The sequence below is a fragment of the Streptomyces sp. NPDC005004 genome (assembly GCF_053600675.1).
This window is the reverse complement of record NZ_JBSGAH010000001.1, coordinates 1-57,135: the sequence shown is the minus strand read 5'-3', so window position 1 is coordinate 57,135 and position 57,135 is coordinate 1. Positions and strand designations below refer to the sequence as shown.

49 protein-coding genes (1 of these 49 only partly in view) are annotated in these 57,135 nt (G+C 72.1%); 30 read left to right on the top strand and 19 right to left on the bottom strand.

Annotation, left to right across the window (positions count from 1 at the left end):
- A protein-coding gene (locus ACWEEU_RS00245; RefSeq protein WP_451726869.1) for a diaminopimelate decarboxylase crosses the window boundary here: on the bottom strand, positions 1–455 show its start. Its footprint begins 967 nt before the window's first position; the window shows 455 of its 1,422 coding nt (coding positions 1–455); the start codon lies at positions 453–455; its stop codon lies beyond the left edge, outside the window.
- 142 nt (positions 456–597) lie between these two features.
- Between ACWEEU_RS00245 and hutU the strand changes: the two genes are divergently transcribed.
- From hutU to hutI, 4 genes are all read left to right on the top strand, one after another.
- Positions 598–2,262: a urocanate hydratase gene (gene hutU / locus ACWEEU_RS00240; RefSeq protein ID WP_385750757.1), complete on the top strand. Its 1,665-nt coding sequence runs from the start codon at positions 598–600 to the stop codon at positions 2,260–2,262.
- Between the two features lie 107 nt (positions 2,263–2,369).
- Entirely contained in the window at positions 2,370–3,572 is a 1,203-nt protein-coding gene (locus ACWEEU_RS00235) for an allantoate amidohydrolase (protein WP_385750767.1), read from the top strand.
- The gene (locus tag ACWEEU_RS00230) at positions 3,569–4,906 is read left to right on the top strand and encodes a formimidoylglutamate deiminase (protein ID WP_451726866.1); all 1,338 of its coding nucleotides are present in this window, start codon (positions 3,569–3,571) and stop codon (positions 4,904–4,906) included. Before ACWEEU_RS00235 ends, ACWEEU_RS00230 begins: the two co-directional genes overlap by 4 nt.
- Positions 4,907–4,932: 26 nt before the next feature.
- Entirely contained in the window at positions 4,933–6,108 is a 1,176-nt protein-coding gene (gene hutI, locus ACWEEU_RS00225) for an imidazolonepropionase (RefSeq protein WP_451726863.1), read from the top strand.
- Between the two features lie 35 nt (positions 6,109–6,143).
- Here the strand turns inward: hutI and ACWEEU_RS00220 are convergent, their stop codons facing one another.
- Both ACWEEU_RS00220 and ACWEEU_RS00215 read right to left on the bottom strand, forming a co-directional pair.
- Positions 6,144–7,670 carry a ricin-type beta-trefoil lectin domain protein gene (locus ACWEEU_RS00220; protein ID WP_451726860.1) on the bottom strand — a complete coding sequence of 509 codons (1,527 nt, stop codon included), beginning with the start codon at positions 7,668–7,670 and terminating at the stop codon, positions 6,144–6,146.
- A 185-nt stretch (positions 7,671–7,855) separates the two neighbouring features.
- Positions 7,856–8,752, bottom strand: a complete 897-nt coding sequence (locus ACWEEU_RS00215; protein WP_451726857.1) for an RNA polymerase sigma factor SigF — start codon at positions 8,750–8,752, stop codon at positions 7,856–7,858.
- Between the two features lie 248 nt (positions 8,753–9,000).
- Here ACWEEU_RS00215 and ACWEEU_RS00210 point away from each other — a divergent pair, with 248 nt between their 5' ends.
- Together ACWEEU_RS00210 and ACWEEU_RS00205 are read left to right on the top strand one after the other, a co-directional pair.
- Positions 9,001–9,378 carry an STAS domain-containing protein gene (locus ACWEEU_RS00210; protein WP_018548091.1) on the top strand — a complete coding sequence of 126 codons (378 nt, stop codon included), beginning with the start codon at positions 9,001–9,003 and terminating at the stop codon, positions 9,376–9,378.
- 287 nt (positions 9,379–9,665) lie between these two features.
- Complete coding sequence (locus ACWEEU_RS00205) at positions 9,666–10,226, top strand: ATP-binding protein (protein ID WP_385751535.1); 561 nt, start codon at positions 9,666–9,668, stop codon at positions 10,224–10,226.
- A 192-nt stretch (positions 10,227–10,418) separates the two neighbouring features.
- Here the strand turns inward: ACWEEU_RS00205 and ACWEEU_RS00200 are convergent, their stop codons facing one another.
- Entirely contained in the window at positions 10,419–11,921 is a 1,503-nt protein-coding gene (locus ACWEEU_RS00200) for an oligopeptide:H+ symporter (protein ID WP_385748337.1), read from the bottom strand.
- Positions 11,922–12,412: 491 nt separating this feature from the next.
- Between ACWEEU_RS00200 and ACWEEU_RS00195 the strand changes: the two genes are divergently transcribed.
- Together ACWEEU_RS00195 and ACWEEU_RS00190 are read left to right on the top strand one after the other, a co-directional pair.
- On the top strand, positions 12,413–13,090 hold the full coding sequence (locus ACWEEU_RS00195; protein WP_018548088.1) for a response regulator transcription factor: 678 nt from the start codon (positions 12,413–12,415) through the stop codon (positions 13,088–13,090).
- 162 nt (positions 13,091–13,252) lie between these two features.
- Positions 13,253–14,527 (top strand): ATP-binding protein, encoded by a 1,275-nt coding sequence (locus ACWEEU_RS00190; RefSeq protein WP_385748335.1) that lies wholly within the window; start codon positions 13,253–13,255, stop codon positions 14,525–14,527.
- A 219-nt stretch (positions 14,528–14,746) separates the two neighbouring features.
- Here ACWEEU_RS00190 and ACWEEU_RS00185 read toward each other — a convergent pair whose 3' ends face one another.
- Positions 14,747–15,238: a GtrA family protein gene (locus ACWEEU_RS00185; RefSeq protein ID WP_385748332.1), complete on the bottom strand. Its 492-nt coding sequence runs from the start codon at positions 15,236–15,238 to the stop codon at positions 14,747–14,749.
- Between the two features lie 195 nt (positions 15,239–15,433).
- Between ACWEEU_RS00185 and ACWEEU_RS00180 the strand changes: the two genes are divergently transcribed.
- The 5 genes from ACWEEU_RS00180 to ACWEEU_RS00160 all read left to right on the top strand — a co-directional run bounded on the left by ACWEEU_RS00180 (position 15,434) and on the right by ACWEEU_RS00160 (position 19,000).
- The gene (locus ACWEEU_RS00180) at positions 15,434–16,573 is read left to right on the top strand and encodes a 5-(carboxyamino)imidazole ribonucleotide synthase (protein ID WP_385748330.1); all 1,140 of its coding nucleotides are present in this window, start codon (positions 15,434–15,436) and stop codon (positions 16,571–16,573) included.
- Between the two features lie 20 nt (positions 16,574–16,593).
- Complete coding sequence (gene purE, locus ACWEEU_RS00175) at positions 16,594–17,091, top strand: 5-(carboxyamino)imidazole ribonucleotide mutase (RefSeq protein ID WP_385748341.1); 498 nt, start codon at positions 16,594–16,596, stop codon at positions 17,089–17,091.
- A gap of 5 nt (positions 17,092–17,096) precedes the next feature.
- Positions 17,097–18,275, top strand: a complete 1,179-nt coding sequence (locus tag ACWEEU_RS00170; RefSeq protein WP_451726849.1) for a dipeptidase — start codon at positions 17,097–17,099, stop codon at positions 18,273–18,275.
- 192 nt (positions 18,276–18,467) lie between these two features.
- Positions 18,468–18,740 (top strand): type II toxin-antitoxin system Phd/YefM family antitoxin, encoded by a 273-nt coding sequence (locus ACWEEU_RS00165; protein WP_385748325.1) that lies wholly within the window; start codon positions 18,468–18,470, stop codon positions 18,738–18,740.
- Entirely contained in the window at positions 18,737–19,000 is a 264-nt protein-coding gene (locus ACWEEU_RS00160; RefSeq protein WP_161179842.1) for a Txe/YoeB family addiction module toxin, read from the top strand. Before ACWEEU_RS00165 ends, ACWEEU_RS00160 begins: the two co-directional genes overlap by 4 nt.
- A gap of 13 nt (positions 19,001–19,013) precedes the next feature.
- Here ACWEEU_RS00160 and ACWEEU_RS00155 read toward each other — a convergent pair whose 3' ends face one another.
- A complete protein-coding gene (locus ACWEEU_RS00155; protein WP_385748322.1) occupies positions 19,014–19,370 on the bottom strand; it encodes a VOC family protein in 357 nt (118 codons plus the stop codon).
- 88 nt (positions 19,371–19,458) lie between these two features.
- On the opposite strand from ACWEEU_RS00155, the gene ACWEEU_RS00150 reads away from it, so the two are divergent.
- Positions 19,459–20,040: a CGNR zinc finger domain-containing protein gene (locus ACWEEU_RS00150; RefSeq protein WP_451726844.1), complete on the top strand. Its 582-nt coding sequence runs from the start codon at positions 19,459–19,461 to the stop codon at positions 20,038–20,040.
- A 130-nt stretch (positions 20,041–20,170) separates the two neighbouring features.
- Here the strand turns inward: ACWEEU_RS00150 and ACWEEU_RS00145 are convergent, their stop codons facing one another.
- The gene (locus tag ACWEEU_RS00145) at positions 20,171–21,514 is read right to left on the bottom strand and encodes a UDP-glucose dehydrogenase family protein (protein WP_385748318.1); all 1,344 of its coding nucleotides are present in this window, start codon (positions 21,512–21,514) and stop codon (positions 20,171–20,173) included.
- A gap of 180 nt (positions 21,515–21,694) precedes the next feature.
- On the opposite strand from ACWEEU_RS00145, the gene ACWEEU_RS00140 reads away from it, so the two are divergent.
- The gene (locus ACWEEU_RS00140) at positions 21,695–22,852 is read left to right on the top strand and encodes an acyl-CoA dehydrogenase family protein (protein WP_385748316.1); all 1,158 of its coding nucleotides are present in this window, start codon (positions 21,695–21,697) and stop codon (positions 22,850–22,852) included.
- 101 nt (positions 22,853–22,953) lie between these two features.
- Here ACWEEU_RS00140 and ACWEEU_RS00135 read toward each other — a convergent pair whose 3' ends face one another.
- Positions 22,954–24,243: an LCP family protein gene (locus tag ACWEEU_RS00135; protein WP_385748313.1), complete on the bottom strand. Its 1,290-nt coding sequence runs from the start codon at positions 24,241–24,243 to the stop codon at positions 22,954–22,956.
- Positions 24,244–24,361: 118 nt separating this feature from the next.
- Between ACWEEU_RS00135 and ACWEEU_RS00130 the strand changes: the two genes are divergently transcribed.
- Positions 24,362–24,922: an acyl-CoA thioesterase gene (locus ACWEEU_RS00130; RefSeq protein ID WP_451726839.1), complete on the top strand. Its 561-nt coding sequence runs from the start codon at positions 24,362–24,364 to the stop codon at positions 24,920–24,922.
- Between the two features lie 213 nt (positions 24,923–25,135).
- Here ACWEEU_RS00130 and ACWEEU_RS00125 read toward each other — a convergent pair whose 3' ends face one another.
- A complete protein-coding gene (locus ACWEEU_RS00125; protein ID WP_451726836.1) occupies positions 25,136–26,644 on the bottom strand; it encodes an LCP family protein in 1,509 nt (502 codons plus the stop codon).
- A gap of 126 nt (positions 26,645–26,770) precedes the next feature.
- Here ACWEEU_RS00125 and ACWEEU_RS00120 point away from each other — a divergent pair, with 126 nt between their 5' ends.
- The gene (locus tag ACWEEU_RS00120) at positions 26,771–27,799 is read left to right on the top strand and encodes a glycosyltransferase family 2 protein (RefSeq protein WP_451726833.1); all 1,029 of its coding nucleotides are present in this window, start codon (positions 26,771–26,773) and stop codon (positions 27,797–27,799) included.
- Between the two features lie 65 nt (positions 27,800–27,864).
- Here ACWEEU_RS00120 and ACWEEU_RS00115 read toward each other — a convergent pair whose 3' ends face one another.
- The 4 genes from ACWEEU_RS00115 to ACWEEU_RS00100 all read right to left on the bottom strand — a co-directional run bounded on the left by ACWEEU_RS00115 (position 27,865) and on the right by ACWEEU_RS00100 (position 33,634).
- Positions 27,865–29,475: an LCP family protein gene (locus ACWEEU_RS00115; RefSeq protein ID WP_451726830.1), complete on the bottom strand. Its 1,611-nt coding sequence runs from the start codon at positions 29,473–29,475 to the stop codon at positions 27,865–27,867.
- A gap of 109 nt (positions 29,476–29,584) precedes the next feature.
- The gene (locus ACWEEU_RS00110; RefSeq protein ID WP_451726827.1) at positions 29,585–31,345 is read right to left on the bottom strand and encodes an LCP family protein; all 1,761 of its coding nucleotides are present in this window, start codon (positions 31,343–31,345) and stop codon (positions 29,585–29,587) included.
- 234 nt (positions 31,346–31,579) lie between these two features.
- Positions 31,580–32,758, bottom strand: coding sequence for an LCP family protein (locus tag ACWEEU_RS00105; RefSeq protein WP_451726824.1), 1,179 nt, complete (start codon positions 32,756–32,758; stop codon positions 31,580–31,582).
- A gap of 120 nt (positions 32,759–32,878) precedes the next feature.
- Positions 32,879–33,634 (bottom strand): TIGR03089 family protein, encoded by a 756-nt coding sequence (locus ACWEEU_RS00100; RefSeq protein ID WP_451726821.1) that lies wholly within the window; start codon positions 33,632–33,634, stop codon positions 32,879–32,881.
- A gap of 308 nt (positions 33,635–33,942) precedes the next feature.
- On the opposite strand from ACWEEU_RS00100, the gene ACWEEU_RS00095 reads away from it, so the two are divergent.
- Entirely contained in the window at positions 33,943–35,025 is a 1,083-nt protein-coding gene (locus tag ACWEEU_RS00095; RefSeq protein ID WP_451726818.1) for a sugar phosphate nucleotidyltransferase, read from the top strand.
- A 261-nt stretch (positions 35,026–35,286) separates the two neighbouring features.
- Here ACWEEU_RS00095 and ACWEEU_RS00090 read toward each other — a convergent pair whose 3' ends face one another.
- From ACWEEU_RS00090 to ACWEEU_RS00075, 4 genes are all read right to left on the bottom strand, one after another.
- Positions 35,287–36,303: a DNA-3-methyladenine glycosylase family protein gene (locus tag ACWEEU_RS00090; RefSeq protein WP_385748294.1), complete on the bottom strand. Its 1,017-nt coding sequence runs from the start codon at positions 36,301–36,303 to the stop codon at positions 35,287–35,289.
- 69 nt (positions 36,304–36,372) lie between these two features.
- Entirely contained in the window at positions 36,373–37,680 is a 1,308-nt protein-coding gene (locus ACWEEU_RS00085; RefSeq protein ID WP_451726814.1) for a coenzyme F420-0:L-glutamate ligase, read from the bottom strand.
- Positions 37,677–38,636 (bottom strand): 2-phospho-L-lactate transferase, encoded by a 960-nt coding sequence (cofD, locus tag ACWEEU_RS00080; RefSeq protein WP_451726811.1) that lies wholly within the window; start codon positions 38,634–38,636, stop codon positions 37,677–37,679. The genes ACWEEU_RS00085 and cofD overlap by 4 nt, the downstream gene beginning before the upstream one ends.
- Positions 38,637–38,682: 46 nt before the next feature.
- A complete protein-coding gene (locus tag ACWEEU_RS00075; protein ID WP_451726808.1) occupies positions 38,683–39,201 on the bottom strand; it encodes a cysteine dioxygenase in 519 nt (172 codons plus the stop codon).
- A gap of 685 nt (positions 39,202–39,886) precedes the next feature.
- Here ACWEEU_RS00075 and ACWEEU_RS00070 point away from each other — a divergent pair.
- The 3 genes from ACWEEU_RS00070 (at position 39,887) to ACWEEU_RS00060 (ending at position 45,584) form a co-directional block, all read left to right on the top strand.
- Positions 39,887–40,150 carry a WhiB family transcriptional regulator gene (locus ACWEEU_RS00070; protein ID WP_003975777.1) on the top strand — a complete coding sequence of 88 codons (264 nt, stop codon included), beginning with the start codon at positions 39,887–39,889 and terminating at the stop codon, positions 40,148–40,150.
- A gap of 212 nt (positions 40,151–40,362) precedes the next feature.
- A complete protein-coding gene (locus tag ACWEEU_RS00065; protein ID WP_451726805.1) occupies positions 40,363–44,079 on the top strand; it encodes a glycosyltransferase in 3,717 nt (1,238 codons plus the stop codon).
- Positions 44,076–45,584 (top strand): DUF5719 family protein, encoded by a 1,509-nt coding sequence (locus ACWEEU_RS00060; protein ID WP_385746415.1) that lies wholly within the window; start codon positions 44,076–44,078, stop codon positions 45,582–45,584. The genes ACWEEU_RS00065 and ACWEEU_RS00060 overlap by 4 nt, the downstream gene beginning before the upstream one ends.
- A 90-nt stretch (positions 45,585–45,674) precedes the next feature.
- On the opposite strand, the gene ACWEEU_RS00055 is transcribed toward ACWEEU_RS00060, so the two are convergent.
- Positions 45,675–46,124 (bottom strand): metallopeptidase family protein, encoded by a 450-nt coding sequence (locus ACWEEU_RS00055; RefSeq protein ID WP_451727562.1) that lies wholly within the window; start codon positions 46,122–46,124, stop codon positions 45,675–45,677.
- Between the two features lie 281 nt (positions 46,125–46,405).
- Here ACWEEU_RS00055 and ACWEEU_RS00050 point away from each other — a divergent pair, with 281 nt between their 5' ends.
- The 8 genes from ACWEEU_RS00050 (at position 46,406) to ACWEEU_RS00015 (ending at position 54,681) form a co-directional block, all read left to right on the top strand.
- Positions 46,406–46,825 (top strand): DUF3499 domain-containing protein, encoded by a 420-nt coding sequence (locus tag ACWEEU_RS00050; RefSeq protein ID WP_018548058.1) that lies wholly within the window; start codon positions 46,406–46,408, stop codon positions 46,823–46,825.
- Between the two features lie 104 nt (positions 46,826–46,929).
- Positions 46,930–48,294 carry a phosphomannomutase/phosphoglucomutase gene (locus ACWEEU_RS00045; protein WP_451726800.1) on the top strand — a complete coding sequence of 455 codons (1,365 nt, stop codon included), beginning with the start codon at positions 46,930–46,932 and terminating at the stop codon, positions 48,292–48,294.
- Positions 48,295–48,410: 116 nt separating this feature from the next.
- On the top strand, positions 48,411–48,605 hold the full coding sequence (locus ACWEEU_RS00040) for a Trm112 family protein (RefSeq protein ID WP_451726797.1): 195 nt from the start codon (positions 48,411–48,413) through the stop codon (positions 48,603–48,605).
- A gap of 82 nt (positions 48,606–48,687) precedes the next feature.
- Positions 48,688–49,815, top strand: a complete 1,128-nt coding sequence (locus tag ACWEEU_RS00035) for an SIS domain-containing protein (protein ID WP_451726794.1) — start codon at positions 48,688–48,690, stop codon at positions 49,813–49,815.
- Between the two features lie 98 nt (positions 49,816–49,913).
- Entirely contained in the window at positions 49,914–51,065 is a 1,152-nt protein-coding gene (gene manA / locus ACWEEU_RS00030; RefSeq protein WP_385746407.1) for a mannose-6-phosphate isomerase, class I, read from the top strand.
- Positions 51,066–51,196: 131 nt separating this feature from the next.
- Positions 51,197–52,177 carry a cation diffusion facilitator family transporter gene (locus tag ACWEEU_RS00025; RefSeq protein ID WP_385746405.1) on the top strand — a complete coding sequence of 327 codons (981 nt, stop codon included), beginning with the start codon at positions 51,197–51,199 and terminating at the stop codon, positions 52,175–52,177.
- Between the two features lie 326 nt (positions 52,178–52,503).
- Positions 52,504–53,961 carry an adenosylhomocysteinase gene (gene ahcY, locus ACWEEU_RS00020; RefSeq protein WP_385751327.1) on the top strand — a complete coding sequence of 486 codons (1,458 nt, stop codon included), beginning with the start codon at positions 52,504–52,506 and terminating at the stop codon, positions 53,959–53,961.
- A 105-nt stretch (positions 53,962–54,066) separates the two neighbouring features.
- Positions 54,067–54,681 (top strand): hypothetical protein, encoded by a 615-nt coding sequence (locus tag ACWEEU_RS00015; protein ID WP_385751324.1) that lies wholly within the window; start codon positions 54,067–54,069, stop codon positions 54,679–54,681.
- Between the two features lie 42 nt (positions 54,682–54,723).
- Here ACWEEU_RS00015 and ACWEEU_RS00010 read toward each other — a convergent pair whose 3' ends face one another.
- Positions 54,724–55,668, bottom strand: a complete 945-nt coding sequence (locus ACWEEU_RS00010) for an RDD family protein (RefSeq protein ID WP_451726789.1) — start codon at positions 55,666–55,668, stop codon at positions 54,724–54,726.
- A 128-nt stretch (positions 55,669–55,796) separates the two neighbouring features.
- Here ACWEEU_RS00010 and ACWEEU_RS00005 point away from each other — a divergent pair, with 128 nt between their 5' ends.
- Positions 55,797–56,804, top strand: a complete 1,008-nt coding sequence (locus ACWEEU_RS00005) for a stage II sporulation protein M (RefSeq protein WP_451726786.1) — start codon at positions 55,797–55,799, stop codon at positions 56,802–56,804.
- Positions 56,805–57,135 lie beyond the last annotated feature (331 nt).

The following is a 57,135-nucleotide window of genomic DNA, read 5'->3' as shown; positions in this document are numbered from 1 at the left end:
TCCGCGTTCACGGCGACCCCGAGCGCCAGAGCCTCGCGCAGCTCCCCGGTGGTCTTGGCGGGGGAGTCCAGCACCGTGCGGGACGCGGGCACCCCGGCCGCGCGTGCCAGCGCCAGCTCGCCGGGGCTCGCCGCCTCGGCGCCCAGGCCCTCCGCCTCCAGCAGGCTCAGCACGGGCACCAGCGGGGCGGCCTTCACGGCGAAGGCGTGCAGCACGGGCGTGCCCGGCGGCACCACGGCGTCGAACGCGGCGCGCAGGGCGGCGGCCGAGGCGCGGATGCCGGCGACGTCCAGGAGGGCGACGAGCGGGGTGTCCGGGCCGAGGAGCCCCTGCGTCACGGCGGCACGGACGGCGGCGTCACGCCGGGCCGCGCGCGCCCGTGCGCCGCCGTCCTCGCCGGGGTGCGTGTGCTCGGGGAGATCCTGCTCGGTGCCGTGCTCGGTGTCCTGCTTCACGGGGTGCCCCTCCTGCCGTGCTCGCGTCCGTCGTCCGTTCCAGCCAAACACCCGCGACGCGCGGACGCGGCCGCCCCACGCTATTGACTAGCCCTATTCACGACTGGAGGATGTGAATAGCCGTAGCTACAGGAGGACGAAGATGTCAGGACCTCGGCCCGTACGAGCACCGCGCGGCACGGAACTGAGCGCGCTGGGCTGGCAGCAGGAGGCCGCCCTGCGGATGCTCCAGAACAACCTCGACCCCGAGGTCGCCGAGCACCCCGACAAGCTCGTCGTCTACGGCGGCACCGGCAAGGCCGCCCGCGACTGGCGCTCCTTCGACGCCATGGTGCGCACCCTGCGGACGCTGAAGCAGGACGAGACCATGCTGGTCCAGTCCGGCCGCCCGGTCGGCGTCATGCAGACCCACGAGTGGGCCCCGCGTGTCCTCATCGCCAACTCAAACCTCGTCGGCGACTGGGCCAACTGGGAGGAGTTCCGCCGCCTGGAGGCCCTCGGCCTCACCATGTACGGCCAGATGACCGCCGGTTCCTGGATCTACATCGGCACCCAAGGCATCCTCCAGGGCACCTACGAGACCTTCGCCGCCGTCGCCGCGAAGAAGTTCGGCGGCACCCTGGCCGGCACCATCACCCTGACCGCCGGACTCGGCGGCATGGGCGGCGCCCAGCCCCTTGCCGTCACCATGAACGACGGCGTCGCCATCTGCATCGACGTCGACCCCCGCGCCATCGAGCGGCGCATCGAGCACAAGTACCTCGATGTGAAGGCCGACAGCCTGGAGCACGCCCTCCAGCTCGCCACCGAGGCCCGCGACGCCCGCCGCCCCCTCTCCATCGGCGTGCTCGGCAACGCGGCGGACCTGGTCCCGCGGCTCCTCGCCATGGGCGCCCCGATCGACATCGTCACCGACCAGACCTCCGCCCACGACCCGCTGGCGTACCTCCCGGTCGGCGTCGACTTCGAGGACATGGCCTCCTACGCCGCCAAGGACCCGGCCGGGTTCACCACCCGCGCCCGCGAGTCCATGGCCCGGCACGTCGAGGCGATGGTCGGCTTCATGGACGCGGGCGCCGAGGTCTTCGACTACGGCAACTCCATCCGCGGCGAGGCCCAGCTCGCGGGCTACGACCGCGCCTTCGCCTTCCCCGGCTTCGTCCCCGCCTACATCCGCCCGCTCTTCTGCGAGGGCAAGGGCCCCTTCCGCTGGGCCGCCCTCTCCGGCGACCCGGCCGACATCGCCAAGACCGACCGTGCGCTGCTGGAGCTGTTCCCCGAGAACGAGTCCCTCGCCCGCTGGATCAAGATGGCCGGCGAGCGCGTGCACTTCCAGGGGCTGCCCGCCCGCATCTGCTGGCTCGGTTACGGGGAGCGGGACAAGGCGGGCGAGCGGTTCAACGACATGGTCGCGAGCGGTGAGCTCGCCGCTCCGCTGGCCATCGGTCGCGACCACCTCGACTGCGGATCCGTCGCGTCGCCCTACCGGGAGACGGAGGCGATGCTCGACGGGTCCGACGCGATCGCCGACTGGCCGTTGCTGAACGCCATGGTCAACGTGGCATCCGGGGCGTCCTGGGTCTCCATCCACCATGGTGGCGGTGTTGGCATGGGGCGGTCGATCCACGCCGGGCAGGTCACCGTGGCGGACGGTACGCCGCTGGCGGGGGAGAAGATCCGTCGGGTGCTCACCAACGACCCCGGCATGGGCGTCATCCGGCACGTGGACGCCGGCTACGACATCGCCGAGTCCGTCGCCGAGGAGCGGGGTGTGCGGGTGCCCATGCGTGAGGGTGACGAGGCGTGAGGCACGGCGGGGCTTCGCCCGGTCGGGCTGGGGGCGGTCGTTCCACGGAACGGAACGGGTGGGCGCGGCCGGTGGACGGCAGCGGCGCCGGTTCCTCCTTCCACCAGATGTGGCGTGAGCTGCTCCCCATCGGGCGCAGCTCCGCCTCCGGCGGCTACCGGCGCCACGCCTGGACCGGTGCCGACGCCGACTGCCGCGCCTGGTTCCGGGAGCAGGCCGAGGCGCGCGGGCTGGACTACGAGGTCGACCGGAACGGCAACCAGTGGGCGTGGCTCGGTGACCCTGCCGCAGGGGACGCCGTCGTCACCGGCTCGCATCTCGACTCCGTCCCGGACGGCGGTGCCTTCGACGGGCCCCTCGGGGTGGTGTCCGCCTTCGCGGCGCTGGACGAACTCCGGTCGCGGGACGTACCGCTGGACCGGCCGCTCGCCGTCGTCAACTTCGGAGACGAGGAAGGGGCGCGGTTCGGGCTGGCCTGTGTGGGGTCTCGGCTCGCCGCAGGGCAGCTCACCGTCGAGCAGGCGCGTCTGCTGACCGACGGCGACGGGATCACCCTGCCCAAGGCCATGGAGGCCGCCGGACACGACCCGGACGGCATCGGGGCCGACCCCGAACGCCTCGCCCGCATCGGTGCCTTCGTCGAGCTGCACGTCGAACAGGGCCGGGCGCTGGACCTGTCCGGCGACCCGGTCGGCATCGCCAGTTCCATCTGGCCGCACGGACGCTGGCGCTTCGACTTCCGGGGCGAGGCCAATCACGCGGGCACGACCCGGCTCGGGGACCGGCGGGACCCGATGCCCGCCTATGCGGAGACCGTGCTGGCCGCGCGGCGGGCGGCCGAACTCGCCGGTGCCGTGGCGACGTTCGGAAAGGTCGCCGTCGAGCCCAACGGGGTCAACGCCATCCCCTCCCTGGTGCGCGGGTGGCTCGACTCCCGGGCCGCCGGGCAGGAGACCCTGGACACGGTCGTGCGGGAGATCGAGGGCGCCGCGCGGGAGCACGCGGCGGCGCACGGGATCGACCTGGAGGTCGTACGGGAGTCGTTCACCCCCGTCGTGGAGTTCGACCACGCGCTGCGCGACGAACTCGCCAGGCTGCTCGGCCGGGACGCCGACCTCAAGGTGCCGGTGCTCGGGACCGGCGCCGGGCACGACGCCGGGATTCTCGCGACGAGCGTGCCGACCGCCATGCTGTTCGTGCGCAACCCCACCGGTGTCTCGCACTCCCCGGCCGAGTTCGCCGCCGAGGACGACTGCGTGGCCGGGGTGCGCGCGCTCGCCGACGTACTGGAAGGACTGGCCCGCAGGTGACCAAGGGGACCTATTGGCTGGAGCACGCCTGGCTCGGTGACCGCGTCGAGCCCGGCGTGAGCGTTCAGGTGGCGGACGGCCGCATCACCGCCGTCCGCACCGGTACGGACGCCCCGCCGCCCGGCGCCGAGATCCTGCGGGGTCTCACCCTGCCGGGGCTCGCCAACGCCCACAGCCACGCCTTCCACCGCGCCCTGCGCGGCACCGTCCAGGTCGGCAGCGGCACCTTCTGGACCTGGCGCGAGGTGATGTACTCCGTCGCGGACCGGCTGACCCCCGAGACGTACCACGCGCTGGCTCGCGCGGTGTACGCCGAGATGGCACTCGCCGGCATCACCTGCGTCGGCGAGTTCCACTATCTGCACCACGACCGGACCGGCGCGCCGTACGCCGACCCCAACGCCATGGGCGAGGCGCTGATCGCGGCCGCCGCCGAGGCCGGTATCCGGATCACCCTCCTCGACACCGCGTATCTCTCCTCCGGCTTCGGCGAGCGGCCCACCGCCCACCAGCTCCGCTTCTCTGACGGCAGCGCGGAAGCCTGGGCCGCACGCTGTTCCGTTCTCAAGGAACAAGAGCACGCGCGGATCGGAGCGGCCGTCCACTCCGTACGGGCCGTGCCCGCCGAGCAGTTGTCGACCGTCGCCCGCTGGGCGAAGGAGCGGCGGGCCCCGCTGCACGTCCATCTGTCGGAGCAGACCGCCGAGAACGACGCGTGCCTCGCCGCGCACGGGGTCACCCCGACCCGGCTGCTCGCGGAGCACGGCGTGCTCGGCCCGCGCACCACCGGGGTGCACAACACCCACCTGACCGAGGAGGACATCGCGCTCCTCGGCGACTCCGGCACCGGCACCTGTATGTGCCCGACCACCGAACGCGACCTCGCGGACGGCATCGGACCCGCCGTCGCCCTCCAGCGGGCGGGCTCACCGCTCTCCCTCGGCTCCGACAGCCACGCCGTCATCGACCTGCTCGAAGAGGCACGCGCCATGGAGCTGGACGAGCGGCTGCGCACCCGCGCCCGCGGCCACTGGACGGCCGCCGCGCTGCTGCGCGCCGCCACCGAGGACGGACACGCCGCACTCGGCTGGCCCGAGGCGGGCGCCATCGAACCCGGGCGCGCGGCCGACCTCACGACCATCGCGCTCGACTCGGTCAGGACGGCCGGGCCGCCACCCCGGCTCGGCGCCGAGACGGCCGTATTCGCGGCGAGCGCGGCGGACGTACGGCACACGGTCGTGGGCGGGCGGCACGTCGTACGCGACGGGGCGCACGCGCTCGTACCCGACGTGCCGCGTGCGCTCGCCGACGCGATCGCGGCCCTGAGCGGCTGACCCCCACCGGCACCCACGAGGACACCATGAGCAGCAGCACCGCCATCACCAACATCGCCACGCTGGTCACCAACGACCCCTCCCTCGGTGACGGTTCTCCCCTCGGACTCATCACGGACGCGGCCCTGGTCGTCGACGGCGAACGCGTCGTGTGGGCCGGTGAGTCAAGCAAAGCACCCGCCACCGACAATCGCCTCGACGCCGGTGGAAGGGCGGTCCTGCCGGGCTTCGTGGACTCCCACTCGCACCTGGTGTTCGCCGGGGACCGTACGGCGGAGTTCAACGCCCGCATGTCCGGCCGCTCCTACTCGGCGGGCGGCATCCGCACCACCGTCGCGGCCACCCGCGCCGCGAGCGACGCGGAACTGGAGGCGGGCCTCACGCGGTACCTCGCCGAGGCGCTGCGCCAGGGCACGACCACGATGGAGACCAAGTCGGGCTACGGACTCACCGTCGAGGACGAGACCCGCGCCCTGCGCCTGGCGGCCCGGCACACCGACGAGGTGACCTACCTCGGCGCGCACATCGTCGCGCCGGAGCTGGCCGACGACCCGGCCGCCTACGTCGCCCTGGTGACCGGCGAGATGCTGGACTCCTGCGCCCCGCACGCCCGTTGGATCGACGTGTTCTGCGAGGAGGGCGCCTTCGACGGCGACCAGGCCCGCGCGATCCTCACCGCGGGCCGGGCCAGGGGGCTGCACCCCCGCATCCACGCCAACCAGCTCTCCTACGGCCCCGGCGTCCAGTTGGCCGTCGAACTGGACGCCGCCAGCGCCGACCACTGCACGCACCTCACCGACGCCGACGTGGACGCGCTGGCGAACAGCGACACGGTGGCCACGCTGCTGCCCGGCGCCGAGTTCTCCACCCGCGCCCAATGGCCCGACGCCAGGCGGCTGCTGGACGCCGGGGCGACGGTCGCGCTGTCCACGGACTGCAACCCCGGCTCGTCCTTCACCTCGTCCGTGCCGTTCTGCGTCGCGCTGGCCGTACGGGACATGGGCATGACCCCCGACGAGGCGGTCTGGTCGGCCACGGCGGGCGGGGCGGCGGCCCTGCGCCGCACCGACATCGGCCGCCTCGCTCCCGGTGCCCGCGCCGACCTGGTCCTGCTGGACGCGCCCAGCCACGTCCACCTGGCCTACCGTCCCGGTGTTCCGCTGGTCGGCGAGGTGTGGCGGAACGGCGTCCGGGTGGCCTGACCGGCCCCGTGCCCTCCGCGGCGCGGTCCGCCCCGTCAGCGTGCCCCCGCCCGCCACCGCTGCTCCCGGCCGCCGTCCAGGGGCCGCAGCTCCACCCCGCCGTCGCCGTCGGGCACCACGGCCGTCTCGATGGCGATCTCCGGCCTGATGGTGCCGTCGGGGTCGACCGTGAAGCGGAGGTTCTGGCCGTTGTGGCCGTCGACCGAGTCGCAGGTCCAGATGCCCACGCCCCGGTCGGTGTCGCCCCGGCTGTCCAGGCAGAAGTCGGAGTCGGCGGCCGAGCGGACGACCCCCAGGCCGCTGTCGACGCTCCAGCGCTGGCCGGGCGAGGACGTACAGGGGGCGGTGACGACGTCGGTGCCCTTGTCGAAGTCGCCGTCGCGTACCTCGAGGCACGTGCCCGTGGCCAGGTTCACCACCTGGGCACTGGCGGCGCCCGGGGGCCGGAACGTGGGCGAGGGGCTGGGCTCGTCGTGGGTCGGCCGGGGCGTCGGGCGGTGCGAAGTCCTGTGTGGTGCAGGGGACTTCGCCGTGCGGGACGGCGTGGGAGAGGCGACCGGGGAGGGGGAGAACGTCGTCGTGACCGTCACCTGCGAGGGCGCGGGCGCCGCCACCGGCTGTCCGGGGGAGTCCTCGGTGTGTACGAGCAGGAACACCAGGAGCGAGACGAGGGCCGTTCCCACCGCCAGCGCGGCCGGCAGATGGCGGCGCCGCGGCGGCCGGCTCCGGCGTGCGGCGGTCCCTTCGGGTGCCGGGGCCGGTGCGGGTCCGCCTCGGTGGGCGTATGCCGTGCCGCCCCAGGGGAGCAGCCCCTCCGCGAGGGTCTGCCGGGGGGTGTCCCGCAGCGCGCTCAGGTCCTCGAACGCGGCCGTGCAGCAAGGGCACCGGGCCTTGTGCGTGTCCAGGTCGGCGCTGCGGCGGGGTCCCTCCGGGCGTACCGCCTCCTCGATCAGCCGGCGGAAGTCGGCGCAGCGCGGGTCGTCGGACGCGGCCAGCCGGTGTCGCAGGCACGCCTGGGCCAGTGCCTTCAGGGCCTGCGGGGTGCCGTGGGCGACATCGGCGGGGCGCAGGCCGAGGTAGGCGGCGGTCCGCTCCTGGGGCTCCTCCTCCAGGACGCCGTACCAGACGAGGCCCTGGTCGCGGGAGGGCAGTGACTGGAACGCCGGGAGCAGGGGCGGGGTCGGACCGTCGGGTGCGGCACCGGAGTTGAGCACCAGCAGCAGGCCGGGATCGAGACCCGCCGCCCGCTCGTCACGGGCCCAGGACGCCGCGGCCCGACCCGTCAGGAGCAGCAGGTGGTGGCGCAGCGGCACGCTCGGCTCGATGCCGCGCGCCGTGTCCCGGGCGGCCGTGGTGAGGACCTCGGCCGCCAGGCGGCGGGCGGTGGACTCGCCGGTGGTGCACAGACGGGCGTAGGCGAGTACCGCGGGCTGGTGGCGCCGGCGCAATTCCTGGAGCGCCGGGTATGCCGTCGGGGTAGGGGTGCGGAGCAGTTCGGTGAGCCGCGCGTCCGGCGTGTCCCGGACGTCCTCCTCCGGCCCGGCCCGGTAGCCCTGAGCCATGCGCACCCTCCGTCCCCTGAGGTTCTGACATACCAGCCAGTCGGGTGGCCCATGGTGCTGGAGGGGCGCGATGGGGGAAAGGGGTTACTTCAGGTAACCGATAACGGTTCGCGCACCGGCGGCACGCGGAGGCGGCCCGGCCTCGTCGGCCGGGCCGCCTCGTGAGCGGTGGGTGAGGCGCCGCCTCACTCCTCCACGGTGAGCCCCCGGCGCAGGCGCACCAGCGTGCGCGAGAGCAGCCGGGAGACGTGCATCTGGGAGATGCCCAGCTCGTCGCCGATCTCCGACTGGGTCATGCCCGCCACGAAGCGCAGGGACAGGATCTGCCGGTCGCGGGGCGCGAGTTCGGCGATCAGCGGCTTCAACGACTCGACGTACTCGATGCCTTCGAGTCCGTGGTCCTCGTAGCCGATGCGGTCCGCGAGCGCGCCCTCGGAGTCGTCCTCCTCGGGCTGGGCGTCCAGCGAGGCGGCGGTGTAGGCGTTCGAGGCTGCCATGCCCTCGACCACCTCCTCGTTGGAGATGCCGAGCTTCTCGGCCAGTTCCGCGACGGTGGGGGCGCGGTCCAGGCGCTGGGCCAGCTCGTCCCCGGCCTTGGCCAGGTCCAGACGCAGCTCCTGCAGGCGGCGCGGTACGCGCACGGACCACGAGGTGTCACGGAAGAAGCGCTTGATCTCGCCGATGATGGTCGGCATCGCGAAGCTCGGGAACTCCACGCCGCGCGCCATCTCGAAGCGGTCGATCGCCTTGATCAGGCCGATGGTGCCGACCTGGACGATGTCCTCCATCGGCTCGCTGCGCGAGCGGAAGCGGGACGCGGCGAACCGGACGAGCGCCAGGTTCAGTTCCACGAGGGTGTTGCGGACGTAGGCGTGTTCGTAGGTGCCTTCCTCCAGCGACTCGAGGCGCTCGAAGAGGGTCTTGGAAAGGGCCCGCGCGTCCACCGGGCCGACCTCGTCGTAGGGCGGGATCTCGGGGAGTCCCGCCAGGGGGTCGAGAGGATCGATGGCGTGATCCAGTTGGTCCGGTGGGGGTGTCGACGTCGCGATCGGGGTATGCGATGCGTCGAGCCGGGGTGACATGGGTGTCCTCCATCGTTCTCGGCATAAGGCTGCCGAAGCCGAAATACGTGCACTGCGGTGTGCGGCGCCTCCGAAGCCGGCGTGCGGGCGTATGTGTCCCTACTAGCCCTACCCGCTTCATGGAGTCGATGGCAAGTTCCTTATCTGGGCATATGCCCGTTTTTGCGGGGTTGTTCAGGTGTCGGAGTGCGTGGGGAAGGCGTAGTGTTCGAGGGCATCAGCAGCCACGACCTCGGGAGAGAGACGGCATGGACCACGGGACGGTCGGCAGCGCACAGTCGGGCCGGCTTCTGGTGGAGGTGCGGGAAGAGGGCTCCAGCGCCGTAGTGACACCGGCGGGTGAACTCGATCACCACACCGCCGATCTACTGCGCGAGCCGCTCGACGACCTCCTGGCGAAGGGCTTCTCGCGCCTTGTCGTGGACTGCTCGCGACTGGAGTTCTGCGACTCCACGGGCCTCAACGTCCTGCTCGGCGCGCGGCTCAAGGCCGACGCCGCGGGCGGTGGGGTCCATCTGGCCGGGATGCTGCCGGTCGTCGCGCGCGTATTCGAGATCACGGGGGCGGAGGCGGTGTTCACCGTCCATGACTCCCTGGACGCCGCCCTGGCCGGCGAGGACGGCTGACGCCGCGCCCCTTCCGCGCCCGCGCCGGTCCGGCGCACCGGTCACGCGCAACACGCGGGTGTTCCGGCGCATCGGTCGGGCAGGAGAACATTCTGAATCTGTCGGCCGCCGGCCGCTCCCTTCCGGGAACCGGCGTACGGCCTGGACGCGACGTAGGGGTGGAGGCGTACGGGCGAGAGCGGCGGAGTGGGCGCTCTTGGGCGCCGTGCGGGCGGCGGACCGCCCGCGATCCGAATGGAGTCGGACTTTTGAATCGTGAACTGGCGAATCGGTGAGGTGAAGCGCTGATGAGCACCACCCGGCCCTACTCGCCGGGCGACCGCGGCCCGGAGCCGAGCGGCGCTTCCGGGGTGCCCGAAGGGAGTGCGCCGTCCGACGGCGCGTCCGCGGGGGCCGCAGCGCCGCCCGCGCCCGTGGAGGGCGTCCGGGAGGCGCAGGGACGGCAGGCCCGCAGACTGAGCCTGGACGGCGAGAGCGGGGTGGTGCCGCTTGCCCGGGACTTCACCCGCCAGGCGCTGTACGCCTGGGGCTGGCTGCCCGCCGCGGGCGCGGAACAGCGCGCCGCCGCGGAGGACGTCCTGCTCGTCGTCTCCGAGCTGGTCACCAACGCCTGCCTGCACGCGGGGGGCCCCGACGAGCTGTACCTCACCTGCGACCGCAAGGTGATCCGCCTCGAGGTCTCCGACCGCGGCACCGGACAGCCCGCACCCCGCACCCCGCACCGTGCCGGCCGCCCCGGCGGCCACGGCATGTTCATCGTCCAGCGCCTCTGTCTCGACTGGGGCGTCGTCCGCAACCCCGACCACCCCGGCAAGACGGTCTGGGCGGAACTGGGCGCCCCGGCGTGACCCCCGCGGCGCTTCGACGCCGCCCGACGCGAACGCCCTCCCGCGGATGACCCCGCCGGGAGGGCGTCGCTCGTTGTCCGGGCCGCCTGGGCGGCGGGGCGAGACCGGTGCGGGCCGACTGCGCTCTCGGGTACGTGGAAGGGGCCCCGCATCCTCAGGATGCGGGGCCCCTTCGAGCGTGGTGGGCGCGGGTCAGTTGACCGAGCCCATCATCGCCTTGACCTTCTTGCGGTACATCCAGACCGCGATGCCGGCGACGACCGCGAGCACGGCCTCCAGGCCGACGAAGCCCATGCGGTCGAGGTTGACGCCGCCGACCGCCGGGTTGGACAGCAGGGCGGTGATCGAGTCGCCCGCGGTGACCGCGAGGAACCAGACGCCCATCATCTGCGAGGCGTACTTCTTCGGCGCCATCTTGGTGGTCACGGACAGACCCACCGGGGACAGCGTCAGCTCACCGATGGTCTGCACGAAGTAGATCGCGACCAGCCACAGCGCGGCCGCCTTGTGACCGCCCTCGGCGATGGACAGCGGGGCCAGGAAGAGGAAGAACGAGGCACCGACCAGCACCAGACCGGAGGCGAACTTCACCATGGTGCTCGGCTCCTTGCCGCGCCGGTTCAGCCACAGCCACAGCCAGGCGAACACGGGGGCCAGGGCCATGATCATGACCGGGTTGACCGACTGGTACCAGGAGACCGGGAAGTTCCAGCCGGCGATCGTGTTCTTCGCCGACGCGTCGGCGAAGATCGACAGGGTCGAACCACCCTGGTCGTAGATCATCCAGAACACGGCCGCGGCGACGAAGAACCAGATGTACGCCGACACCTTCGAACGCTCGGAGTCGTCCAGGTCCTTGTCCCGGCGGATACGGGCGATCACCATGATCGGGATGACCAGGCCGATGATCGTCAGCGGGATCAGCGCCCAGTTCAGGGTGAAGTGACCCGTGCCGCCGACGATGCCGTAGAACACCGCGGCGATGGCGAGCCAGACCAGGCCCTTGCGCAGCGTGGACCGCTTCTCCTCGGCGGTGAGCGGCGTCGGGACGACGTTGCTCTGCTCGCTCAGGTGACGGCCGCCCAGCAGGTACTGACCCAGACCCAGCGCCATGCCGAGCGCGGCCAGCGCGAAGCCGAAGTGCCAGTTGACGTTCTCACCGACGGTGCCGATGACCAGCGGCGCGATGAAGGCGCCGAGGTTGATGCCGATGTAGAAGAGCGTGAAGCCACCGTCACGGCGCGCGTCGTCCGGACCCTTGTACAGGTGGCCGACCATGGTGGAGATGTTGGCCTTCAGCAGACCCGAACCGATCGCGACCAGACCCAGGCCCACGAAGAAGCTCGCGGAGACCGGCAGTGCCAGGCACAGATGGCCAAGCATGATGATCAGACCGGAAACGGCCACCGTCCGGCGAGGACCGAGCAGACGGTCCGCGACCCAGCCGCCGGGAAGGGCGAGCAGGTAGACGAGCGACACGTACACGGAGTAGATCGCGGTCGCCGTGCCCGCGTTCATGTGCAGGCCGCTGGGGGCGACCAGGTACAGCGGGAGCAGGGCCCTCATGCCGTAGTAGGAGAAACGCTCCCACATCTCGGTCATGAAGAGGGTGGCCAGTCCGCGGGGGTGGCCGAAGAAGGTCTTCTCGGCCCCGATGTCCGGGCGGACCGAGTCCTTCGTCAGGCTGGACGCCATGGTCGTTCCTTGCTGGTCGGGACGCGCGTTGGAGCGCGGCGCGCCCGGTGGGGGTGCGGCCGGCACCGGCGGGTCGGTCGTCCACCCCCACGCCCAGGGGGCCCCGCCTCCCAGGAGAGCGGTGGACGGCGACCACCGAGATCCACGCCCCGTACGCGTCACTGCGTCCGGAGCCCGGCCAGAGGTCATTCCTTTCGAGGCTGAACATCGTCAGCCCGCACATCGAAGAAGAGACCCTCGGCGACATGTGCCCGCCAAGAGGTCCCCGGTGTGTGCTACAGGCGTTCAGATCACCATACGGCAGGAGACTGCCGGATATGGAAGGACTTGAGACGCGGATCACAGGAAACAGGGGAACCGCGCAAGGGGTTTCCAAGGCTCTTCCACGATCCCACGCCGCGAGCAATGGTTTGTACCAGCGGGGGACAAAGGTAAGAGCACGGAGGCGGACCACACCCCGACTCCACGCGCGGGCGGTCTACCATCACCTCATGACCCGTGTACTGCTCGCCGAGGACGACGCGTCCATCTCGGAGCCGCTGGCCCGCGCCCTGCGCCGGGAAGGTTACGAGGTCGAGGTCCGCGAGGACGGCCCCACCGCGCTCGACGCCGGAATGCAGGGCGGTGTCGACCTGGTCGTGCTGGACCTGGGCCTGCCCGGCATGGACGGCCTCGAGGTCGCCCGCCGCCTGCGCGCCGACGGCCACACCGTGCCGATCCTCATCCTGACCGCGCGCGCCGACGAGGTGGACACCGTCGTCGGTCTCGACGCGGGCGCCGACGACTACGTCACCAAGCCGTTCCGGCTCGCCGAGCTGCTCGCCCGCGTCCGGGCGCTGCTGCGACGCGGCGCGACCGAGCCCCAGCAGCCGCCGGCCACGCACGGCGTGCGGATCGACGTCGAGTCGCACCGGGCCTGGATGGGCGAGGAGGAACTCCAGCTCACGGCGAAGGAGTTCGATCTGCTGCGGGTGCTGGTGCGGGACGCGGGGCGGGTCGTCACGCGGGACCAGCTCATGCGTGAGGTGTGGGACACGACGTGGTGGTCCTCCACCAAGACGCTGGACATGCACATCTCGTGGCTGCGGAAGAAGCTCGGTGACGACGCGGCGAACCCGCGGTACATCGCCACGGTGCGTGGAGTCGGGTTCCGCTTCGAGAAGAGCTGACTCACGCCGCCGGGTCCCGCCGGTGCGCGGTCCGCAGGGGGCCTGCGGGTTCGTCGGCGGCTCTCCCCTCGTCGTCGCTCTTCGCGCGGTTCCCCGCGCCCCTTAGGGGGTCGCAGCCGGGCGGGGGAGACTGGGGGTCCTTAGTTTCTCCGGAGGGCCCTCGTGCGTCGTCGTCTCATTCAGTCCACGCTTGCCGTCGTGCTGGTGGTGATCGCGGTCTTCGGGGTCTCCCTGGTGATCGTCGAGACCCGGACGATCAGCAACAGCGCCCAGGAACGCGTCGAGTCCGAGGCGGTCCGGCTGGCCAGCATCGTGGACAGCCGCATCCTCGCCTCCGAGCACGTCGACGCCGAAGCGCTGCGCAACCCGGTCAGCAAGGACCAGTACGCCGTCATCCGCGTCCCCGGCCGGGCACCCATCGAGATCGGCACCCGGCCCGAGGGTGACGTCATCCACTCCACGCAGCACGGCGAGGAGGGCGAGACGGTCACCGTGCAGGAGCCCCGCTCCGCCGTGACCCGTGAGGTCGGCCGCACCCTGCTGATCATCGGCCTGGTCGCGCTGCTCGCCGTCATCGCCGCCGTACTGCTCGCCGTACGCCAGGCCAACCGGCTCGCCTCCCCGCTCACCGACCTCGCCGAGACCGCCGAGCGCCTCGGCTCCGGCGACCCCCGCCCCCGGCACAAGCGCTACGGCGTCCCCGAGCTGGACCGGGTCGCGGACGTGCTCGACTCCTCCGCCGAGCGCATCGGCCGGATGCTCACCGCCGAACGGCGCCTGGCCGCCGACGCCTCCCACCAGCTCCGCACGCCGCTGACCGCGCTGTCCATGCGGCTTGAGGAGATCACCCTCACCGACGACCCGGAGACGGTGAAGGAGGAGGCCACCATCGCCCTGACACAGGTGGAGCGGCTGACGGACGTGGTGGAGCGGCTGCTGACCAACTCGCGCGACCCCCGGACCGGCTCCGCCGTCTCCTTCGACCTCGACGAGGTCATCCAGCAGCAGCTCGCCGAGTGGCGCCCCGCCTACCGCAACGTGGGCCGGGCCATCGTCAGCTCCGGCAAACGTCATCTGAAGGCGGTCGGCACACCCGGCGCGGTCGCCCAGGTGCTGGCCGCGCTGATCGAGAACTCGCTGATGCACGGCGGCGGCACCGTCGCCCTGCGCACCCGCGTCATCGGCAACCAGGCCGTCATCGAGGTCACCGACGAGGGCACCGGCATCCCCGCCGACCTCGGCGCGCGGATCTTCGAGCGGACCATCAGCGGCCGCAACTCCACCGGCATCGGCCTCGCCGTCGCCCGCGACCTCGCCGAGGCCGACGGCGGCCGCCTGGAACTCCTCCAGACCCAGCCCGCGGTCTTCGGCCTGTTCCTGTCCCGTACGGCCCCGCCCCCCAAGACGGACGGCGAGGCGCAGCCCACGGTCCGCTGAGGCGGCGCCGGGGAGCCGGAGCGGACCCCAGGGGGAGACGCCCCCGAGGGTCTGTCTGACGATTCTCGTCTGCCGCGCGACGCCATGCACGCACTCTCGCCGCGCCGGCCCCGGACCCCGGTACGTCCAGTACGGGGGTCTGAGGCCGACACGCCGAGAGCACGCACCTGACGCCGCGCGGCCGCCCTCCGGGCGACGACGGGAATGGTCAGACAGGGCTTAGCGCACCCGTTCCTTCTCGTCCGGCCGGGGACCGCCCGAGCCCTTGACGACCGACTCGCCCCCGGCGGGCAGCGCCCGGAAGACCCAGGTGCGGTACGACCAGAAGCGGAAGAGCGTCGCGACGGCGATGCCGACGAACTTGAAGACGTTGCTCTGCAGCGGCGTGTCCCAGCCGAACCCGTAGGTGGCGAGGTACAGCACGCCGTTCTCGATGACGAGGCCGATCGCGCTGAACACCAGGAACAGCGTCAGCTCCCGGGTGCGGCCGCCCTTGTCGCGGTCCCGGTACGTCCAGTAGCGGAAGCCCACGTAGTTGAAGATGATCGCGACGATGGTCGCGATGATGCTGGCGCGCACCACGGGCAGGTCGGAGACATGCCGGACCAGGTTGAACACGCCCAGGTTGACCAGGACACCGGCACCGCCGACGGCACCGAACTTGGCCAGCTCGCGCGCGAGCCGGTTCAGCCCCGAGGAACGGTGTTCCATGGCTGTGCAGCTCCCGTCCGTAGCTTCCGTAGGCCCCGCCATGCTATCCACGAGCCCTTCACGATGCCCGCGCACCTGGCCACAGCCGGGAAACGGGTCGGCAAGAGCGGGGCAAGGGGCGGGTAAGAGAACGCGCACCGGGGCGCGGGGACGCGCGCGAACCGGGCCGGTCCGAGCGGCCGATACGCTAGGGGGGTGACGTTCCCGGTAGTCGGCATGGTCGGCGGGGGGCAGCTCGCGCGTATGACGCACGAGGCGGGCATCCCGTTGGGCATCAGGTTCAAGCTCCTCAGTGACACTCCCCAGGATTCCGCGGCGCAGGTCGTGAGCGATGTCGTCATCGGCGACTACCGCGACCTCGACACGCTGCGTGAGTTCGCGCGCGGCTGTGACGTGATCACCTTCGATCACGAGCACGTGCCGACCGAGCACCTCAGGGCCCTGGAGGCGGACGGCATCCCCGTGCGCCCGGGGCCCGACGCGCTCGTGCACGCCCAGGACAAGGGCGTGATGCGCGCGAAGCTCACGGAGATCGGGGTGCCCTGCCCCCGCCACCGCATCGTGAGCGACCCGGCCGACGTGGCGGCGTTCGCGGCCGAGGGCGAGGGCTTCCCCGTCGTCCTGAAGACCGTGCGCGGTGGCTACGACGGCAAGGGCGTGTGGGTCGTGGACTCCGTCGAGGAGGCCGCCGAACCCTTCCGCGCGGGCGTGCCGGTCCTCGCCGAGGAGAAGGTCGACTACGTCCGCGAGCTGGCCGCCAACGTCGTGCGCTCCCCGCACGGCCAGGCCGTCGCCTACCCGGTCGTGGAGTCCCGCCAGGTCGCCGGTGTCTGCGACACCGTGATCGCGCCCGCGCCCGGCCTGGACGAGGGTCTCGCGCTGCGGGCCGAGCAGATGGCGCTCAACATCGCCAAGGAGCTGGATGTCGTCGGACACCTCGCGGTCGAGCTGTTCGAGACCCGCGACGGCCGTGTCCTCGTCAACGAGCTGGCCATGCGCCCGCACAACTCGGGCCACTGGTCCATGGACGGCGCGATCACCTCGCAGTTCGCCAACCATGTCCGCGCGGTCCTCGACCTCCCCCTCGGCGACCCGCGCCCGCGCGCCCCCTGGACGGTCATGGTCAACGTCCTCGGCGGTGACTACCCGAACATGTACTCCGCGTATCTGCACTGCATGGCCCGCGACCCCCAGCTCAAGATCCACATGTATGGCAAGGACGTGAAACCCGGTCGCAAGGTGGGTCACGTCAACACCTACGGCGACGACCTGGACGACGTGCTGGAACGCGCCCGTCACGCAGCCGGCTATCTGAAGGGCACGATCACCGAATGAGCCCCCTCGTTGGCATCGTCATGGGGTCGGACTCCGACTGGCCCGTCATGGAAGCCGCCGCCCAGGCACTGGACGAGTTCGAGATCCCCTACGAGGTCGATGTCGTCTCCGCGCACCGGATGCCGCGCGAGATGATCGCCTATGGCGAGCAGGCCGCCGAGCGCGGGCTCAAGGCGATCATCGCGGGCGCGGGCGGCGCCGCCCATCTGCCCGGCATGCTGGCCTCCGTGACCCCGCTGCCCGTGATCGGTGTGCCGGTCCCGCTGAAGTACCTGGACGGCATGGACTCCCTGCTGTCGATCGTCCAGATGCCCGCCGGTGTCCCGGTCGCCACGGTCTCCGTCGCCGGTGCCCGCAATGCCGGTCTCCTCGCGGCCCGGATGCTCGCCGCGTACGACGAGGACCTCCTCCAGCGGATGCGGGAGTTCCAGCAGGACCTCAACGACCAGGCCACCGAGAAGGGCAAGCGCCTGCGCTCCAAGGTCGAGGGCTCGAACGGCTTCGGATTCGGGAAGTGACGCGCATGACGTCCCTGGACGAAGCCCGCTCGCTGCTGCGCCAGTTCCCCGTGGTCGACGGCCACAACGACCTGCCGTGGGCGCTGCGTGAGCAGGTCGCCTACGACCTGACCGCGCGCGACATCGCCGGTCACCAGAACGCCCATCTGCACACCGACCTGCCTCGCCTGCGCGAGGGCGGGGTCGGCGCGCAGTACTGGTCGGTCTACGTGCGCTCGGACCTGCCCGACGCGGTGCCCGCGACGCTGGAGCAGATCGACTGTGTGACGCGGCTGATCGAGCGGTACCCGGACGCCCTGGCGCCCGCGCTGACCGCCGCCGACATGGAGGCGGCGCGCGCCTCGGGCCGCATCGCCTCCCTGATGGGCGCCGAGGGCGGGCACTCCATCGCCAACTCGCTCGGCACGCTGCGAGGTCTGTACGCGCTCGGTGTGCGGTACATGACGCTCACCCACAACGACAACGTGGACTGGGCGGACTCCGCGACCGACGAGCCGAAGGCGGGCGGTCTCACGGCCTTCGGCCGCGAGGTCGTCCGCGAGATGAACCGGCTCGGCATGCTCGTCGACCTCTCCCACGTCGCGGCGACGACGATGCGGGACGCGCTGGACGCCTCCTCGGCACCGGTGATCTTCTCCCACTCGTCCGCTCGCGCGGTGTGCGACCACCCGCGCAACATCCCGGACGACGTGCTGGAGCGGCTCCCCGCCAACGGCGGCATGGCCATGGTGACCTTCGTACCGAAGTTCGTCCTCCAGGCCGCCGTCGACTGGACGGTCGCCGCCGACGAGAACATGCGCGCCCACGGTTTCCACCACCTCGACACCACCGAGGAGGGCATGAAGGTCCACCGGGCCTTCGAGGAGACCCACCCGCGCCCCATCGCCACCGTCTCGACGGTCGCCGACCACCTCGACCACATGCGTGAGGTCGCCGGCATCGACCACCTCGGCATCGGCGGCGACTACGACGGCACCGCCTTCACCCCCGACGGCCTGAACGACGTCTCCGGCTACCCCAACCTCATCGCGGAACTCCTCGACCGGGGCTGGTCCAAGCCGGACCTGGCCAAGCTCACCTGGCAGAACGCGGTCCGCGTCCTGGGCGCCGCCGAGGACGTCTCCCACGACCTCCGCGCCACGAGCCCGGCATCCACGGCGACGATCGAGTCCCTGGACGGCTAGCCGACGAGGGCGGGGTGGTCGGTGTAGCCGTCGGCCCCGCCCACGTACATCGGATACCGCTCACGGAGCGGATTGAGCGGCGCGTTCCGGCGCAGCCGTTCCTCACCGAACCTGGAGACGGCTCAGCGGTACCAGAAACCGGTCCCTATGTCGTACCGTTTTCTGGTACCGCTTTCGAGAAGGGTAGGGCCGATGACCATAAGTGCCAGCGAAGCTCGCCGTGACCTGTTTCCTCTGATCAAGCGGGTCAACGAGGACCACACCCCGGTGCGGATCAGCTCCAAGGGGGGCGACGCCGTCCTGATGTCCGCCGAGGACTACGAGTCCTGGCAGGAGACGGTGTACCTGCTCCGCTCGCCCGCGAACGCGCGGCGTCTGATGGAGGCCGTCGCGCGCGACAGGGCGAGTCAGCCCGTCGTCGGCAAGACGCTGGACGAACTGCGAGCGCTGGCGGGCGACGAGTGAGGAGCGTTCACTTCGACCCCGACGCCTGGGAGGACTTTCTCTTCTGGCTCGCCTCCGACCGCCGGATGGCGCGCCGGATCACCCGGCTGATCGGGGAGATCCAGCGCGACCCCTTCAGTGGTATCGGCAAACCGGAGCCGCTCAAGGCCGATCTGTCCGGGTACTGGTCCCGGCGGATCGACGACGAGCATCGGCTCGTCTACCGGGCGGACGACAAGGAAGTGAAGATCCTCAAGGCCCGCTATCACTACCACGACTGACCGGGGCGCCCCTTCAGGACGCGCACAGACAGAACGGATGTCCCGCCGGGTCCGCGTAGACCCGCCATGTGCGGTCGGGCTTGGTGTCCAGCGGCTTGGCGCCGAGGGAGAGGGCGTCCTTCTCGGACTCGTCCAGGTCCGCCACCGTGAGGTCGAGATGGAACTGCTGGGAGGCGTCCGGGGCGGGCCACGCCGGGGGGACGTGGCCGGGGGCTCGCTGGAAGGCGAGGGTCGGGCCGGCGGGGGTCTTCAGGTCGATCCAGGTGTCGTCGCCCTCCGGAGTGCCGCCCAGGAGACCTGCGTAGAAGGCGGCCAGGGTGTGCGGGTCGGGGCAGTCCAGGACGATCGCGCCCAGTGTGGCGAGGGGCATGGCTTCCTCCTCGAAAGTGGTTACCTGTAGAGACGGGTAACCGGTAACGGTTACCTCATGCTCCCGCAGTGGAGGTAACGTCGCAAGCATGAGTGACAGATCGGCCGCCCCCGGGGCGCTGGTCCTCGTGGAGTCCCTGGTCAACAGCCTGGACATCGAGAGCGGCCGCGACCTCCTCGACACGGAGGAGGGGCGGGCGAACCTCGGGATCGGCCCGGAGGAGGTGGCGGACGCCCGTACGCTGCGCGAGTCCCTGCGCGCCGCCCTGCTCGCGCACGCCGGGCACCGGCCGCACCGCGCGGTGACTCCGCTGGGCACCCTGCTCGCCCACGCACCGCTGCACCTCGCCGTCGACGACACCGACGGCTCCGCCCGCCTCGCCCCCACCGACCCCGCCCCGCTGCTCTCCCGCGTCGCCGCCGCCGTCGCCGAGGCGCTGATCGCGGGCACCTGGCAGCGCCTCAAGGCGTGCGAGGCGCCCGACTGCCACTGGGCGTACTACGACCGCAGCCCCGCCGGACGCGGCCGCTGGTGCTCGATGCAGGTGTGCGGGGCCCGCGCGAAGATGCGGCGCTACCGGGCCAAGGACGCCGTGGACGCCAAGGCGACCCGGGGTCCCCGGGGCGCCGACGAGGCCGACGGCACCACCCCGCACACCAAGGGCAGGTAAGGGCCCGGGGGTTGCGCGGCCATGCTCGCGCCCCGTGGTGCACAATGCGCACAGACGCCGGTTCGGCCGACTGAGCCTCGGCCGAACCGGCGTCCCCGGCGCAGCCGAACCGGCGCACTCCTTAAGGGCGTTACGCGGTCGGGCGGCCCATCGCCCGGTACGTCCACCCGGCCCGCCGCCACAGCTCGGCGTCGAGCGCGTTGCGCCCGTCGAGCACCACCCGCTCCGCCGCGACCGCGGCCAGCTCCGCCGGGTCCAGCTCGCGGAACTCCCGCCACTCCGTCAGGTGCAGCACCACGTCCGCGCCGCGCACCGCCTCCAGCGCCGAGTCCGCGTAGCCGAGGGTCGGGAAGACCTTGCGGGCGTTGTCCATGCCCTTCGGGTCGTACACCGTGACCTGGCCGCCCTGGAGGTGTATCTGGCCCGCGACGTTCAGCGCGGGCGAGTCGCGGACGTCGTCCGAGTCGGGCTTGAAGGTGGCGCCGAGCACCGCGACCCGCTTGCCGAGGAACGAGCCGCCCCCGACCGCCTCCCGCGCCATCTCGACCATCTGGCCGCGGCGCCGCATGTTGATGGAGTCGATCTCGCGCAGGAAGGTCAGCGCCTGGTCCGCACCCAGCTCACCGGCGCGCGCCATGAAGGCGCGGATGTCCTTCGGCAGACATCCGCCGCCGAAACCGATCCCGGCGCGCAGGAACTTGTGGCCGATCCGCTCGTCGTACCCGATGGCCTCCGCGAGCCTCGCCACGTCGCCGTCGGCGGCCTCGCACACCTCCGCCATGGCGTTGATGAAGGAGATCTTGGTGGCCAGGAAGGAGTTGGCCGCCGTCTTCACCAGCTCGGCGGTCGGGAAGTCGGTCACCACGAACGGGGTGCCCTCGCCGATCGGCGTGGCGTACACCTCGCGCAGCAGCTTCTCCGCCCGCTCGCCGCGCACGCCGACCACGATCCGGTCGGGGTGCAGGGTGTCCTTGACGGCGAAGCCCTCGCGCAGGAACTCCGGGTTCCAGGCCAGCTCGGCGTCGGCGCCCGCGGGCGCGTGCTCGGCGAGGTAGGCGGCGAGGCGGCCCGCCGAGCCGACCGGCACGGTGGACTTGCCCACGACCAGCGCCGGGCGCTTGAGATGGGGGGCGAGAGAGGCGATGGCGGCGTCGACGTACGACATGTCGCAGGCGTACTCGCCGTGCTTCTGCGGGGTGTTCACGCAGACGAAGTGCACGTCGCCGAACTCCGCGACCTCCGCGAAGTCGGTCGTGAACCGCAGCCGCCCGGTGGAGCCCTCGATGCCCGCGACATGGCGGCGCAGCAGCTCGTCGAGCCCCGGCTCGTACATCGGGGTCTCGCCGCGCTCCAGCAGAGCGATCTTCTCCGGCACCACGTCCAGGCCCAGCACCTCGAAGCCGAGTTCGGCCATGGCCGCGGCGTGCGTGGCGCCGAGATAGCCGGTGCCGATCACGGTGATCTTCAGGCTCATTGATGCTCCAGCCAGGGGGTACGTCGACGGTGCGGAGCCCGAGCATAGTCGTGCGCCGCGCGGGGCAGGTCTCCTGCTGTCGCCAAGCTCACGTATGCGGGCCCCGGACAGCCCTCTAAACTTCAGTTACTTAACGGTAATTAGCGTCAGTACCACAGCGTCCTTGGAGCGTGAGAGACCGTGGCCGGATCGGCTGACTTCGACCTGTACCGCCCGTCCGAGGAGCACGACATGCTCCGAGACGCCGTCCGCTCGCTGGTCGAGGCGAAGATCGCGCCGTACGCCGCCGCCGTGGACGAGGAGGCCCGCTTCCCGCAGGAGGCGCTGGACGCCCTCGTGGCCGGCGACCTGCACGCCGTGCACGTCCCGGAGGAGTACGGCGGCTCGGGCGCCGACGCGCTCGCCACGGTGATCGTGATCGAGGAGGTGGCCCGCGCCTGCGTCTCCTCCTCCCTCATCCCCGCCGTGAACAAGCTCGGCTCGCTCCCGGTGATCCTCTCCGGCTCCGAGGAGCTGAAGAAGAAGTACCTGGGCCCGCTCGCCAAGGGCGACGCGATGTTCTCGTACTGCCTCTCCGAGCCGGACGCCGGTTCCGACGCCGCGGGCATGAAGACCAAGGCGGTCCGTGACGGCGACTTCTGGGTGCTCAACGGCGTCAAGCGCTGGATCACCAACGCGGGCGTCTCCGAGTACTACACGGTGATGGCGGTCACCGACCCGACGAAGCGCTCGAAGGGCATCTCCGCCTTCGTGGTCGAGAAGTCGGACGAGGGTGTCTCCTTCGGCGCCCCGGAGAAGAAGCTCGGCATCAAGGGCTCCCCGACCCGCGAGGTCTACTTCGACAACGTCCGCATCCCCGCCGACCGCATGATCGGCGAGGAGGGCACGGGCTTCGCCACGGCCATGAAGACCCTGGACCACACCCGCATCACCATCGCCGCCCAGGCCCTCGGCGTCGCGCAGGGCGCCCTCGACTACGCCAAGGGCTACGTCCAGGAGCGCAAGCAGTTCGGCAAGGCGATCGCGGACTTCCAGGGCATCCAGTTCATGCTCGCCGACATGGCCATGAAGATCGCCGCCGCCCGCGCCCTGACCTACCAGGCCGCGGCCGCCTCCGAGCGCGGCGACAAGGACCTCACCTTCCAGGGCGCCGCCGCCAAGTGCTTCGCCTCGGACGTGGCCATGGAGGTCACCACCGACGCCGTCCAGCTCCTCGGCGGCTACGGCTACACCCGTGACTACCCGGTCGAGCGCATGATGCGCGACGCCAAGATCACCCAGATATACGAGGGCACGAACCAGGTCCAGCGGATCGTGATGGCCCGCAACCTGCCGTAACGCGGGACGGCACAGACACGGGACGACACAGACATACGGAAGGCGCCTTCCCCGTACGACCGGGGCAGGCGCCTTCCGTATGTCCTGGGTGTGGCGGGGGCTCAGTTGCCCGACACCGTCACCTTCTCGTCGTTCTTCAGCTCGTTCACCAGGGTCTGGACCTTCGCCTTGTCCCAGACGAGGTTGCCGCCGACCGAGCCGGAGACGGGCATGTTCATCGAGGTGCCGTCGCCGCCGCTGACGCCCTTCATCGCCCAGAACATGGAGGCGAGGTCCCACAGGCTCATGTCCTTGTCGACCGTGAGCGAGTCCAGGCCCGCGCTCATGGTCGGGTAGAACTTGAAGGGGTTCAGGACGGTGGACGGGGTGGCCACCTGGTGGGACAGCGCGGAGAGGAACTTCTGCTGGTTCTTGGTGCGCTGGAGGTCGGAGGCCGCGAAGGCGTGCCGGGTGCGGACGAAGGCGAGGGCCTGCTCGCCGTTGAGGGTCTGCTCGCCGGCCTTGAAGTCGGCGCCGGAGTACTTGTCCTTGAAGCCCTGGTCGAGCTTCATGTCCACACCGCCGACGGCGTCCACGATGCTGGCGAAGCCCGCGAAGCCGATCTCCACGTAGTGGTCGATGTGCAGACCGGTGTTGTACTCGACCGTGCGGACCAGGAGGGTGGGGCCGTCCTTGGCGTACGCCGCGTTCAGCTTGGTGGTGCCGGAGGCCGGGTAGAGCTTGCCGGACTCCGAGCCCTTGAAGCTCGGGATCGTGACGTTCGAGTCGCGCGGCAGGGATATGAGCGTGTCGCCGTTCGAGCCGACGTGCAGGATCATCATCGAGTCGGTGCGCTGACCCTCGGCGGAGCCGGTGTGCAGCTTCTTCTTCTCCTCGTCCGACATGCCCTTGCGGCTGTCGGAGCCGACGATCAGATAGTTGGTGCCCTCGCCCTCGGCGGGCCGGTCGATCACCTTCGACAGGTCGACGTCCCGGTGCAGCTTGGAGTCGGCCCAGAAGTAGGTGGCGACCGAGGTGACGATGAGCACACTCAGGACGGTGATCGTCGTCAGCTTGATCCGGCGGCCCCAGTTCGGCGCGGGGCGCGGAGCGCGGGTGCCGGGTGCGGCCGGTCCGCCGGGACCGCCGCCGCCGTAGACCTGGCCCGTGTTGTAACCGCTGTCGTATCCGGCGGTCCCCCGGCCGTCGACGTACGACGGCTGCTGCGGCACCCCGGCGCCGTACGGCGGCGCGGAGGGGCCTTGGGAGCCGTACGAGCGCTGGCCCGGAGGTACCGGGCCGCGCCCCACCTGACGCATCGCGCGGGCGCCTTCCGGCTGTGCGCCGGCGCTGCCGCGTCCGTAGCGGGGTCCGCGTTCGTCGTCGGACCATCCCTCGGGCCAGTCATTCATGGGCCCAAGTGTGCAGGGTGCGGGCAGGTGGCTCACAAGGGTTGTCGGAAAATCGGAGCGGGGCTGTTGCGAAGGCGACACAAATATCGCGAATGCCGCTTCCGCTTAAGGTGGGGACATGACAGAGCAGGCCCCGCCGACCGAGCCGACCGAGCTTCCGGAGATCCCGGGCAAGCTCACCTCGGCTTCTCGCACCACACTCAGCCACATCATGACCCACAACGACACCAACCTTCTGGGTACGGTGCACGGCGGGGTGATCATGAAACTGGTCGACGACGCCGCGGGCGCCGTGGCCGGACGGCACTCCGGGGGTCCCGCCGTCACCGCGTCCATGGACGAGATGGCCTTCCTCGAGCCGGTGCGCGTGGGTGACCTGGTCCATGTGAAGGCACAGGTCAACTGGACCGGACGCACCTCCATGGAGATCGGCGTCCGCGTCCTCGCCGAGCGCTGGAACGAGTCGGCGCCGCCCACCCAGGTCGGCTCCGCCTACCTGGTCTTCACCGCCGTGGACGCCGACGGCAAGCCGCGCGCGGTCCCCCCGGTGCTCCCGGAGACCGAACGCGACCGCCGCCGCCACCAGGAGGCGCAGATCCGCCGCAGCCACCGCCTGGCCCGCCGCCGCGCCATCCGCGAACTGCGCGAACAGCGGGCAGCCGACGGCATCGAGGACTGACGGTCCCCTCCGAGGGGTGAGCGGCTCCGGTTCCTGTCGCGCCCTCTCCCCGTGAGGCTCGGGGAGACCGGCGGCGCTGAGTCGCGGGAGCGGAGAGCGGCCGGCGCGCGCCCCCGCACTTGAGCGCCGCGCGCCGGGGGCCGCCTCGCGATCGGCCCCGCCGCATCAGAGTCCCGCTGCGCCCGGCCGCTCCCCGCGACCCCGGCGGAGCCGTCACGCCTTGCCCGAGCACACCACCTCGTCCCCGTGCACCACCGGGGAGTCGGGCCGGGCCGTGTCCGGGCCCTTGACCTTGTGTACGTCCTTGAAGTCGGGGCCCGCCGTCACCCGCAGCACCGCGCCCTGGCCGGGGACGGGGCGGAGCTCGCTGCCGGGAAGGGCGACGGCGAGGGAGCGGGCGGAGCGGTCCCAGCGGGGGTCGTAGGAGATGACCGTGCGGGGGACGGGGTGGCCGGCGGTGACGGGCTGGTGGGTGGTCGCGAAGCCGGCGGAGGCGAGGGCGGCGTCCACCTTTCTGCCGAGCCCCGCCGTGCCGGTGCCGTTCTCCACCCGGACCCGGATCGAGGAGGGCGCGACCTCGACGGTGGTCGCGGCGGGGGCGTGCTTCGCGCGGACCGGGGCGAGCGGCTTGTCGTCGCGCAGGGCGGCGAAGAGCCGGTCCGCCTTCGCCTTGTCCCACTTCAGGGTCGAGCCGATCCCGTTGACGACGAAGCCCATCTGCTCGATCGGCACGGTGGTGAACTCGGAGGAGGAAGGGGAGAAGTTCCGCATCGCCCGCCCGAGATCCAGCAGTTCGTTCGTGCCGAACCCGGCGTCCGCCCGCACGGAGCCGAGCACCGCCCGCGTCACGTCCCGGAACCGCATCGGGTTGAGCAGCACCCCCGAGGACGTCGCCCGCTCGATCAGCGCGGCCATGAACCGCTGCTGCCGCTGCATCCGCCCCAGGTCGCTCGCCCCGTCCACGTGCCGGGCGCGCACGTACTGCAGCGCCTGCCCGCCGGTGAGGTCGTGGTTGCCGGGCGCGAGGTCGAGCCCGGTGTACGAGTCCTTCAGCGTGGTCGGCGTGCAGACGGTGACCCCGCCGAGCACGTCCACGGTCCGCATGAAACTGGCGAAGTCGACCTCCAGATAGTGGTCGATCTTCACCCGGGTCATCGCCTCCACCGTGCGCACGGTGAGCTGCGGTCCGCCCTCGGCATAGGCCGCGTTCAGCTTCAGCGGATGCGCGTGGTGCGGCTCACCGGTGCTCTGGTCGACGTGCGCGGGCACCTCCGCGTAGGAGTCGCGCGGCAGGCTCACCACGCTCGCCCGGTCCCGGTCCCGGGAGATGTGCACGATCATGATCGTGTCGGTGCAGTGACAGGGCGCCCCGCCGAGCCGGTACGCCTTCCGCTGCTGCGCGGTGATCTTGTCGCGGCCGTCGGTGCCGACCAGCAGGATGTTCATGCCGTGGCCCGCGGCGGGCCGGTTCTTCATGTCCTTGAAGGCGTCCACCCGTGCGATCCCCGAGTCGAGCCCGGTGACGAGCGCGTGGCCGATCCCGGCGGACGCGAGCACCGTCACGGACAGCGCGGTCACCGCCCGCACGCCCCAGCGTGGCCGACGGCGCCGTACGAGGGCCGCCCGTGGCGCCCGCCCGGGCGGCTGCGGACGGCGCTGCGGGCCGGGGGCGGCCGCACCGCCCTTGGCCGTGGGGGAGGGGGGCCGAGGCGGTCTGGGCAAGGGACACCTCCGGGCTGGGCCGTACGTGGGGTTTGTAGGAACCGTAGGCCGATACGATCTCCAGCCCGCGGCGCAGCCCCGGCGGCGCGCAACGGTGTCCCCCATTCGCGGTAACGTGAGGCCTCTATGAACGCCAAGCCCGACGTGCGGCTCCCCGCTGTTTCTGTGATCATGCCCGTCCTCAATGAGGAACGGCATCTGCGCGGGGCCGTCCAGGCGATCCTCGCCCAGGAGTACGCCGGCGACATGGAGGTAGTGATCGCCCTCGGTCCGTCCACGGACCGCACGGACGAGATCGCGGCCGAGCTGGTGGCGGAGGACCCCCGGGTGCTCACCGTCCCGAACCCGACCGGCCGGACCCCCGCCGCGCTGAACGCGGCGATCAAGGCGTCCCGGCACCCCGTCGTGGTCCGCGTCGACGGGCACGGGATGCTCTCGCCCGACTACATCACCACCGCCGTACGCCTCCTGGAGGAGACCGGCGCGCAGAACGTCGGCGGCATCATGCACGCCGAGGGCGAGAACGACTGGGAGCACGCGGTCGCCGCCGCGATGACCTCCAGGATCGGCGTCGGCAACGCCGCCTTCCACACCGGCGGCCAGGCCGCCCCCGCCGAGACGGTCTACCTCGGCGTCTTCCGCCGCGAGGCGCTGGAGCAGCAGGGCGGCTACAACGAGGAGTTCATCCGCGCCCAGGACTGGGAGCTGAACTTCCGCATCCGCGAGGCGGGCGGCCTCATCTGGTTCTCGCCGGAGCTGAAGGTGTCGTACCGGCCGCGCCCGAGCGTCAGGGCGCTCGCCAAGCAGTACAAGGACTACGGCCGCTGGCGCCATGTCGTCGCCCGCTACCACGAGGGTTCGATCAACCTGCGCTACCTCGCCCCGCCGGCCGCCGTGTGCGCGATCGCCGCCGGGCTCGTGGTGGGCGTGGCGCTCACCCCCTGGGCTCTGGTGATACCCGGCGGCTACCTCGCGGCGATCGTCGCGGGCTCGCTCCCGGCGGGCAGGGGCCTCCCGCTCAAGGCGCGCCTGCAGATCCCGGTCGCCCTGGCCACCATGCACATGTCCTGGGGCTTCGGCTTCCTGACCAGCCCCAGGTCCCTGGCCAAGCGGGTCATCGCCTCGCGCCGCCCGGCGGTGCTCGAAGCCCGCTGACGGCACGTCGGCCGAAGGGGCCCTCCGCCCGCGTCACGCGGGCAGGGGCCCCTTTCGCGCGTCTCCTACCACCGGTAGGGCTGGTACACGTCCATGCAGCGGGAGGTGTCCGCGCCGTTGATGGCGTCCGATCCCTCGGGCACGTCACCGGCCTTCGGGGCGGACTTCTTCGGGTACGCCGTGCCGGTGCGCCAGTCCGCGCCGACGACCACCGTCACGCCCGAGACGTCCGTGGAGCGCTCCACCTGGCCCAGCGGGATGCCGAGCGCCTTGGCCACGCCCTGCGCGTCGCCCTCCAGGTCGGCGCTCGGATAGCGCACCACCGTCTCGTCCTCGGACAGCGCGGCCGAGGCGTCCTTCGTCGCTCTGCCGTACCCGGCCTGCGCGAGGACCGTGTCGACCGCCGCCGCGCGGCCCGGCACCGCGGCCTGCGTCGAGCTGCCGGTGCCGTTGGCCACGACCACGCCCAACCGGGAGGGCTGGAGCGAAGGCGCCTTGGTCTTCGGGGACTTGGCCGCCTTGGACTTCGACGGCTTGCCGTTGTGGTCCAGCGGCACGTCGTCGCGCAGCATCTCCCACAGCTTGTCGGAGGCGGTCTTCTGCGGCACCACGTGCTCGCTGTTGAGCGGGTCCTCCACGTTGGGCATCGTGACCGAGGTGATCCGGTCGGCCGGGACGGACTTGAGCTGCGTGCCGAGGTCGTAGAGCTTCTTGACCGTGCCGATCTCCTGGGACACCGTCAGGGACTTGGTGGCCGCCTCGGCCAGGTCCATCAGACGCCCGCTGTCGGTGAAGACGCTCTGTCCCTTGAGCGTGCGGATCATCGAGTTCAGATACATGTGCTGGGCGCGGGCGCGCATCACGTCGCTGCCCCAGGCGTGCCGGGTGCGCAGCCACTGAAGGGCCTGCACGCCCTTCACCTTGTGGTGGCCGGCCGTCAGCTTCAGCCCGGAGCCGCCGCGCTGGGCGGGCGTCGAGTGGTCCCACACGTTCTGGTCGACGCAGACGTCGACACCGCCGATCGCGTCGGCCATGCGCACCACGCCGGCGAAGTCGATGGTCATCCAGTGGTCGATGTAGACGCCGGTCAGCTTCTCCCAGGTGGCCAGCGTGCAGCCGGCCCCGCCCCGGGCCAGCGTGGTGTTGATGATGTCCTCGGTGGGCTGGTATACCCGCTTGGTCTTGGGGTCCACGCACTTGGGGATCGCCACCCGGGTGTCGCGCGGGATGCTCACCATGGCGGCGCTCTTGCGGTCCGCCGAGAGGTGGATGAGCATCTGCACGTCGCCGAGCGGCGGATTGCCCCGGTTGTCCCTGCTGCCGCCGAGCTTGACGTTCTCGGCGGAGTTACGGCTGTCGGAGCCGATGAGCAGGATGTTCAGCGGGGTACGCCCCGCCGCGTCGGGCTGGGTACGGCGCACCTTGGAGTCGTCGCCGCTGATCCGGCTGCCCTTGGTGATGTTGCCGTTGAGGTGCTGATAGTAGAGATAGCCGGCCCCCGCCGACCCGAGTATCGCCAGGGTCAGCACGATCGCCGCCCAGCGCAGCACCCGCCGCCCGCGCCCGCGTTCCCGCCGGGCACCTCTTCTGCCGCCTCCCGACGGGCCCTTGCCGCCCGCCGCGGCCGTCACCGCCCCCTGCGGACCGGCCTTCCCCCGTACGCTGCTCTGCGCCAACTCCCCGGCCTCCTGTACCGCACCAAGCAAACGGGCCCGTCCCGCGTCCCTATAGACGCACGACGGGCCCGAACCGTTACCTGTGAACCGTTTTCCTGCGAGCCGTTGCCTACGAGGCGCACTGCGCCTTGTCGGCCGTCGACTTGTTCGCGACCTCCGGAGCCTTCGACGGGGCGGTCATCGAGACGCCCGCGCCCTTGAAGTCCTTGCCGAGGGTCAGGGTCATCGTGGGCAGCCCCTGGGAGTTGGTCACGCTCTTGCCCGGCTTGAGCGCGGAGCCCGAAAGGCCCATGAGCGCGGCCAGTTCGCGGGCCTGGGACGCCTGGTCGGGCGCGTACTCCAGCGTGGTTTTGCTCTGCTCGGCATCGGCGTTGCCCGCGTTCTCCGACTTCAGGATGCCCTTCTCGGTCTGCATCCACACGAGGGTCGCCGACGCGCTGCCGCCCTTCGCACCGCCGTTGAGGATGCGCACCCGTACGTCGGAGGCGGCCGACCGGCTGCCCTTGAGGCGGGCGGCCTGCGCGTCCTTGGCGGCCTTCTTCTTCTTTTTGACGTCCGTGAAGGAGACGTCGTTGTTGATGGCGTCGAAGATGGGGGGAGCCGCGACCGGGTCGACGATGACGGTCTTGTGGATGACACCGTCGGCCGGGTTGTCCCGCACCGGCACGGTCATGAAGCTGATGTTCTTCGGCGGGACCTTCTTCAGCTCGAGCGCTATGTCCTTGAGCGTGCTCACGCTCTTGATGCCCTGGTCGACGGTGAGCGCCTTGGTGGCCGCCTCCGCCAGGTCGATCAGCTTCTTGGGGTTGCTGAGGGTGTCACCGGAGGACATCTTGCGCATGAGCGAGCCCATGAACTGCTGCTGCACCTTGATGCGGTCCAGGTCACCCTGGTTGCCGAAGCTGTGCCGCGTGCGGACGAACGCCAGCGCCTGCTCGCCCTCGACGGTCGACTTTCCGGCAGGCAGTTTCAGGTGCGAGTCCGGGTCGTTCACCGGGTGGGCCACGCACACCTCGACACCGCCCACCGCCGAGGTCAGGGTCTTCACCGCGTTGAAGTCCACCATCATGAAGTGATCGGGCCTGATGCCGGTGACGGCCTGGACGGTCTGCATCGTGCAGCCCGCGTTGCGGCCCTCCTGGCCGAGGCTCGTGTTGAAGCGCACCTGGTCGGAACCGGAGATGATCTTCTTGCTGCCGTCCGGCTCGATGGTCTCGCAGTCCGGCACGTCCACGATCAGGTCGCGCGGAATGCTCAGCGCCGTCGCGTTCGTACGGTCCTTGGCGACGTGCAGCAGGATGTTGGTGTCCGCGTGGCCGACACTGTTCTTGTCGCCGTAACCCTCGTTGCCCTTGCCGGTGCGCTTGTCCGTGCCGATGATCAGGATGTTGAAGGCGTCGTCCTTGCTGAAGCCCTTCTTGGCCACGCTGCCGACGTCTGTCGTCGCGACGTTGCCTTCGAGGTGCTTCAGATAGAGGTAGCCCGCCGAGCCCACGGCGACCAGCACGAGCGCCATGCCGCCGCCGGTCCAGGCGATTATCTTCTTCGCCTTCGACTTCTTCGGCTTCTGCGGGGGGCGCCGGCCACCGCGCCGCCCCTGCGGCTCCGGCTCGGGCTCGGCCCCCCGGCGCCGGCGGGACTGCTGCGGGACCTCCGTCTCGCGCCCCCGGGGCTCCCGGGGCGGCGCGTCGCCCCGCCCGCGCGGGGGTGCGGCGCCGTCGTCGCGGCGGGCGGACCTACGCGGACCCGGAACCGGCGATTGCGCTCCGGAAGGATTTAGTCGCAGTTCGTATTCGCCGGTGTTCGGATTGAGTACCCACTGGTCTGCGGGATCGATGTTGTCCGCCCGCCCACGGCTTTGCGCGTCCACGGTTGCCTGAATCCTCCGTCGGGGCCACGCGGCGCCTTCCCCCTCGTAGGCGCTCGGGTCTCGGTGAATCGACGCACGGCCTCAGGGCCTGAACCTCGGGGCGGGGTGCATCGGATCGCTCACACTATCCGCCCAGTTCAGCGTCGGGCGACGCGCGTGACAAATTCCACGTTCCTACAACCGGGCAATCCCGCCCATATTCCTGAACAAAGGTTCGCCGTTTTGGTGCGCGCATTACTCACAGGACCGCTCGGCGGCCGTGTTCCCGTGAAAAGTCGGCACCGGAGAAGGGTCGTTCGTGGAGCCTTGCTGATGGGCATTACCGGTATTTTCGGGTGAAGTGTCCTTGGCCACCGCGACGGGCCGGTCCGCCCGCAGCCGCGCGAAGAGGCGGCTCGCGTCCGGCTCCACGAGCTGGTCGCGATTGGAGTCGTAGACGTACGCCTCGCGGGGAACCGTCAGGAACTGCACACGTTCGGTGGGGATGTCACGCAGTCCGCGCACCAACTGGTACAAACCCCGCAGATTCGCCAGTTCCGGGTCGGTGGTGAGCGCGGAGGTCGCCGCGTCCAGCACCGGATACAGCTTCACCGGGTTCAGCAGCACGTCGCTGCCGCGCACCTTGTCCACCAGCGCGCCGAGGAACCGCTGCTGGCGCTCCATCCGTTCGGTGTCGCTGCCGTCGCCGAGGGTCTTGCGGGCGCGCACGTAGCCGAGCGCCTGCTCCCCGTCGAGGGTCACGGTGCCCGCGGGCAGGGCGAGCTTGGCCGCCTTGTCGTCGACGGGCTCCTTCAGACACAGCCGCACCCCGTCGACGGCGTCCACCATCTCCTTGAACCCGCTGAAGTCGACGACCATGTGATGGTCCACGCGGATGCCGGTCAGCTCCTCGACGGTACGGATCGTGCAGGCCGAACCGCCGAGCTGGAAGGCGTGGTTGAGCATCGCGAACACCGGATCGGTACGGCCGCCGTCCGCGCCCACGCACTCGGGGACGTGCACCATCAGATCGCGGGGCAGCGAGACCGCGGTGGCGCTGCGCCGGTCGGCGGCCAGATGCAGCAGGATCGTGGTGTCGGCCCGCGCGGCGCCCGTGTCGCGACCGTACGCGCCGTTGTCCCCGGCCCGGGTGTCGGACCCGATCAGCAGGATGTTCTGCGCGTCCTTCACCAGTGCGGTGGGCCGCTCGCGTTCGTAGCGGGCCAGCTCGCGGGCGGCCGCGTCGTCGGGGGTGATGTTGGAGCTGAGCCGGTCGTAGACGGCCCAGCCCGCTCCGGCGGCGGCCAGCAGCAGCACCGCCGAGCCCAGCGCCGTACCCCTGACCCACCGGCGTCTGCGACGCCGGGCCAGCCCGTCCCCGGTGGCCGAGGACCCGGGGCCGGGAGCGGGTGGCCTGCCTGCGCTGTCGGGCACGTCAGGTCCACCCCGATCCATGGCGTACGAGCGGCACATCCCTCTTCTACGACCATGGCCGCGAAGCGGGCCCCGGGCCGCCCTTTGCTGCGCCGGACGGGTGAGGAGGGGACCGACGGGTCAGTGACGCGCGGCCGTGACCCGCTCGGCCTCGATGCGCTTGGCGAGGGCGTCGCCGTCCAGGCGGTCCAGGTTGCGGCACAGCACCACCGAGCCGCCGGCGGCCAGCGGGGCGTACAGACCCGCGCTCAGCCCCTCCCAGGTGTCGTACGGCAGCCCCGACAGCAGCCGGGAGCCCGGGCCGGTCAGATCCAGCGCCGGCGCCGCCGCGCGGGCCCGCTCGACCACCTCGGCCGCGCTGAACTCCGCCCCGGCCACGATCAGCGCGGGCTCCTCGGGGTCCACGGGCGCGAACGGCGCGAACCGGTCGCCCTGGCCCGGCACTTCGGCCGCGTAGTCGAGGAAGCCGTCCGGAACCACGGGGAACCGGCCGCCCAGCGGACGCAGCGCCATGGCCACCCGCTCGCCCCGGCAGGCCAGCGCCGCCTCCAGCGAGTCCGGGCCGCTGACCACCACGTCGGCCGCGGCGGCGTCGCCGTCCACGTCGGCCACCGCGCCCACCGACGCGCACGCCAGCAGCCAGACGGCCGTCTGCCAGTGCGCGGGCAGCAGCAGCGCCACCCGGTCACCGGGTCCGGCGTTCAGCTCGCCCTGGAGCAGATTGGCGGTCTTGGCCACCCAGTTGGCGAAGGTGGCCACGGACAACTCGACGCGTTCGCCCGTGGCGTCGTCGTAGTACGTCACCAGGGGGCGGCCCGCGTCCGCGGCGAGCGCGGAACGCAGCAGGTCGGCGGGGGTGCGATCGGTGGCAGTCACCCGCGCAAGAGTACGCCGCGCCGGCCGCGCGCACCGGCGGGTCCGGTACCGGGGCGGTCCGGTGCCAGGGTTGCCCGGCGGCCGACGGTGGCACTCTCTACCCGTAGGGGAAGAGCGCACGACCGGATGTGGCGCGTTCACGGCCGTCGGGGGGCGGGCGGGGGAGACGACGGGGCGGCCGGGGGAAGTCCGCACGCCGATCCAGGGGAACACCGCGCGGCCACCCCGGGCACCGTCGCACGGTCTGCATACACTGGCCGGCCGAAACGAGACGTTTCGGCGGTCCCGGCAGGAAGCAGAGACGACAGGTGACAGAAGCGATCCTCCTGGTCGGCGGCAAGGGCACCCGGCTGCGACCGCTCACGGTGCACACGCCCAAGCCCATGGTCCCGGCGGCCGGGGTGCCGTTCCTCACCCACCAGCTGGCGCGGGCCAGAGCCGCGGGCGTCGAGCACATCGTCCTCGCCACGAGCTATCTCGCCGAGGTCTTCGAGCCGTACTTCGGCGACGGCGCCGCCATGGGCCTGCACATCGAGTACGTCACCGAGCGGGAACCCCTCGGCACCGGCGGCGCCCTGCGCAATGTCGCCGCGCGGCTGCACTCCGGCCCCGAGGAGCCGGTGCTCGTCTTCAACGGCGACATCCTCACCGGCCTCGACATCCGCGCCCTGGTGGACACCCACGAGTCCACGGGCGCCGACGTCTCCCTGCACCTGACCAAGGTGACCGATCCCCGGGCGTACGGTCTCGTCCCCACCGACGAGACCGGGCGCGTGCTGGCGTTCCTGGAGAAGCCGCAGACCCCCGAGGAGATCGTCACTGACCAGATCAACGCGGGCGCCTACGTCTTCCGGCGCTCCGTCATCGACGCGATCCCGGCGGGACGCCCCGTCTCCGTCGAGCGCGAGACCTTCCCCGGACTGCTGGCCGCCGGGGCCCACCTCCAGGGCATGGTCGACTCCACCTACTGGCTCGACCTCGGCACCCCCGCGGCCTTCGTCCGCGGCTCCGCCGACCTCGTCCTGGGCCACGCCCCTTCCCCGGCCGTCCCCGGCCGGCGCGGCGACCGCCTGATCCTGCCCACGGCCACGGTGGCTCCCGACGCCAAGCTGACCGGCGGCACGGTGGTCGGCGAGGGCGCGTTCGTCGCGGAGGGCGCCAGGATCTCCGGCTCGGCGATCCTCCCGGGCGCGGTCGTCGAAGCGGGCGCGGTCGTCACCGACTCACTGATCGGATCGCGAGCCCGGGTCGGAGAACGATCCGTGCTCACCGGCGTGGTGATCGGCGACGGCGCGGTCGTCGGCGCGGACAACGAACTCCGGGACGGGGTCCGGGTGTGGTGCGGGGCGCAGATCCCGGCGGGCGCGGTGCGGTTCTCATCCGACATGTAGCGGTACCGGGGCCGACCGGGGGTACGTCACGCAGGGGCGCGGGGAACTGCGCGCCCAGCCCCGACGCACCCGCACCCGGCACTCCCCAGAACCGCGACGGCGAAGCTCCGAACTGGAGCAAGGGGTGCCGACGCGGCAGGGTCCACGTTTCGCAGGGGCGCGGGGAACTGCGCGCCCAGCCCCGACGCACCCACACCCGGCACTCCCCAGAACCCCGACGGCGAAGCCCGGGACAAGGCCGAGGGGCGCAGCCCCGAGCCCCTACAACCGCCCGATGTCCACCCGAGGCATCTTCGGTTTCCGACGAGCCGGCACGTTCCCGCTCAGCAGGATCAACCGAGCCGCCCGATGCCGCTGCCCCTGCGGAGCGTACGGCTCAAGCAGGCGCAGCATCACCGCGTCGTCGGCGTCCCGGTCCCCCGCCAGCGCCCACCCGACGATCCGGGGCAGATGAAGATCCCCGACGGTCACCTCGTCGGCGGCACCGTGGCTGCGCTGGACCACCTCCGCCGAGGTCCAGGGCCCGATACCGGGCACGACCTCCAGAAGGGACCGCGCCTCGGCGGGCGGAAGAGCCGTCGTCCGCTCCAGCCGCGCGGCGAGCCGTACCGCCCGCAGGATCGTCGAGGCCCGCTTGTCGTCGACACCCGCGCGGTGCCACTCCCAGGAGGGAATCAGCGCCCAGGCGCGGGGCGCGGGCATGACCCACAGGGGGTTCTCGCCCGTACCGGCCGGTCCCGGCGCGGGCTCCCCGAACCGTCGCACCAGCAGCCGCCAGGCCCGGTACGCCTCGTCGGTCGTGACCTTCTGCTCAAGCACCGAGGGGATCAGCGACTCCAGCACCAGGCCGGTCCGGGTCAGCCGCAGTCCGGGGCGCCGGTGCCGGGCCAGGGCAACGATCCGGTGCCGGGGCTCGAACGCATCGGGGTCGTCGGCGGCGCCCAGCAGCTCGGGCAGCTTGTCGAGCAGCCACTCGGCACCCGGACCCCACGCCTCCCCGCACACCTCGCCGCCCCGCGCGGACACCCGCAGCGTGCCCGGACCGGCGGGCGTGCGGCAGGCCCGCCACACCGAGCCGTCACGCGTCGCCCGGAACATCGGATCGCCGGGCCCGCGCCGCAGCGGCCCGAGCACCAGCCCGAGGTCGAGGGGACCGTCCGGCACCCACGTACGGGTGCGGGGCGCGGTCGCCTGCCGGGGCACCGGGGCGGACACGGTGACCTCCCCGCCGCGCACGGTCGTGCGCGAGACGGGCCGGGGAGCGAAACGTCCTGCCACGGATGAGGTCCTAGGGATGCGGGTGGTGCGGGGGCTGCCCTACGAGACTAGGGCAGCCCCCGCCCCCTTTCAGCGCACCTCGACGAATGCCCCCGCCTCGCGCGCGGGGCGCGGCGCCGGATCGCCCGCCGGGTGGCCGACCGCGACCGCCCCCATCGGGGACCAGTCGGCGGGCAGGTCCAGCACCTCGCGTACGACGTCCCGGCAGAACATGGTGGACGACACCCAGGCCGAGCCGAGCCGCTCTCCGGCCAGCGCGACCAGCAGGTTCTGCACGCCCGCGCCCATGGCGACGACGAACATCTCCCGCTCGGCGCCGTCGCGCCGCGCGTCGCCGTAGGTGTGCGAGCCGTCCATGACGAGGCAGGGCACGACGAGGTACGGCGCGTTGCGCAGCACGTCGCCCCGGCGGACCCGCTTGGCGATGGACTCCTCGCTCTTGCCGTCCCGGCGCAGGTCCGCGATCCAGGCGTCCCGCATCGCGTCGAGCAGCCGCAGCCGGGACTCGGCCGACTCCAGCAGCACGAAGCGCCACGGCGTGGTGTGGTGCGGCGCGGGCGCGGTCACGGCGGCGGCCACCGCACGCCGTACGGCGCCCGGGTCCACCGGCTCGTCGGTGAAGGCCCGTACGGTGCGCCGCTGGGTCACCGCCTCGCGGACCGCCTCGGAGGTGCCGAGCCGGAACATGTCGTCGCGCGCGGAGCGCACCAGCGCCCGCGCGCCCTCGCCGTCCTCGTCCGCGCCGGTGACCACGTGCGGCAGACCGCGCAGGACGGCCACGGGTCGCCCGGCGGCCTTGCCCTTGACCAGGTCGCCCGCCGCCGCGAGTTCGTCGGCGGTGGCGACGACGGTGGCGGAGAGCGGGTTGCCGTGCGCGTCCGTGCCCCCGCGCAGGTCGTCCAGGACCCGCACCCCGGCGGCGCCGATCGCCACGTCGGTCAGACCCGCGCGCCACGGCCGCCCGAAGGTGTCGGTGACGACCACGCCGACGTCGACGCCGAGCGCGTCGCGCAGGCCCTCGCGGATCGCGCGCGCGGAGGCGTCCGGGTCCCGCGGGAGCAGCAGGACCGTGCCCCCGGGCGTGTTGGACGCGTCGACCCCGGCGGCCGCCATGACCAGTCCCTGACGGTTCTCCACGATGCGCAGCGGACCGCGCCGGGCCACCACGCGGACCGTCTCGGCGTCGATCGCGGCCTCACGGTCGGACGCCTCGACGATCCGGCCCTCGGCCTTGGACACGATCTTGGAGGTGACGAGCAGGACGTCCCCGTCGGCGAGCCCCGGTTCGGCGGCCGCGATCAGCTTGGCCAGGTCGTCGCCCGGCGCCACCTCCGGCAGCCCCTCGGGCGCCCAGACGCAGTACTCGCTCGTGCTCACGCGCCCCGCACCTCCTCGGCCAGCGCCAGCGCCTCGCGCGCCATGGCGGCGGCCGCGTCCTCGTCGGTCATCATCAGCGGTACCGCCCGGCAGCGGATGCCGTCCGCCTCCACCCGCTCGACCGTGCCCGCGTCGACGGTGTCGACCAGCCAGCCGTCAAGCAGGCCCGAGCCGTAGTGCGCGGCCACGGCGGCCGCGGTGGACTCCACGCCGACCGCCGCGAGCACCTTGTCGGCCATCCCGCGCACGGGCGCGTCCCCGACGATGGGGGAGAGCCCCACCACCGGCACGCCCGCCTCCGCGATGGCCTCCCGGATGCCGGGCACGGCGAGGATCGTGCCCACCGACACGACCGGGTTGGACGGCGGGAAGAGGACGACGTCCGCCTCGGCGATCGCCTCCAGGACACCGGGCGCGGGCTTGGACTGCTCGGCGCCGACCGGTACGACGGCCTCGGCGGGCACCGAGGCGCGCAGCCGCACCCAGTACTCCTGGAAGTGGACGGCCTTGCGCTCGCCGTCCACCTCCACGGCCACGTGGGTCTCCACCCGGTCGTCGGTCATCGGGATCAGCCTCACACCGGGCTGCCAGCGGGCGCACAGCGCCTCGGTGACGGCGCTCAGCGGGTACCCGGCGTCCAGCATCTGCGTCCGCACGATGTGGGTCGCGAAGTCCCGGTCGCCCAGGCCGAACCAGCCCGGACCCGCGCCGTAGGCCGCCAGTTCCTCCTTGACCCGGAAGCTCTCGTCCTCCCGGCCCCAGCCCTGCTCCTCGTTGATGCCGCCGCCGAGCGTGTACATCACGGTGTCGAGGTCGGGACAGACCTTCAGACCGAAGAGATGGATGTCGTCGCCGGTGTTGCCGATGACCGTGATGTCCGCGTCCGGGGCGGCCTTCTTGAGACCGCGCAGAAACCGGGCACCGCCGATGCCGCCTGCCAGAACCACAATGCGCATGACCACAGTCTGTCAGCCGTCGTGAGCGCTCAGCGGGGCGAGTGGCTCACACCACGGCCGGGCACGGCTCGGCCAGCGGTTCGCCGTGCGGCTCGCCCTGCGCCGACGTGTGCATGGGCATCGCGGTGAGGCCCGGGTAATAGATGTGCAGGCTGACCGCGGGCTCCAGGGAGTCGTTGACCACCTCGTGCACGTATCCGGGTGCGAAGACCCGCTGGGCCCCCGCCGCGAGCACCCGCGTGCCGCGCTCGGTGCGTTCGGTGAGGCGGCCCTCCAGGACGGTGAGGACACCGGAGGAGCGGCCGTGGTCGTGGAGTCCGCTGCCCTGGCCCGGCACCCAGGACAGGAGCCAGACCTCGTAGCCGGGCCCGGTGCGCAGCCGGTGGTACCAGCGGGTGGTGGCGTCGTAGCGGACCAGCCGGGCCCACTGGGCGCGGTCGGCGGCGACCGCGCGGGCCAGCCCGGCGAACTCGGCGACGGTCACCGGATGTTCACGGGGCGGCTGGAGCAGATGGGGTACTTCGAGGATGTCGCCGGCGATCTGGAGATCGTTGTCGCTGTTCATCGGGGTGCTGTGGTCCCTCGGAAGAGGAGTGGGGGGGGCGGAAGGTTCACGCGGCGCTGCCCGGATCACGGGCGTGCGGGATGTCCTGGAGCAGGTGTCAGGACGGGGAGACGCGACCGGACCTGGATGGGTCCGGTGTCCGGCTGGAGCGCGGTGGGCTCAACAGCAAGGACAACAGCAACAGCTTCGGCGGACGAGGGCAGCACCGAAGGACCCGCCGGTGCGGGTCGAGGTGAGCGCCAAGTTCGCGAACATGCCCACTAGAACAGCGGCTCACACCAGCGCTGTCAACTCGATGCCCGGAATGTGGGACATGTTTCACCTCATCCGGTTCATCTGTCAGGTGAAAGGTTTGTTCATCCGATGCTCGGGACACATGGGGCACATCCGGGTGCTCGGGCGCGGACCGCGTGCCCCCACGCGGAACGGGGACGAACACGAGGGCGTCTCTCCTCGTACAGAGGTGGTGCGAGGTCCGCCGTCCCTCCGGGCCCGCACGCGTGTCAAGGTTTATGGCGATTTGAACACTTAACGCACGGCCTTGGTTCCGCAGAGTGAATAACGGGCTCAATAGCAGATCTCGGCTTGACTCGCCCGGAGCAGCACACTTGTAATTTCACTCGTGTCGTTCAGCCGCACGGTTACGGCAACGCACGGGGACGCGAAAGACAGACGAGGGGCGCACATGACCGAGCTGGTGCAGCAACTGCTGGTCGACGACGCGGACGAGGAGCTCGGCTGGCAGGAGCGCGCGCTGTGCGCCCAGACCGACCCCGAGTCCTTCTTCCCCGAGAAGGGCGGCTCGACGAGAGAGGCCAAGAAGGTCTGCCTCGCGTGCGAGGTCCGCTCCGAATGCCTCGAGTACGCCCTCGCCAACGATGAACGTTTCGGCATCTGGGGCGGTCTGTCCGAGCGTGAGCGACGCCGCCTGAAGAAGGCCGCCGTCTGACCGACTCCCGATCACTTTCCGGCCGTTGACGGTCGAGCGGTGGGAAGAGTTCCGCGCATAAGGGGCGAACGGCCCGTCGCCGGTGGGTTGTCCACAGGCGGCGGGCCGTCGTCATGGCCAGCCGATAGTGTGGTCGCTCGTCCGAGACGCCCCGCCCCGCACCAGGGGCGCACGCGTCCACCGCAGTCCATCGAACCGGGGCCCGTACCTCGATGTCCGTGCACAGCCATACGGCAGCCCAACACGACGCTGCCATCCCTGAGTTCCCGCGTCATGTGGTGACCGCCGTCCTCGTCACCCACGACGGCGCCCGCTGGCTGCCCGACGCCCTCGCCGGGCTGATCGGCCAGGAGCGCCCCGTGCAGTACGCGGTGGCGGCCGACACCGGCAGCGCGGACGACTCCGCCCAGTTGGTCGCCGAGGCGCTCGGCGACGCCAACGTCCTGCACCTCGCCCGCCGCACCGGCTTCGGCGCGGCCGTCGAGGAGGTCGACCGGCACGCGCCCGTCCTCACCGCCGACGACCTGCCCTACCTCCGCGGCCTCGGCGGCTGGAACACACCGGGCGGCGCCTGGGGCGACGACGCCTACGACCGGCCCGGCCCGTCGCAGGGCGAACCCGTCCAGTGGCTCTGGCTGCTGCACGACGACTGCGCCCCCGAGCCCGACGCGCTCGCCCAGATGCTGCGCGTCGTGGACAACGAACTCGAGCTGGGCCGGGACGACGTGGCCGTCGTCGGCCCCAAGCTCCGCGGCTGGTACGACCGCAGGCAGCTCCTGGAGGTCGGCGTCTCCATCGCCAACTCCGGCCGCCGCTGGACCGGTCTGGACCGCCGCGAGCAGGACCAGGGTCAGCACGACCACGTGCGCCCCGTCCTCTCCGTCTCCACCGCAGGCATGCTCGTCCGCCGCGACGTCTTCGAGGAACTCGGCGGCTTCGACCGCCGGCTGCCCCTCATGCGCGACGACGTGGACCTGTGCTGGCGCGCCCATCTGGCGGGCCATCGCGTCCTCGTCGCCCCCGACGCGATCGTCCGGCACGCCGAGGCCGCCTCCCGCGAGCGCCGCGCGGTGGACTGCGCGGGCCGCACCGCCGCCTCCCCGCACAAGGTCGACAAGGCGGGCGCGGTACACACCCTGCTCGTCAACACCCGCACCGCCGCCCTGCCCTGGGTGCTGCTGCGCCTCGTCCTCGGCACCCTCCTGCGCACCCTCGCCTACCTCGTCGGCAAGGTGCCAGGGCAGGCCGTGGACGAGATCCGGGGTCTGCTCGGCACCCTGCTGCGCCCCGAACGCATCCTCGCCGCCCGCAAGCGACGCGGGCGCCCGGTCGTCGACAAGGACGAACTCCGCCCGCTCTTCCCGCCGCCCGGCGCGACCATCCGGGTCACGATCGAACAGGTCGCGGCCAACTTCTCCACCAGCTCCGAGTCCGACACCGCCCCCGTCGGACGGCACGGCGGCGGCGGTGACACCGGAAGCGACGACGAGTTCTTCGAGGTCGAGCGGTACGCCCGACTCAAGCGCATCGCCCGCAACCCCGGCCCGGCGCTCTTCCTCGGCCTCCTGGCGATCTCCCTGATCGCCTGCCGCGCCCTGCTCGGCGGCGGTGCCCTCGCCGGCGGCGCCCTGCTGCCCCTCCCGGCCGGCGCGAGCGACCTGTGGGCCACCTACGGCGCCGCCTGGCACCCCGCGGGCGCGGGCGGCACCCCGGCGGCGCCGCCCTACCTGGCGGTCCTCGCCACGCTGGCCTCCCTGCTCCTCGGCTCCACCGGACTCGCCGTCACCGTGCTGCTGGTCGGCTCGGTGCCGCTCGCGGGCTTCACCGCCTACTTCGCCTCCCGGCCCCTGGTCGACTCCCGGCTGCTGCGCGCCTGGGCGGCCATCGCCTACGCCTTCCTGCCCGCCGTCACCGGCGCCCTCTCCGGCGGCCGGGTCGGCACCGCCGTCCTCGCCGTGCTGCTGCCGCTCATCGCGCGCGCCGGAGTCGCCGCGAGCGGCCTCACCAACAGCTCCGGCGGACGCGGCAGTTGGCGCGCCACCTGGGCGTACGCGCTGCTGCTCACCATCACCACCGCGTTCACCCCGGTCGTCTGGCCCGCCGCGCTGGTGCTCGGCCTGGGCGTCCTGGGCCTGCGCCGCTCGGACCTGATCGCGTCCCTGCTGCGCCTCGTCGTCCAACTCGGCACGCCGCTGCTGGTCCTCGCGCCCTGGTCGCTGACCCTGCTCCCGGCGAACTTCTTCGGCGAGGCGGGCCTCGACTACGGCTCCTCCGCCGCCTCGGCGTCCGACCTGCTCGGCACGAGCCCCGGCGGCCCCGGCACCGTGCCCGGCCTGATGCTCGTCGGGCTGGTCCTGGCCGCGCTCGCCGCCCTGCTGCGCTCCGAGCGGCAGTTGGGCATCCGCACCGCGTGGGCCGTCGCCCTGACCGGCTTCATCCTCGCCGTCCTGTCCAACGGCTCCGCCTGGGCCGGACCGGCCACCCTCGTCTACGGCATCGCACTGCTCGCCGCCGCCGCGCTCGGCGCCGACGGGGCACGCGCGCGGGTGGCCGAGCAGAGCTTCGGCTGGCGCCAGCCGGTCGCCGCCCTGATCGCCCTCGCCTCGGTGGTGGGCCCGCTCGTGGCCGCCGTGAGCTGGATGATCGGCGGCGCCGACGGCCCGCTGGAGCGCCGCGACCCGGCACAGGTCCCCGCCTTCGTCGCCGAGGACGCCTCCACCCGCGACCAGGCCCGCACGCTCGTCCTGGACAGCGACTCCACCGCCCAGGTGCGCTACAGCCTGGTCCGGGGCGCGGGCGCCCGCATCGGCGACGCCGAGTTCACCGCCTCCGAGGGCGCGAACGCCCGTCTGGACAAGATCGTCGCCAACCTCGTCGCGGGCTCCGGCGCCGACCAGGCCGGACAGCTCGGTGGGTTCGCCGTGCGCTACGTCCTCGTCCACAAGGGCGCGCCCCGCCAGATCAGCCGCGTCCTGGACGCCACCCCGGGCCTGAGCCGCCTCAGCCAGCAGAACGGCAGCGGGCTGTGGCGCGTCAACGCGCAGGTCTCCCGCGCCGCCATCGTGGACCGGAGCGGCTCCGGCACGCCCAGGTCCGTCGCCGCCGGCCCGGTCGAGATCCACACCACCGTCCCCAGTGGCGCCGACGGCCGGGTCCTCCGGCTCGCCGACTCCGCCGCCGAGGGCTGGACCGCCACCCTGAACGGCAAGCCGCTCACCCGTACCACGGTCGACGGCTGGGCCCAGGGCTTCCGGCTTCCGGCCACCGGCGGCAAGCTGGACGTCACCTACGACGCCCCCTTCACCCACACCCTGTGGCTGTGGGCCCAGGGAGCGCTCGCCGTCGTCCTGGTCGTCCTCGCCCTGCCCGGCCGCCGCCGCGACGTCGACGACGACCTCCCCGACGAGGACCTGCCCACCGCCGACGACCTCGCGGGCGACGGCCGCCGCGCCCGCCGACTGCGCGCCCAGGCCGAGGAACAGGCCGCGCGCGAGGCCGCGCTGCGCGAGCAGGAGGCTCCGGACGCGGACGCCGGGAACCCCGACTTCCCCGAAGGACCTCACGAGGACTTCCCCGAGGGCGACTTCCCGCAGGAACTCCCCGACGGCGCCGTCCCGCACCAGCAGAACTACGCCGAGTGGGACGCCCCCGCCTACGCGGAGGCCACGTACCAGGAGTCCGAGTACACCGAGAGCGAGTACGCGGGCTACCCCGCCGACCAGAACCCCTACCCGTACCAGGACCCCTACCAGGGCGGCTACGGCAACGACCCGTACCAGCCCGGTCAGTCCAACCCCTACGACCCGTACGGCTACGGCGACCCGGCACAGCAGCAGCCCTACGACCCGGCGGCCCACCCGCACGGCTACGACCCCGCCCAGCAGCCCTACGGCACCGGCGACGAGCGCCACGACGGGAGCCAGCAGTGAACCGCACCACCCTGTCCCTCCTCGCCTGCGCCACCGCGCTCGCGGCAGTCACCGCCTACGCCACCGTCGACCCGCCCCAGGCGTCCGGCGCGAGCCCCGCCAGGGCGGCCGCCGAACTGCCCGTGCAGCGCACCGGGCTGCTCTGCCCGGCGCCCAGCTTCTCCGACATCGCCGACACGGCGTACACGTCGTTCACGCCCGTCACCAAGGGCACCGACGGCGGCGGCAAGGCATCCCTCCAGGCGGCCACCGAGGAGACCCCCGACGACTCCGGCTCGGGGAAGAGCGGCAAGGGCAAAAGCGGCCCGGACTCCGAGCCGCCCCTCAAGCCCAAGGACCCCGGCACCCCGGCCACCGGCGACACCTCCGGCGCCGACGCGCCCGCGTTCATCGGCACCGCCGACGGCAGGTACGCGCCCGGCTGGACCGTCCAGGAGACCACCGAGATCGCCGCAGGCACCGGCAGCGGCCTCCAGGGCGTCACCTGCACGCCCGCCGACACCGACTTCTGGTTCCCCGGTGCGAGCACCGCCGCGGGCCGCACCGACTACGTGCACCTGACCAACCCGGACGACTCCGCCGCCGTCGTGGACATCAAGCTCTACGGCAAGGACGGCGCGATCAAGTCGGAGGTCGCCGACGGCATCACGGTCAAGCCGCACGCCAGCGAACCGGTGCTGCTGTCCACCCTCACCGACGAGCGGGAGACCGACCTGACCGTGCACGTCACCGTGCGCAGCGGCCGGGTCGGCGCCGCCGTCCAGGCCCAGGACGACTCCGGAGGCGGCGACTGGCTCGCCGCGTCCGCCGACCCGGCGGGCAGCCTGGTCCTGCCCGGCATCCCCAAGGACGCCACCGACGTGCGCCTGGTCGCCTTCACCCCCGGCGACGACGACGCCGACCTCAAGATCCGCCTAGCCGCCCAGAACGGCACGGTCACCCCGGCCGGGAACGAGACCCTGCACGTCAAGTCCGGCATGACCACCTTCGCCGACCTCGGCGCCGTCACCCGCGGGCAGGCAGGCTCCCTGATCCTCACCCCCAGCGACGACTCGGTGCCCGTGGTGGCCGCGCTGCGCGTCGTTCGGGGCACGGGAGCCAAGCGGGAGACGGCGTACATCCCCGCGACCGCCCCCGTCGGGCGCCGCGCGACCTCGGCCGACAACAGCGGCAAGGGCACCACCCTGGCCCTGACCGCGCCCACCGCCACCGCCACCGTCAAGGTCACCGCCTCGGCGGGCAGCGAGGGCGGCAGCCCGGCCACCAAGACGTTCACCATCAAGGCCGGCACCACCCAGAACGTGGCCGCCCCGGTCCCCTCGGGTCTGAGCGGAACCTACGCGCTCACGGTGGAGCCCGTCTCCGGCGGTCCGGTGTACGGCGCGCGCACCCTGTCGGCGACGGAGGAGGGCGTCCCCGGCTTCACCGTCCAGACGCTGCCGAGCGACCGCGGACTGGTGGCCGTACCGCAGGCCGACCAGGACCTGTCGATCCTTCAGAAGTAGCCCGGCGCGCCGGAGTTCGGGGGGATGGCCGGGTCACGCACGCGTGGCCCGGCCGCTCTTCTCCGTACCGGCCGGTCCAAGCCGTACCGGTCAGTCCTCGCCGTACCGGGGATCGACCGTCTCCGGGGTGAGCCCCAGCAGCTCGGCCACCTGCTCCACCACCACCTCGTGCACCAGCGTGGCCCGCTCCTCGCGGCCCTTGGTGCGGATCTCCACCGGCCGCCGGTAGACCACGACCCGCGCCGGCCGGCCCTCGCGCGCGGGGATGATCCCGCCGAGCGGCACGGCCTCGTCGGCCCACGCGTCGCCCGTGCCCTCGAGCCGGGGCACCTCGAGAACCAGGAAGTCGACCTCGGTCAGTTGCGGCCACCGCCGCTCCAGCCGGTCCACGGAGTCCTGCACCAGATCCGCGAACACCTCGCCACGACTGGCGGCCAGCGGCACCTGGGGAGGCGCGATGGGCCCCCGCATGCCCCGTCCGTGACGATCACGGCGGCGGGGCCCGGGGCCTGCGGCACGGGGCGGTACACGGTTGTCCATCACCGGTGAAGCCTAGTCCCCGGCCGCCCGCCGCGCCCGGCTCCACGCGGCGACCCGCGCCGGACGCCGGTGTCCGCGGAAGACCGGTCCGGCCGTTCCAAGGCTCGTTTCCGTAACTCTCCAAGACCGCCACACACAAGGTAATTGACGACGTTTGTGCCGACTCGTGACGGCTCGCACCCCGCCGGGGAATTGCGCGAACACGCGTCGCAGCAGGTCAACAGGGCTTGTCCGGAAGGGCCTGTGGGGCGGTTCACAGCGCGACACGGTGGAGTGACCTGGTGGAGAGTCGTCGCGGCCCGCTCAAGAGTGCGGTACCGTCCAACGTCGTGAGCCCTGTACGTCGCTGTTCGCGCACCGCCTGCGGCCGACCCGCCGTCGCGACGCTGACGTACGTCTACGCCGACTCGACCGCGGTCCTCGGCCCCCTCGCCACCTACGCCGAACCCCACTGCTACGACCTGTGCGCCGAGCACTCCGAGCGCCTGACCGCCCCGCGCGGCTGGGAGGTCGTCCGCCTGCTCGACGGCTCGGCCCCGGCCCGCCCCAGCGGGGACGACCTGGAGGCCCTCGCCAACGCCGTGCGCGAGGCGGCCCGCCCCCAGGAGCGGGCGGCCGGAGCGGGCGGGGCGCGCACCGCGGACCCCATGGAGGTGGCCCGCCGCGGTCATCTTCGGGTCCTGCGCTCCCCGGACAACTGACGCGGCGTCCGCCTCTTCGCCGCACCCTTGTGGTGTCCCGGCCCCGGCCCTTTGCCCCGGGCGGGTAGTTTTGGGCACCCACAGGACTTTCGGGAGGCTGGGCCGTGACTGCTGATCTGTCGCAGATCGTGAAGGCGTACGACGTGCGCGGAGTGGTCCCGGACCAGTGGGACGAGTCCCTGGCCGCGCTCTTCGGCGCCGCCTTCGCAGAGGTGACCGACGCCCGCGCGATCGTCGTCGGCCACGACATGCGCCCCTCCTCGCCGGGCCTCGCCCGCGCCTTCGCGCGCGGCGCGGCCGACCGCGGCGTGGACGTCACCGAGATCGGCCTCTGCTCCACCGACCAGCTCTACTACGCCTCGGGCGCCCTCGGTCTGCCCGGCGCGATGTTCACCGCCTCGCACAACCCGGCGCGCTACAACGGCATCAAGATGTGCCGCGCGGGCGCCGCCCCGGTCGGCCAGGACACCGGGCTCGCCGAGATCCGCGAACTGGTCGAGCGCCGACTGGAGTCGGGCGCGCCGGCACCGGCCGCCGTGCCCGGCACGCTCACCGCGCGCGACACGCTGGAGGACTACGCCGCCTACCTGCGCTCCCTGGTCGACCTGACCGCGATCCGCCCGCTGAAGGTGGTCGTGGACGCCGGCAACGGCATGGGCGGCCACACCGTGCCCACCGTCCTCGCCGGGCTGCCGCTGACCGTGGTGCCGATGTACTTCGAGCTGGACGGCACCTTCCCGAACCACGAGGCCAACCCCCTGGACCCGGCCAACATCGTGGACCTGCGCAAGCGGGTCGTGCAGGAGGGCGCCGACCTCGGCCTCGCCTTCGACGGCGACGCCGACCGCTGCTTCGTCGTGGACGAGAACGGCGACCCGGTCTCCCCGTCCGCGATCACCGCGCTCGTCGCCGTACGCGAGCTGGCCCGCAACGGCGGCTCCGGCACCGTCATCCACAACCTGATCACCTCCCGCACGGTCCCCGAGGTCGTGCGGGAGAACGGCGGCGAGCCGGTCCGCACCCGCGTCGGCCACTCCTTCATCAAGGCCGAGATGGCCCGCTCCGGCGCGATCTTCGGCGGCGAGCACTCCGCGCACTACTACTTCAAGGACTTCTGGAACGCCGACACGGGCATGTTGGCCGCCCTGCACACCCTCGCCGCCCTCGGCGGGCAGGACGGCCCGCTGTCCTCGCTCGTCGCCGCGTACGACCGCTACGCGGGCTCCGGCGAGATCAACTCCACCGTCGCCGACCAGGCGGACCGTCTCACCGCGATCCGCGCCGCCTACGAGGGCCGCCCCGGCGTCACCCTGGACGACCTCGACGGCCTCACCGTCTCCACCGCCGACTGGTGGTTCAACGTCCGCCCCTCCAACACCGAGCCCCTCCTCCGCCTGAACGCCGAGGCCAAGGACGAGGCCACCATGGAGAAGATCCGCGACGAGGCCCTGGCGATCATCCGCGCCTGAACGCGTCGTCCGCGCCTCCACCGGCAGCGACCGACCGGTCCCGGCAGTGCCGCCGTACGGCGGTAATCTGACCAGCACATCCGTACATCCCGTACCGCCGCCCGAAGGGACACCCCATGGCGCTCGAAGCCGGCCTCCTGCAGATCCTGGCCTGCCCGGCCTGCCACTCCGCGCTCGAGGAGCAGGACGGCGCGCAGGACTCCGAGCAGGGCACCGAGCTGGTCTGCACCGGCCAGGACTGCGGCCTGGCGTACCCGGTCCGCGACGGCATCCCCGTCCTGCTCGTGGACGAGGCGCGCCGCCCGCTGTAGCACCGCCGGGCGCCGGAACCGCACCGCGGTCCGCGTGCCCGACCACACCGACAGGATCCCCGGCGACCGGAGGCTGCCGCCCATGCTCGACGAATCGCTCCTGGACACCCCGGAGGGCCTCGCCGAGGCCGACCACCGAGGGCTCCTGCGCGGAGCGGCGGAGGCCGGAGCCCGGGTCCGTACGGCCGCCCGGCACGCCGTCGAGGCGGGCGTCGGGACCCTGAGGCCGGACGGCCGCCCCCGCGCGGTCCTGATCGCAGGGCCCGGAGCCGCCGCCACCCACGCCGCCGACCTGCTCGGCACCCTGGCCGGACCCGGCAGCCCCGTCATCCGGCTCGCCCCGACCGGGGTGGCCCCGGCCGCCGGCGCCCTGCGCTGGGAACTGCCCGGCTGGGCCGGTTCCGTGGACCTGCTGCTGATCGCCACCCCGGACGGCGGCGAACCGAGCCTGTCCCTCCTGGCCGAACAGGCCTACCGCCGTGGCTGTTCCGTCGTCGCCGTGGCCCCCTCCGGCTCCCCGCTCGGCGAGGCGGTCGCCGGGGCGCACGGTCTCTTCGTCCCGATGGCCACGGCCCCCTACGACCAGGAGGAGCCCCTCGCCGGGGCCTCGCCCGGCGTCTTCTGGGCCCTGCTCACCCCGCTGCTCGCCCTGCTCGACCGCGTCGGACTGCTCGCGGCGGACCCGGACGCCCTTGAGAAGGTCGCGGACCGCCTGGACCGCGTGGCCGAGCGCTGCGGGCCCGCCATCGTGACCTACAGCAACCCGGCGAAGACCCTGGCCGCCGAACTGGCCGACGCGCTCCCGGTCGTCTGGACCGAGGGCACCTCCGCGGGCCCGGCGGGCCGCCGCTTCGCCGCCGCCCTCGCCGAACTCTCCGGACGCCCCGCGCTGGTCGCGGAGCTCCCGGAGGCCCTCGCCGCGCACAGCGCCCTCCTCGCGGGCCCGCTGGCCGCGAGCGCCGACCCCGACGACTTCTTCCGCGACCGCGTGGAGGAGACGCCCGCCCTGCACGCGCGCGTGGTGCTGCTCCGCGACCGCCCCCTCGGCGGTCTCACCGCCGCCCCCGCCGCCCGTGACCTGGCCCTCAGCCACGACACGCCGATCAGCGAACTCGAGCCGGAGGAGGGCGGCGATCTGGAGACCCTCGCGGAACTGATCGCCGTCACGGATTTCGCCGCCGTTTACCTGGCGCTCGCCTCCGCCGCCTGACCTTGCTCCCGGACCGCCCGCCCTCGCAGAGGCGGTCCGGCCCGCGCCCACTCCCGGGCACCGGCCGCGCAGCGCACGTACGGAGACAGAGAAGACACATGGACCGCCTCGACAACACCGTCCGCCCCTACGCGTGGGGCTCGCCCACCGCCATCCCGCGCCTGCTCGGCACCGAGCCGACCGGCGAGCCGCAGGCCGAGATGTGGATGGGCGCCCACCCCGGCGCCCCTTCGCTCACTCCGCGCGGTCCGCTCACCGACGTCATCGCCGCCGACCCCGAGGGCGAACTCGGCGCCGCCGCGGTCGCGAAGTTCGGACCCCGGCTGCCCTTCCTGCTCAAGATCCTCGCCGCGGGCGCCCCGCTCTCCCTCCAGGTCCACCCCGACCTCGCCCAGGCGCGGCAGGGCTACGCCGACGAGGAACGCCGCGGCATCCCGGTGGACGCCCCGGACCGCAACTACAAGGACGCCAACCACAAGCCCGAGCTGATCTGCGCGCTCACCGAGTTCGACGGCCTGTGCGGCTTCCGCCCCGCCGCCGAAGCGGCCGAGCTGCTCGAAGGGCTCGGCGTGGACTCCCTCAAGCCCTACGCCGACGCGCTGCGTGCCCGCCCCGAGGACGCCGCCCTGCGCGAGGTCCTCACCGCGATCCTCACCGCCGACCGCGCGGACATGGCCCGCACCGTCGCCGAGGCGACCGCCGCCTTCACCCGCCTCGACGGCCCCTACGCTCCCTACGCCGGAATAGCCCGGCACTACGCGGGCGACCCCGGCGTCATCGCCGCCCTGCTGCTCAACCACGTCCGGCTCCAGCCCGGCGAGGCCCTGTTCCTCGGCGCGGGCATCCCGCACGCCTACCTCGACGGCCTGGGCGTGGAGATCATGGCCAACTCGGACAACGTCCTGCGCTGCGGCCTGACCCCCAAGCACGTCGACGTCCCCGAGCTGCTGCGGATCGTCCGCTTCGAGTCGAGCGACCCGGGCGTCCTGCGCCCCGAGGCATCGCCGGAGGGTGAGGAGGTCTACGAGACGCCCATCGACGAGTTCCGGCTCTCCCGCCTCGTCCTGCCTGAGGGCGGCGCCGTCCGCGAGCTGACCCGCGACACCCCGCAGATCCTGCTGTGCACGGCGGGCACCGTCCGCGCCGGCGAGCACGAGCTGTCACCCGGCCACTCGGTCTACGTCCCCGCAGGTGAGCGCGTCGACGTGGCCGGAACGGGCACCGTCTTCCGCGCCACTGTGATCGTATGACCGGGCCTGTGGACAACTGACGCCCCGCAACCCCGGTGGGCTGCAACAATGTCCCACCGGCAAAGCACCGGCAAAGACGGGTACACGCCGAGACGGCGTAGACGTACGACAGTGAAGGGACACGCGGACACATGAGCGCGTCAGGCGGTACGAAGGCGATCGTGGCGGCACTCGGTGCCAACCTCGCGATCGCGGTTTCGAAATTCGTGGCGTTCGCGTTCAGCGGCTCCTCGTCGATGCTCGCCGAGGGCGTCCACTCGGTCGCCGATTCCGGCAACCAGTTCCTGCTGCTCATCGGCGGCAAGAAGGCCCAGCGCGAGGCCACCCCGCAGCACCCCTTCGGCTACGGCCGCGAGCGCTACATCTACGCCTTCCTCGTCTCCATCGTCCTGTTCTCCATCGGCGGCATGTTCGCCATCTACGAGGGCTACGAGAAGATCAGCCACCCCCACCCGGTCGAGCACTGGTACTGGCCGGTGGGCGTCCTGGTCTTCGCGATCATCGCCGAGGGCTTCTCCTTCCGCACCGCCATCAAGGAGTCCAACGAACTGCGCGGCAGGCTCTCCTGGGCCCAGTTCATCCGCCGCGCCAAGGCCCCCGAGCTGCCGGTCGTCCTGCTGGAGGACTTCGGCGCGCTCATCGGTCTGGTCCTCGCCCTCATCGGCGTCGGCCTCGCACTCCTCACCGGCGACGGCGTCTGGGACGGCATCGGCACCGTCTGCATCGGTGTCCTGCTCGTCCTGATCGCCCTCGTCCTCGCCGCCGAGACCAAGTCCCTGCTCCTCGGCGAGGCCGCCGGGATCGAGGACGTCAAGAAGATCGAGGCCGCCATCGTCGACGGCGACACGGTCACCGGCGTCATCCACATGCGCACCCTCCACCTCGGCCCCGAGGAACTGCTCGTCGCCGCCAAGATCGCCGTCGAGCACGACGACACGGCCGCCGAGGTCGCGCACGCCATCAACGCCGCCGAGGCCCGCATCCGCGAGGCCGTCCCGATCGCCCGCGTCATCTACCTCGAGCCCGACATCTACAGCGAGGCCGAAGCCGCCAAGGGTCCTGACCCCGAAGCCACTCCCGGCGGACCCACCCCCCACCCCGCCGATCACTGAGCCACCGCTCCGCCCACCCGGTCACCTCGTCCGACGGGGCCCGCCCACACCCGGGCGGGCCCCGTCGGCCGTACCGGACACCCCACCGGCCCGAGAGGCGGACTGGGGCAGCCCGCGCCTGCGGTGTTAGCTTGGGACGGAGCCAGACGTCGCTGCTGATGGCGGTCGGGCGGTCCCCAGCGGACCGGCCGAGGGAGAGAGGGCCTCCGACGGACTGCGCTGCGCGCACCCGGGCACGCCCGTGTCCTCTTTTCGGGCACCCTTGTGTCCGTCGCCGCGCAGACCAGCCCTACCCACCTCGCCCCAACTCCGAGGAGCAGCCCGCAATGACGACTGTCGACAACCGACAGGACTTCAAGGTCGCCGACCTCTCCCTGGCCGAGTTCGGCCGCAAGGAGATCACCCTCGCCGAGCACGAGATGCCCGGCCTGATGGCGATCCGCAAGGAGTACGCCGAGGCCCAGCCGCTGGCCGGCGCCCGCGTCACCGGCTCCCTGCACATGACCGTGCAGACCGCCGTGCTCATCGAGACCCTGGTCGCCCTCGGCGCCGAGGTCCGCTGGGCCTCCTGCAACATCTTCTCCACCCAGGACCACGCGGCCGCCGCCATCGCCGTCGGCCCGAACGGTACGCCCGACAACCCGCAGGGCGTCCCGGTCTTCGCCTGGAAGGGCGAGACCCTGGAGGAGTACTGGTGGTGCACCGAGCAGGCCCTGACCTGGCCGAACAGCCCCACCGGCGGCCCGAACATGATCCTGGACGACGGCGGTGACGCCACCCTCCTCGTCCACAAGGGCGTCGAGTACGAGAAGGACGGCAAGGTCCCCTCGCCCGACACCGCCGAGTCCGACGAGCACCGCGTCATCCTGGAGCTGCTCAACCGCACCATCAGCGACGGCTCCCAGAAGTGGACCCTGCTGGCCTCCGAGATCCGCGGCGTGACCGAGGAGACCACCACCGGCGTCCACCGCCTGTACGAGATGCAGCGCGACGGCGACCTGCTCTTCCCGGCGATCAACGTGAACGACGCCGTCACGAAGTCGAAGTTCGACAACAAGTACGGCTGCCGCCACTCCCTGATCGACGGGATCAACCGCGCCACCGACGTCCTGATCGGCGGCAAGACCGCCGTCGTCTGCGGCTACGGCGACGTCGGCAAGGGCTGCGCCGAGTCCCTGCGCGGCCAGGGCGCCCGCGTGATCATCACCGAGATCGACCCGATCTGCGCGCTCCAGGCGGCCATGGACGGCTACCAGGTCACGACCCTCGACGAGGTCGTCGACAAGGCCGACATCTTCGTCACCACGACGGGCAACAAGGACATCATCATGGCCGCCGACATGGCCAAGATGAAGCACCAGGCCATCGTCGGCAACATCGGCCACTTCGACAACGAGATCGACATGGCCGGCCTCGCCAAGATCCCCGGCATCGTCAAGGACGAGGTCAAGCCGCAGGTCCACACCTGGACCTTCCCCGACGGCAAGGTGATCATCGTCCTGTCCGAGGGCCGCCTGCTGAACCTGGGCAACGCCACCGGTCACCCCTCGTTCGTGATGTCCAACTCCTTCGCGGACCAGACCCTGGCCCAGATCGAGCTGTTCACCAAGCCCGACGAGTACCCGACCGGCGTCTACGTGCTCCCCAAGCACCTGGACGAGAAGGTCGCCCGCCTCCACCTGGACTCGCTCGGCGTCAAGCTCACCAAGCTGCGTCCCGAGCAGGCCGCGTACATCGGCGTCGAGGTCGACGGCCCCTTCAAGTCGGACCACTACCGCTACTGAGCGACCCGGACAGGCCCCCGCACCCCCGTGCCGGGGGCCTGCCCCGCTCCGGCCGACCGTCGGCCCGCGGCCGCACCGTCAGCCCGCCAGACCCCAGGACCCGTCATGCCGCGTGGCCGCTATTCGCTGCACGATCCGCACGATCACACCCCTCTCGCGGAAGAACACTTCCACTGCGCCCCCGGCCCCTCCGGCTGGCGCTACGTCTCGCAGCTCACCACCCCGGCCGGCGACCACAGCGGCTCCGTCGACCTCGCCCTGGACGACCTCGGCCGCCCCCTGCGCCTCGAAATCCACGCGGGTGACTGGCAGGTACGCGGCGCCGCCCTCGACGGCATCTCCTGGGTCCGCACGGACCCCACCGGGACCGAGGCCACCGAAGGCAATGTGCGCGCCCACGCCTTCACCGGCACGTCCCCCGCGTTCCTCGTCGCCACCGCCCGTCTGCTGCGCCTCACCCCCTCGTCCACCGCCACCCGGGTACGCCTCGTCGCCCTCACCGACCCGGTGCTCGCCCCACGCACCCTGGACCAGTCCTGGGCCTTGGTCGACAGAGAAACACACCCCACTGACAACGGCCCCCTGATCGTGGACGAATACCAGGTCACAGCCCTGGACACCGGGGAACAGCACACCGTGCACCTCGCCGGGGACGTGGTCCTCTCCGCCCCCGGCATCGAGTTGGAAGACCTCCAGTCCCCACCGTCGACGTTCGACTGAGAACCGAGCCCGGAGAACCGGGCCCGAGAACCGGGACGCCGCTCAGGCCGGGGGGACGAACCCGGTCGGCCGGGAACCGGAATCCTGCGCCTTCACCGCGGGCGCCTGCTCCACCGGAGCCTCGTGGACCGGAGCCCCGTGCGCCGCAGCGCTGCCCGGCGCGGCCCAGCCACCACCGCTCGGCCCGTATCCACCGCTGCCCGGCACATCCCCACCGGTCTCCGCCGCCCGAGCCGCGCCGCCGTCCGCCTGCGCCTCGGCCTGACGGGCCTGCCGCTCCTGGACCACGGCGGCCAGAAAGACCGCCGGAGGCAGATCCCGCGGAACCGCCGTCCCCGTGCACCCCGCCAGATCCGCCGCGAGCCGCCCCGCCATCGCCGCCGACACCTGCGGATCGAGCTGACGCATCCGCCCCAGGTACTGCCGGACGGCGAGCCACAGACCGTCCGGCACCGCCGACAGATCCAGCTCGGCGAACCGCTCCCCGACCCACGGCGGCGGCGCCTGCACCGGCCACGCCCGCCCCACCGGAACCCGCTCCCGCACCACCAGCGTGCCCGCGAACACATCCCCAAGACGCCGACCGCGCGCCGACACCAGTGACGCGATGCACGCCACCACCCCGAACGTCAGCAGGATCTCGACCACCCCGACGGCACCGCGCACCAACGCGTGCCGGAACCGGATCGGCCCCCCGTCGTCCCGCACCACCCGCAGCCCGAACACCAGCTTCCCCACCGAGCGCCCGTGGCTGAGCGTCTCCACCGCTATGGGAGCACCGACCAGCACCAGCAGGAACACCGCGATCGCCAGCGCCGTCTGCGCCGCGTCGTCCAGCGACGCGGTCGCCAGCAGGACCACGATGGACACACCGATGTACACGAACATGGCCACGACCAGGTCCAGAAACACGGCCAGAGCCCTGCTCGGCAGCTTCGCGGGCCGCAGTTCGAGCGCCACCGCCTCCCCGGTCACCAACTCGCTCATGCCCCGCCGTCCTTCCCCTGGTCCGCCCCTTGGGGCAAGTCTGCCAAGCTGAGCGCACATCGCGTCGCGGTACGACAAGCTGACAGCAGCACGCGCAACGACGACCGGCCGAGGAGCAGGCGGACCCCATGGACCTGGACGTCTTCGTCTACGCACACCGAGCCGAGTGGGATCGCCTCGACGCCCTGACCAGCCGCAGGCGCCGGCTCAACGGCGCCGAGACCGACGAGCTGATCACGCTCTACCAGCGCACGGCCACCCATCTCTCCCTGATCCAGTCCAGCGCGCCGGACCCCCAGCTCACCGGCCGCCTCAGCCGACTCGTCGCCCGCGCCCGCAGCGCCGTCACCGGAACCCGCCGCGCCTCCTGGCGCGACGCCGCCCGCTTCCTGAGCCAGGGCTTCCCGGCCGCGGTCTACCGGACCCGCCACTGGTGGGCGCCCACCGCACTCGTCTCGACAGCCGTCGCGATCCTGCTGGGCTGGTGGATCGGCACGCACCCGGAGGTACGCGCCACCATCGCGGCCCCCGCCCACCTCCGCGAGCTGACCCGCCCCGGCGGCGAGTACGAGACCTACTACTCGAGCCACCCGGCCGCCTCCTTCGCCGCACAGGTGTGGACGAACAATGCCCAGGCCGCCGCGATGTGCCTGGTCCTGGGTGTCTTCCTGGGGCTGCCCGTGCTCTGGATCCTCTTCCAGAACATGCTCAACCTCGGCATCGGCTTCGGCCTCATGTCCTCCGCCGGCCGCCTCGACACCTTCCTCGGTCTGGTCCTCCCGCACGGCCTGCTCGAACTGACCGCCGTCTTCGTCGCAGCCGGTACGGGCCTCCGTCTCGGCTGGACGGTGATCGACCCCGGTCCGCGAAGCCGACGCACGGCACTGGCGGAAGAAGGCCGCGCGGCCGTCGGCATGGCCATCGGCCTCGCCCTGGTCCTGTTCGTCTCCGGCGCCATCGAAGGCTTCGTGACCCCCTCCGGCCTGCCCACCTGGGCCCGCATCGGCATCGGCATCGCCGCCGAGCTGGCTTTCCTGACCTACGTCTATGTCCTCGGTGGCCGCGCGGTCCGCGCCGGTGAGACGGGCGACCTCATGGCCGCCGAGCGCAGCTCGACCGTCCCCACAGCCGCCTGATGTGCGTAAACGGCCTGTGAGCTGCTAGTCTCCTGATCGCCCCGAGAAACCCGTTGACACGGGTAGACCGGGGAGGTAGAGTCAAACAGTTGCCTGGAGCTGGACAAGCTCAAGGTTGACCGCTAGAATCTATCTGCTTCCCGAAGAAGTCGCTCAGGCGAATCCGAGAAGCACAATCCGATTACTCAGAAATGAGCGGCCGGTAAGACCGGCCAAAAACTTCTGATAGAGTCGGAACCGCCGGAAAGGGAAACGCGAAAGCGAGAACCTGGAAAGCACCGAGGAAATCGGATCGGAAAAAGATCTGATAGAGTCGGAAACACCGAAGGGA

Coding starts and splice junctions, on each gene's coding strand:
- ACWEEU_RS00010 (WP_451726789.1), bottom strand. CDS start 55,668: ATGAGCGAGTTGGTGACCGGGGAGGCGGTGGCGCTCGAACTGCGGCCC.
- ACWEEU_RS00055 (WP_451727562.1), bottom strand. CDS start 46,124: ATGGACAACCGTGTACCGCCCCGTGCCGCAGGCCCCGGGCCCCGCCGC.
- ACWEEU_RS00185 (WP_385748332.1), bottom strand. CDS start 15,238: ATGGAACACCGTTCCTCGGGGCTGAACCGGCTCGCGCGCGAGCTGGCC.
- ACWEEU_RS00130 (WP_451726839.1), top strand. CDS start 24,362: ATGACAGAGCAGGCCCCGCCGACCGAGCCGACCGAGCTTCCGGAGATC.
- ACWEEU_RS00040 (WP_451726797.1), top strand. CDS start 48,411: ATGGCGCTCGAAGCCGGCCTCCTGCAGATCCTGGCCTGCCCGGCCTGC.
- ACWEEU_RS00215 (WP_451726857.1), bottom strand. CDS start 8,752: ATGTCACCCCGGCTCGACGCATCGCATACCCCGATCGCGACGTCGACA.
- ACWEEU_RS00135 (WP_385748313.1), bottom strand. CDS start 24,243: ATGAATGACTGGCCCGAGGGATGGTCCGACGACGAACGCGGACCCCGC.
- ACWEEU_RS00165 (WP_385748325.1), top strand. CDS start 18,468: ATGACCATAAGTGCCAGCGAAGCTCGCCGTGACCTGTTTCCTCTGATC.
- ACWEEU_RS00015 (WP_385751324.1), top strand. CDS start 54,067: ATGCCGCGTGGCCGCTATTCGCTGCACGATCCGCACGATCACACCCCT.
- ACWEEU_RS00155 (WP_385748322.1), bottom strand. CDS start 19,370: ATGCCCCTCGCCACACTGGGCGCGATCGTCCTGGACTGCCCCGACCCG.
- manA (WP_385746407.1), top strand. CDS start 49,914: ATGGACCGCCTCGACAACACCGTCCGCCCCTACGCGTGGGGCTCGCCC.
- ACWEEU_RS00145 (WP_385748318.1), bottom strand. CDS start 21,514: ATGAGCCTGAAGATCACCGTGATCGGCACCGGCTATCTCGGCGCCACG.
- hutI (WP_451726863.1), top strand. CDS start 4,933: ATGAGCAGCAGCACCGCCATCACCAACATCGCCACGCTGGTCACCAAC.
- ACWEEU_RS00005 (WP_451726786.1), top strand. CDS start 55,797: ATGGACCTGGACGTCTTCGTCTACGCACACCGAGCCGAGTGGGATCGC.
- ACWEEU_RS00195 (WP_018548088.1), top strand. CDS start 12,413: ATGACCCGTGTACTGCTCGCCGAGGACGACGCGTCCATCTCGGAGCCG.
- hutU (WP_385750757.1), top strand. CDS start 598: ATGTCAGGACCTCGGCCCGTACGAGCACCGCGCGGCACGGAACTGAGC.
- ACWEEU_RS00025 (WP_385746405.1), top strand. CDS start 51,197: ATGAGCGCGTCAGGCGGTACGAAGGCGATCGTGGCGGCACTCGGTGCC.
- ACWEEU_RS00035 (WP_451726794.1), top strand. CDS start 48,688: ATGCTCGACGAATCGCTCCTGGACACCCCGGAGGGCCTCGCCGAGGCC.
- ahcY (WP_385751327.1), top strand. CDS start 52,504: ATGACGACTGTCGACAACCGACAGGACTTCAAGGTCGCCGACCTCTCC.
- ACWEEU_RS00120 (WP_451726833.1), top strand. CDS start 26,771: ATGAACGCCAAGCCCGACGTGCGGCTCCCCGCTGTTTCTGTGATCATG.
- ACWEEU_RS00170 (WP_451726849.1), top strand. CDS start 17,097: ATGACGTCCCTGGACGAAGCCCGCTCGCTGCTGCGCCAGTTCCCCGTG.
- ACWEEU_RS00205 (WP_385751535.1), top strand. CDS start 9,666: ATGAGCACCACCCGGCCCTACTCGCCGGGCGACCGCGGCCCGGAGCCG.
- ACWEEU_RS00075 (WP_451726808.1), bottom strand. CDS start 39,201: ATGAACAGCGACAACGATCTCCAGATCGCCGGCGACATCCTCGAAGTA.
- ACWEEU_RS00150 (WP_451726844.1), top strand. CDS start 19,459: ATGAGTGACAGATCGGCCGCCCCCGGGGCGCTGGTCCTCGTGGAGTCC.
- ACWEEU_RS00070 (WP_003975777.1), top strand. CDS start 39,887: ATGACCGAGCTGGTGCAGCAACTGCTGGTCGACGACGCGGACGAGGAG.
- ACWEEU_RS00065 (WP_451726805.1), top strand. CDS start 40,363: ATGTCCGTGCACAGCCATACGGCAGCCCAACACGACGCTGCCATCCCT.
- ACWEEU_RS00235 (WP_385750767.1), top strand. CDS start 2,370: ATGTGGCGTGAGCTGCTCCCCATCGGGCGCAGCTCCGCCTCCGGCGGC.
- ACWEEU_RS00210 (WP_018548091.1), top strand. CDS start 9,001: ATGGACCACGGGACGGTCGGCAGCGCACAGTCGGGCCGGCTTCTGGTG.
- ACWEEU_RS00200 (WP_385748337.1), bottom strand. CDS start 11,921: ATGGCGTCCAGCCTGACGAAGGACTCGGTCCGCCCGGACATCGGGGCC.
- ACWEEU_RS00220 (WP_451726860.1), bottom strand. CDS start 7,670: ATGGCTCAGGGCTACCGGGCCGGGCCGGAGGAGGACGTCCGGGACACG.
- cofD (WP_451726811.1), bottom strand. CDS start 38,636: ATGCGCATTGTGGTTCTGGCAGGCGGCATCGGCGGTGCCCGGTTTCTG.
- purE (WP_385748341.1), top strand. CDS start 16,594: ATGGGGTCGGACTCCGACTGGCCCGTCATGGAAGCCGCCGCCCAGGCA.